Source organism: Rheinheimera pacifica (genome assembly GCF_900108485.1).
Taxonomy (GTDB): Bacteria; Pseudomonadota; Gammaproteobacteria; order Enterobacterales; family Alteromonadaceae; genus Alishewanella; species Alishewanella pacifica.
The window spans coordinates 57672-115342 of sequence record NZ_FNXF01000005.1; the positions used below are offsets into that span (position 1 = coordinate 57672).

The 57671-nt window shown below is 50.0% G+C and carries 51 protein-coding genes (2 of these 51 cut by a window edge); 24 read left to right on the top strand and 27 right to left on the bottom strand.

Annotation, left to right across the window (positions count from 1 at the left end):
* Positions 1–181 carry the beginning of a pilus assembly protein PilM gene (locus tag BLW68_RS08405; RefSeq protein WP_092792273.1) on the bottom strand. Its footprint begins 899 nt before the window's first position, so only the first 181 of its 1080 coding nucleotides appear in the window; its start codon is at positions 179–181; the stop codon falls past the left edge of the window.
* 153 nt (positions 182–334) lie between these two features.
* Between BLW68_RS08405 and BLW68_RS08410 the strand changes: the two genes are divergently transcribed.
* Entirely contained in the window at positions 335–2944 is a 2610-nt protein-coding gene (locus tag BLW68_RS08410) for a penicillin-binding protein 1A (RefSeq protein WP_092792276.1), read from the top strand.
* 72 nt (positions 2945–3016) lie between these two features.
* On the opposite strand, the gene argH is transcribed toward BLW68_RS08410, so the two are convergent.
* The 9 genes from argH to metB form a co-directional block, all read right to left on the bottom strand.
* The gene (gene argH, locus BLW68_RS08415) at positions 3017–4396 is read right to left on the bottom strand and encodes an argininosuccinate lyase (protein WP_092792279.1); all 1380 of its coding nucleotides are present in this window, start codon (positions 4394–4396) and stop codon (positions 3017–3019) included.
* Positions 4397–4401: 5 nt separating this feature from the next.
* The gene (locus BLW68_RS08420) at positions 4402–5610 is read right to left on the bottom strand and encodes an argininosuccinate synthase (RefSeq protein ID WP_092792281.1); all 1209 of its coding nucleotides are present in this window, start codon (positions 5608–5610) and stop codon (positions 4402–4404) included.
* Positions 5611–5617: 7 nt separating this feature from the next.
* Positions 5618–6532, bottom strand: coding sequence for an ornithine carbamoyltransferase (locus BLW68_RS08425; RefSeq protein WP_092792283.1), 915 nt, complete (start codon positions 6530–6532; stop codon positions 5618–5620).
* 43 nt (positions 6533–6575) lie between these two features.
* Positions 6576–7346: an acetylglutamate kinase gene (gene argB, locus BLW68_RS08430; protein ID WP_092792285.1), complete on the bottom strand. Its 771-nt coding sequence runs from the start codon at positions 7344–7346 to the stop codon at positions 6576–6578.
* Complete coding sequence (argC, locus tag BLW68_RS08435; RefSeq protein WP_092792287.1) at positions 7339–8379, bottom strand: N-acetyl-gamma-glutamyl-phosphate reductase; 1041 nt, start codon at positions 8377–8379, stop codon at positions 7339–7341. Before argC ends, argB begins: the two co-directional genes overlap by 8 nt.
* 140 nt (positions 8380–8519) lie before the next feature.
* A complete protein-coding gene (locus BLW68_RS08440) occupies positions 8520–11516 on the bottom strand; it encodes a diguanylate cyclase (RefSeq protein WP_245728299.1) in 2997 nt (998 codons plus the stop codon).
* 147 nt (positions 11517–11663) lie between these two features.
* The gene (metF, locus tag BLW68_RS08445) at positions 11664–12563 is read right to left on the bottom strand and encodes a methylenetetrahydrofolate reductase (protein ID WP_092792289.1); all 900 of its coding nucleotides are present in this window, start codon (positions 12561–12563) and stop codon (positions 11664–11666) included.
* A 16-nt stretch (positions 12564–12579) separates the two neighbouring features.
* Positions 12580–14979, bottom strand: coding sequence for a bifunctional aspartate kinase/homoserine dehydrogenase II (gene metL / locus BLW68_RS08450; protein ID WP_092792291.1), 2400 nt, complete (start codon positions 14977–14979; stop codon positions 12580–12582).
* Positions 14980–14985: 6 nt separating this feature from the next.
* The gene (gene metB / locus BLW68_RS08455; RefSeq protein WP_092792293.1) at positions 14986–16251 is read right to left on the bottom strand and encodes a cystathionine gamma-synthase; all 1266 of its coding nucleotides are present in this window, start codon (positions 16249–16251) and stop codon (positions 14986–14988) included.
* 183 nt (positions 16252–16434) lie between these two features.
* On the opposite strand from metB, the gene metJ reads away from it, so the two are divergent.
* Entirely contained in the window at positions 16435–16770 is a 336-nt protein-coding gene (metJ, locus tag BLW68_RS08460) for a met regulon transcriptional regulator MetJ (RefSeq protein WP_008217699.1), read from the top strand.
* Between the two features lie 86 nt (positions 16771–16856).
* Here the strand turns inward: metJ and BLW68_RS08465 are convergent, their stop codons facing one another.
* On the bottom strand, positions 16857–18098 hold the full coding sequence (locus BLW68_RS08465; protein WP_092792295.1) for a malic enzyme-like NAD(P)-binding protein: 1242 nt from the start codon (positions 18096–18098) through the stop codon (positions 16857–16859).
* A 306-nt stretch (positions 18099–18404) separates the two neighbouring features.
* A complete protein-coding gene (rpmE, locus tag BLW68_RS08470; RefSeq protein WP_092792296.1) occupies positions 18405–18617 on the bottom strand; it encodes a 50S ribosomal protein L31 in 213 nt (70 codons plus the stop codon).
* Positions 18618–18822: 205 nt separating this feature from the next.
* On the opposite strand from rpmE, the gene priA reads away from it, so the two are divergent.
* Genes priA through BLW68_RS08495 form a run of 5 tightly spaced genes read left to right on the top strand, consistent with a single transcriptional unit; the run spans position 18823 to position 23969 of the window.
* Complete coding sequence (gene priA, locus BLW68_RS08475; protein ID WP_177172190.1) at positions 18823–20997, top strand: primosomal protein N'; 2175 nt, start codon at positions 18823–18825, stop codon at positions 20995–20997.
* 60 nt (positions 20998–21057) lie between these two features.
* On the top strand, positions 21058–21639 hold the full coding sequence (locus tag BLW68_RS08480; protein WP_245728300.1) for an SPOR domain-containing protein: 582 nt from the start codon (positions 21058–21060) through the stop codon (positions 21637–21639).
* Positions 21640–21697: 58 nt separating this feature from the next.
* The gene (hslV, locus tag BLW68_RS08485) at positions 21698–22216 is read left to right on the top strand and encodes an ATP-dependent protease subunit HslV (RefSeq protein WP_092792300.1); all 519 of its coding nucleotides are present in this window, start codon (positions 21698–21700) and stop codon (positions 22214–22216) included.
* A gap of 11 nt (positions 22217–22227) precedes the next feature.
* A complete protein-coding gene (gene hslU, locus BLW68_RS08490; protein WP_092792302.1) occupies positions 22228–23562 on the top strand; it encodes an ATP-dependent protease ATPase subunit HslU in 1335 nt (444 codons plus the stop codon).
* 2 nt (positions 23563–23564) lie between these two features.
* On the top strand, positions 23565–23969 hold the full coding sequence (locus tag BLW68_RS08495) for a gamma-butyrobetaine hydroxylase family protein (RefSeq protein ID WP_092792304.1): 405 nt from the start codon (positions 23565–23567) through the stop codon (positions 23967–23969).
* A gap of 13 nt (positions 23970–23982) precedes the next feature.
* Here the strand turns inward: BLW68_RS08495 and BLW68_RS08500 are convergent, their stop codons facing one another.
* Both BLW68_RS08500 and BLW68_RS08505 read right to left on the bottom strand, forming a co-directional pair.
* Positions 23983–24228, bottom strand: a complete 246-nt coding sequence (locus tag BLW68_RS08500; RefSeq protein ID WP_092792306.1) for a type II toxin-antitoxin system Phd/YefM family antitoxin — start codon at positions 24226–24228, stop codon at positions 23983–23985.
* A gap of 129 nt (positions 24229–24357) precedes the next feature.
* Positions 24358–24699 carry a winged helix-turn-helix transcriptional regulator gene (locus BLW68_RS08505; protein WP_092792309.1) on the bottom strand — a complete coding sequence of 114 codons (342 nt, stop codon included), beginning with the start codon at positions 24697–24699 and terminating at the stop codon, positions 24358–24360.
* Positions 24700–24792: 93 nt separating this feature from the next.
* Between BLW68_RS08505 and BLW68_RS08510 the strand changes: the two genes are divergently transcribed.
* Positions 24793–25119: a nuclear transport factor 2 family protein gene (locus tag BLW68_RS08510; protein WP_092792311.1), complete on the top strand. Its 327-nt coding sequence runs from the start codon at positions 24793–24795 to the stop codon at positions 25117–25119.
* Positions 25119–25898, top strand: a complete 780-nt coding sequence (locus BLW68_RS08515) for an SDR family oxidoreductase (protein ID WP_092792313.1) — start codon at positions 25119–25121, stop codon at positions 25896–25898. The genes BLW68_RS08510 and BLW68_RS08515 overlap by 1 nt, the downstream gene beginning before the upstream one ends.
* 70 nt (positions 25899–25968) lie before the next feature.
* On the opposite strand, the gene BLW68_RS08520 is transcribed toward BLW68_RS08515, so the two are convergent.
* From BLW68_RS08520 to BLW68_RS08535, 4 genes are all read right to left on the bottom strand, one after another.
* Complete coding sequence (locus BLW68_RS08520; protein ID WP_092792315.1) at positions 25969–26565, bottom strand: acyltransferase; 597 nt, start codon at positions 26563–26565, stop codon at positions 25969–25971.
* Between the two features lie 222 nt (positions 26566–26787).
* On the bottom strand, positions 26788–28647 hold the full coding sequence (locus tag BLW68_RS08525; protein ID WP_092792317.1) for a methyl-accepting chemotaxis protein: 1860 nt from the start codon (positions 28645–28647) through the stop codon (positions 26788–26790).
* Positions 28648–28726: 79 nt separating this feature from the next.
* Positions 28727–29251, bottom strand: coding sequence for a phosphatase PAP2 family protein (locus tag BLW68_RS08530; protein WP_092792320.1), 525 nt, complete (start codon positions 29249–29251; stop codon positions 28727–28729).
* Between the two features lie 55 nt (positions 29252–29306).
* Positions 29307–31316, bottom strand: a complete 2010-nt coding sequence (locus tag BLW68_RS08535) for a putative bifunctional diguanylate cyclase/phosphodiesterase (RefSeq protein WP_092792322.1) — start codon at positions 31314–31316, stop codon at positions 29307–29309.
* Between the two features lie 169 nt (positions 31317–31485).
* Between BLW68_RS08535 and rraA the strand changes: the two genes are divergently transcribed.
* Positions 31486–31971: a ribonuclease E activity regulator RraA gene (gene rraA, locus BLW68_RS08540; RefSeq protein WP_092792324.1), complete on the top strand. Its 486-nt coding sequence runs from the start codon at positions 31486–31488 to the stop codon at positions 31969–31971.
* A gap of 12 nt (positions 31972–31983) precedes the next feature.
* Positions 31984–33039, top strand: a complete 1056-nt coding sequence (locus tag BLW68_RS08545; RefSeq protein ID WP_092792326.1) for a formimidoylglutamase — start codon at positions 31984–31986, stop codon at positions 33037–33039.
* On the opposite strand, the gene BLW68_RS08550 is transcribed toward BLW68_RS08545, so the two are convergent.
* Entirely contained in the window at positions 33026–34555 is a 1530-nt protein-coding gene (locus BLW68_RS08550; protein WP_092792328.1) for a putative bifunctional diguanylate cyclase/phosphodiesterase, read from the bottom strand. The two genes, BLW68_RS08545 and BLW68_RS08550, sit on opposite strands and share 14 nt — an antisense overlap.
* A 62-nt stretch (positions 34556–34617) precedes the next feature.
* Positions 34618–35844 (bottom strand): imidazolonepropionase, encoded by a 1227-nt coding sequence (hutI, locus tag BLW68_RS08555; RefSeq protein ID WP_092792631.1) that lies wholly within the window; start codon positions 35842–35844, stop codon positions 34618–34620.
* 99 nt (positions 35845–35943) lie between these two features.
* Between hutI and hutC the strand changes: the two genes are divergently transcribed.
* The 4 genes from hutC to BLW68_RS08575 all read left to right on the top strand — a co-directional run bounded on the left by hutC (position 35944) and on the right by BLW68_RS08575 (position 42073).
* Positions 35944–36672 carry a histidine utilization transcriptional repressor HutC gene (hutC, locus tag BLW68_RS08560; RefSeq protein WP_092792330.1) on the top strand — a complete coding sequence of 243 codons (729 nt, stop codon included), beginning with the start codon at positions 35944–35946 and terminating at the stop codon, positions 36670–36672.
* Positions 36672–38345, top strand: coding sequence for a urocanate hydratase (hutU, locus tag BLW68_RS08565; RefSeq protein WP_092792332.1), 1674 nt, complete (start codon positions 36672–36674; stop codon positions 38343–38345). Before hutC ends, hutU begins: the two co-directional genes overlap by 1 nt.
* A gap of 4 nt (positions 38346–38349) precedes the next feature.
* Positions 38350–39885, top strand: coding sequence for a histidine ammonia-lyase (gene hutH, locus BLW68_RS08570; RefSeq protein ID WP_092792334.1), 1536 nt, complete (start codon positions 38350–38352; stop codon positions 39883–39885).
* 157 nt (positions 39886–40042) lie between these two features.
* The gene (locus BLW68_RS08575) at positions 40043–42073 is read left to right on the top strand and encodes a methyl-accepting chemotaxis protein (RefSeq protein WP_092792632.1); all 2031 of its coding nucleotides are present in this window, start codon (positions 40043–40045) and stop codon (positions 42071–42073) included.
* Between the two features lie 287 nt (positions 42074–42360).
* Here the strand turns inward: BLW68_RS08575 and BLW68_RS08580 are convergent, their stop codons facing one another.
* From BLW68_RS08580 to typA, 6 genes are all read right to left on the bottom strand, one after another.
* Positions 42361–42975: a restriction endonuclease gene (locus BLW68_RS08580; RefSeq protein ID WP_092792336.1), complete on the bottom strand. Its 615-nt coding sequence runs from the start codon at positions 42973–42975 to the stop codon at positions 42361–42363.
* A 111-nt stretch (positions 42976–43086) separates the two neighbouring features.
* Positions 43087–43887, bottom strand: coding sequence for an NAD(P)H-binding protein (locus BLW68_RS08585; RefSeq protein WP_092792338.1), 801 nt, complete (start codon positions 43885–43887; stop codon positions 43087–43089).
* Positions 43884–44798, bottom strand: coding sequence for a bifunctional GNAT family N-acetyltransferase/hotdog fold thioesterase (locus BLW68_RS08590; protein ID WP_092792341.1), 915 nt, complete (start codon positions 44796–44798; stop codon positions 43884–43886). Before BLW68_RS08590 ends, BLW68_RS08585 begins: the two co-directional genes overlap by 4 nt.
* A gap of 18 nt (positions 44799–44816) precedes the next feature.
* Positions 44817–45254: a D-aminoacyl-tRNA deacylase gene (gene dtd, locus BLW68_RS08595; protein WP_092792343.1), complete on the bottom strand. Its 438-nt coding sequence runs from the start codon at positions 45252–45254 to the stop codon at positions 44817–44819.
* Between the two features lies 1 nt (position 45255).
* Positions 45256–46155 (bottom strand): virulence factor BrkB family protein, encoded by a 900-nt coding sequence (locus BLW68_RS08600; RefSeq protein WP_092792345.1) that lies wholly within the window; start codon positions 46153–46155, stop codon positions 45256–45258.
* A gap of 151 nt (positions 46156–46306) precedes the next feature.
* Positions 46307–48136, bottom strand: a complete 1830-nt coding sequence (gene typA / locus BLW68_RS08605; RefSeq protein ID WP_092792347.1) for a translational GTPase TypA — start codon at positions 48134–48136, stop codon at positions 46307–46309.
* Between the two features lie 347 nt (positions 48137–48483).
* On the opposite strand from typA, the gene glnA reads away from it, so the two are divergent.
* From glnA to glnG, 4 genes are all read left to right on the top strand, one after another.
* Positions 48484–49893, top strand: coding sequence for a glutamate--ammonia ligase (glnA, locus tag BLW68_RS08610; RefSeq protein WP_092792349.1), 1410 nt, complete (start codon positions 48484–48486; stop codon positions 49891–49893).
* A 121-nt stretch (positions 49894–50014) separates the two neighbouring features.
* Positions 50015–50533: a DUF4124 domain-containing protein gene (locus BLW68_RS08615; protein ID WP_092792351.1), complete on the top strand. Its 519-nt coding sequence runs from the start codon at positions 50015–50017 to the stop codon at positions 50531–50533.
* Between the two features lie 78 nt (positions 50534–50611).
* On the top strand, positions 50612–51688 hold the full coding sequence (gene glnL / locus BLW68_RS08620; RefSeq protein WP_245728301.1) for a nitrogen regulation protein NR(II): 1077 nt from the start codon (positions 50612–50614) through the stop codon (positions 51686–51688).
* A gap of 4 nt (positions 51689–51692) precedes the next feature.
* Positions 51693–53102 carry a nitrogen regulation protein NR(I) gene (gene glnG / locus BLW68_RS08625; protein ID WP_092792353.1) on the top strand — a complete coding sequence of 470 codons (1410 nt, stop codon included), beginning with the start codon at positions 51693–51695 and terminating at the stop codon, positions 53100–53102.
* A 78-nt stretch (positions 53103–53180) separates the two neighbouring features.
* Here glnG and BLW68_RS08630 read toward each other — a convergent pair whose 3' ends face one another.
* Positions 53181–53639 carry a Spy/CpxP family protein refolding chaperone gene (locus BLW68_RS08630; RefSeq protein WP_092792355.1) on the bottom strand — a complete coding sequence of 153 codons (459 nt, stop codon included), beginning with the start codon at positions 53637–53639 and terminating at the stop codon, positions 53181–53183.
* Between the two features lie 137 nt (positions 53640–53776).
* Here BLW68_RS08630 and BLW68_RS08635 point away from each other — a divergent pair, with 137 nt between their 5' ends.
* The 5 genes from BLW68_RS08635 to BLW68_RS08655 form a co-directional block, all read left to right on the top strand.
* Complete coding sequence (locus tag BLW68_RS08635; RefSeq protein ID WP_092792357.1) at positions 53777–54472, top strand: response regulator transcription factor; 696 nt, start codon at positions 53777–53779, stop codon at positions 54470–54472.
* Positions 54469–55833, top strand: a complete 1365-nt coding sequence (locus tag BLW68_RS08640; protein ID WP_092792359.1) for an ATP-binding protein — start codon at positions 54469–54471, stop codon at positions 55831–55833. Before BLW68_RS08635 ends, BLW68_RS08640 begins: the two co-directional genes overlap by 4 nt.
* 29 nt (positions 55834–55862) lie before the next feature.
* Positions 55863–56867: an alpha/beta fold hydrolase gene (locus BLW68_RS08645; protein WP_218141336.1), complete on the top strand. Its 1005-nt coding sequence runs from the start codon at positions 55863–55865 to the stop codon at positions 56865–56867.
* A gap of 43 nt (positions 56868–56910) precedes the next feature.
* Positions 56911–57378, top strand: coding sequence for a tRNA (uridine(34)/cytosine(34)/5-carboxymethylaminomethyluridine(34)-2'-O)-methyltransferase TrmL (gene trmL, locus BLW68_RS08650; RefSeq protein ID WP_092792361.1), 468 nt, complete (start codon positions 56911–56913; stop codon positions 57376–57378).
* A gap of 143 nt (positions 57379–57521) precedes the next feature.
* Positions 57522–57671, top strand: the beginning of a protein-coding gene (locus BLW68_RS08655; protein WP_177172191.1) for a putative bifunctional diguanylate cyclase/phosphodiesterase. The gene runs 1626 nt beyond the window's last position; the window shows 150 of its 1776 coding nt (coding positions 1–150); it begins with the start codon at positions 57522–57524; the stop codon falls past the right edge of the window.

Consider the following 57671-nt stretch of genomic DNA (forward strand, 5'->3'; position numbering starts at 1 on the left):
CGGCTTCTATGTCCTGTATCTCCCGATCAGACATAGCACCTTTTGTCATTGGTTCAACTGCAACGGCTTCCACTTTGTAAACGCCATTATGCTGGCTAAGTAATACCGCTTTGACGGAGTGCGCACCAACGTCAATCCCAACCATCATGGGTGTTTGTTTGCTAAACAGGCGATTTATCATAGCACCCTGCGACCAATTTATAGTTATGATTATAATTGTCTCATTGATAGCTTAGTCGCTAATTTTTGGCAAGAAAAAGCGTTTAATCTAATGCTAATAAATATATACTAGCAGCGTTGTAAAGGAATTGGGAGTAAAAATTGGGGCTATTCAGTGTCTTGGGTTAAAAAATTCTTAATTCTTAGCCTGCTAATGATCGTCTTTGGCATCATTTCGATCGCTGGGATCTACTTTTATCTTAAAGATGATCTGCCGGACGTTACCACCTTGCAGGATGTAAGACTACAAACGCCAATGCAGGTATTTACTGCAGACGGAGAACTAATTTCACAATTTGGTGAAAAACGCCGTATTCCGCTTAAACTGGAAGAAATGCCGCCTTTGTTGGTAGAAGCATTCTTAGCTGTTGAGGATACAAGGTTTTATGAACACCCTGGTATAGATATCATTGGTATATTCCGTGCTATTTCAGTAGTCGCCTCCTCAGGCGATTTCAGCCAGGGCGCCAGCACTATTACGCAACAGTTGGCGCGAAACTTCTTTTTAAGCCGCGAGAAGAAGATAGTTCGTAAAATCAAAGAGATTTTTCTTGCTATTCATATAGAGCAATTACTGACAAAAGATCAGATCCTCGAGCTTTATCTAAATAAGATAGAACTGGGCCAACGATCTTTCGGTGTTGGCGCGGCCGCTCAGGTGTATTTCGGTAAAACGGTACATGAACTAACGCTGGACGAAATTGCCATTATCGCTGGTTTACCTAAAGCCCCGTCTGCACTTAACCCTGTACGCTCGGCGTCTAACGCCAGAGCCCGCCGGAATGTCGTGCTTGGCCGGATGCTGGAAACAAGGGTGATTGACAAAGCCGCTTACGATCTGGCGATTGCAGCCCCGGTTACCAGCCGCCTGCACGGTGCTCAGATCACTGCCTCTGCACCTTATATTGCTGAAATGGTGCGCCAGGATATGGTTAACCGCTTTGGTGAAGAAGTGGCCTACTCTGCTGGTTTACAGGTATTTACCACTATTCAAAGCGTACAGCAGGCAGAAGCAAAACAGGCATTGCAACAAAATCTGTATGACTATGACGAACGCCATGGTTACAGAGGGCCGGTAGCAGAGTTATGGCAATCCACGTTGGTTGAAGCAGACAATACAGAGCACAAATTTGAACAGGAAAACCCGCTTAGTGCAGAGGAAATTCTGGCCTATCTTGATAAACAAAGCAGTATTGAAGATTTACGTCCGGCCATTATAACCGCGGTACATGAACAAAGCGCCGAAGCCATTATTGCCGGAGGCCAGCAAGTAACCTTGCAATGGGACGGTCTGAAGTGGGCACGTACTTTTCAGACGGATGAACGTCAGGGCGTTGCGCCTAAAACAGCGTTTGCTATTGTCAAACCAGGACAGCATGTATTTGTACGTCAGCAGAATGAGCAGTGGCGCTTAAGCCAGGTGCCGCAAGCCAGCAGCGCCATAGTGGCAATTGACCCGCATAACGGTGCAATCCGCTCGCTTGTCGGAGGTTACAGCTTTAGCCAAAGCCAGTTTAACCGTGTTACTCAGGCCAAACGGCAAGTGGGTTCGAACATAAAACCCTTTATATACTCTGCGGCTCTGGAGCATGGGCATACACTGGCAACCATTATGAATGATGCTCCTATTCATCAATGGGACAGCAATGCCGGTATTGCCTGGCGGCCGAAAAACTCTCCGGCAGTCTATGACGGCCCAATCCGCGTTCGTGAAGCATTGGCCAAGTCGAAAAACGTAGTGTCAGTTCGTTTGCTCAGAGCAGTGGGTATAGATAATATTATTACCCACCTACAGCGGTTTGGTTTTACGCCCAGTGATTTACCGCGCAATGAAACCCTTTCATTAGGTTCGGCCTCATTAACACCGCTGGAGCTGGTAACAGGCTATGCCGTATTTGCTAATGGCGGCTATCTGGTAAGCCCTTACATTATCGAAAAAATACTGAGCGAAGATGGCGAGTTGTTGTATCAGCACAACCCTGTCACCGCCTGCCGCGATTGTGAAGCGGCCCCTGTTGCCACCCAACAAGCCGCGGTGCAGTCTATTGATGCCGAAGCACAAATGGATCAGTTATTTAATACGCTGTCGCTTGATACGCCATTAAACCAGCAAGCCATTGCAGAGCAGTCAGAAAAACAGGCGGAACAGGTTATCTCTGAGCAAAACAGCTTTCTTATTGCCGATGCGCTAAAAAGCAGTATTTGGGGTGGTGGCAGCTGGCAACACGGCACTGGCTGGAATGGCACAGCCTGGCGGGTTCAGCAACTGAAACGACGCGATATCTCTGCCAAAACCGGTACCACCAACGACTCTAAAGACACTTGGTTCTCCGGCTTTACGCCTGATCTTGCCGTAACGGTGTGGGTGGGTTTTGACGATGCTAACCGCAGCCTGGGCCGTGCTTTATGGCATGCTAATATGGGCCAGCAACAAAGCGCCGGTACAGAGTCAGGTGCCCGTACTGCATTACCCGCCTGGCTTGCCTACATGCAAACAGCTTTACCGCAGTATCCGGAGCAGCCTGGTAACGCGCCGGTTGGCTTGTCGTCTGTGCGAATTGATTTGCAAACCGGCTTACTGACTAACCGTACCGATCACACCAGTGCTTTTGAGTACTTTAAACCCGGTACTGAACCTAAGCAGTATGCTACCGCCAATATTCAGCAAATCAGTTTTGATAAAGCACAGGATAAAAAGCAGGACGAAGAAGTAGAATTATTCTGATTTCTGTATCGCTTGCAGATAATTAAAAAGCCCGCATTGCGGGCTTTTTAATACTTATCAATATAATAAGAATCAAGCTGATTCAAACCACTGCTTAGCTTGCGCCAAAGCTGCCAGCACCTGCTGCGGTGCAGTACCGCCCAGGGCGGCGCGTTTTTGCAAACCGGCTTCCAGTTGCAATGCCGGATAAACATCATCGCCTATCAATGTACTGAACTGCTTCAGCTCATTTAGCGGTAAAGCTTCCAGCGCCAGTTGCTGCTTGGCCGCATGCACGACCAGCTCGCCCACCACCTCATGTGCATCACGAAATGGCATACCTTTGCTAACTAAGTAATCGGCTAAATCGGTGGCATTGCTGTAACCGAGCTCAGCCGCCTGACGGCACTGCACCTCGTTGACACTTAAATGCGGCAATACCGTCGCCAGCACCAGCAAAGATTGCTGCCAGGTGGCCATCAGGTCAAAAAAGCCCTGTTTGTCTTCCTGCATATCTTTGTTGTAGGCCAGCGGTAAGCCTTTAAGTACGTGCAAAATCGCCACCAGATGGCCCAGCACGCGGCCGGTTTTACCGCGTAGCAGCTCAAACACATCAGGGTTTTTCTTTTGCGGCATTAACGATGAGCCGGAGCTTATCGCATCACCCAGTTTGAAAAAGCCCGCTTCACCGGAGCAGAAGAAAATCACATCTTCCGATAAACGCGATAAGTGCGTCATACAGATACTGGCCGCGGCGGATAACTCCACTACATAATCCCGATCTGACACTGCATCCAGGCTATTTAGCGCGGCACTGGCAAAGCCCAGCCGCTGTGCCAATTGCCCGCGGTCAACCGCCACACCTGTGCCGGCCAAAGCTCCGCAACCGAGCGGACAAACATCCATCCGGGTTAAGGCATCGTCTAAGCGGCTAACATCGCGTTTAAACATCTCAACATAGGCCAACGCCCAGTGCGCCACTAATACCGGCTGCGCCCGTTGCAAGTGGGTAAAACCCGGCATTACCGCCGTGCCGGCACGTTCGGCAAAGGTTAGCAAGGCCGCTATGGCGCCCAGCAAGGACTGGCGCACATTTTGTGCATGCAGTTTGCTCCACAGGCGTAAATCCGTAGCTACCAAATCATTACGGCTGCGGCCGGTGTGCAGCTTTTTCGCCACTGCCCCCAACTTAGCCGTAAGCTGTGCTTCTACCCAGCTGTGAATATCTTCTTCACTGGTTTGCAGCGGCAGTTTAGCGTCGGCATCTATCGCCACCGCCAGATCTGCCAGAGCGGCATCGAGCTGCGCGGCTTCGTCGGTGCTGATAATACCGGCTTGCGCCAGTTGCTGTGCCCAGGCCCGCGAAGCCTGAATATCCTGCTGCGCCAGCAAATAATCAAAGCTTAGCGAGTCGTTAAAGTCACGAAACTCAGCAAGGGTTGCTTCCTGAAACCGTCCGCCCCACATTGCCATAATAATTACCCTTTTTGTTGCTGATGTAGTGCCCGGATACGGCTGGCCAGGCTGTACAAGCGGATAAAGCCGGCTGCGTCTTTCTGGTTGTACACTTCATCGCCCTCAAAGGTGGCAAAGGCTTCAGAGTACAGCGAGTTAGGTGAACGACGCTTCGCCACGGTAACATTGCCTTTATACAGCTTAATGACCACATCACCGGTTAACTGTTCCGCCAGCGAAGTGGCCGCTGCCAGCAGCGCATCTTTTAATGGCGTAAACCAACGGCCATCGTATACCAGCTGGGCAAATTCCTGGCCCACTTCTTCACGGTATTTCAGTGAAGTACGATCATACACCAGTGCTTCTAAGCCCTTTAACGCCGCCATTAAAATGGTGCCGCCCGGTGTTTCATAGCAACCGCGTGATTTCATGCCGACTAAGCGGTTTTCCACGATATCAATGCGGCCAACGCCATGCTCAGAACCAATTTCATTTAGCAACTCAATCGCAGCAACCGGTGCTATATCATGGCCGTTGATCTTAGTCAGCTCGCCTTTATCGAAGCTCAGCTCAACATAGGCGGCATGATCCGGCGCCTGCTCCGGTGATTTGGTCCACATCCACACCTGTTCTGAGGGTTCACACCAGGGGTTTTCCAGCTCGCCGCCTTCATGTGAGATATGCCATAAGTTAGCATCGCGGCTGTATATTTTGGTGGCAGACGCCGTAGTTGGCACCTTTTTCTCTGCTAAATAGTTCAGCAGTGACTGACGTGAATTAAACTGCCACTCACGCCACGGTGCAATCACTTTCAGTTGTGGTGCCAGTGCGGCAAAGGCGCCTTCAAAGCGGACCTGATCATTACCTTTACCGGTACAGCCATGGCACAAAGCATCTGCCCCCAGCTCCAGTGCCAGTTTTACCTGGGCACGGGCAATAACCGGCCGCGCCATAGAAGTACCCAGCAAATACTGGCCCTCGTATACCGCGCCGGTTTTCAGCGTCGGGTAAATCACTTCTTTAACAAACTCTTCGCGTAAATCGACGATATAACAGCTACTGGCACCTGAGTTAATGGCCTTTTGCTCCACTCCGGCCAGCTCTTCATCACCCTGCCCGACATTAGCCACAAAGGCGATAACTTCACAGTTATAGTTGTCTTTTAACCATGGCACGATAGCCGAGGTGTCCAGACCGCCGGAATAGGCTAAAACGACTTTTTTGATACTCATAGTGTCCTCACGCAAATAAACTGATTAATACGGCATTCTGGGCGTGCATGCGGTTTTCCGCCTGCAGTAATACAAGTGACGCCTCGCTGTCGAGTACCTCGCTGGTAACCTCGTGCTCACGGTGCGCCGGTAAACAGTGCATAAAATATTTTACCGCCAGGCGTTGCATCACGGCGGTGTTGATCTGATAAGGCTTAAACACGCGTTCAATCTGCTCAGGGTCGGCTTTATCGCCCATCGACAACCAGGTGTCGGTATAAATAGCGTCGGCACCGGCTGCGGCTGATAAATGCGGGCTTAGCTCCAGCACCGCACCGGTATCGGCTGCTATTTTTTGTACCCGCAATAATACCTGGGCATCAGGTGAGAAACCTTGTGGCGTTACTACCGTCATTTTCATGCCGGATAATGCCGCACCAATCATCAGCGAATGGCAAACATTATTGCCATCACCGACATAAGCCAGATGCACTTTGGTCAGATCGCCAAAGCGCTCCTTTAATGCCAGCAAATCGGCCAGTGCCTGACACGGATGATACAAATCACTGAGCGCATTTATCACCGGTTTGTGGCTGGCCTGTGCCAATTGCTCCAAGGTTTGCTGCGAGAATACCCGCGCCACTATGGCATCGGTCCAGCAGGCCAGATTGCGGCCAAAATCGGCGACGGTTTCGCGTTTACCCATAGCGCCGTTTTGCTGGTCCATATACACACTATGGCCACCGAGCTTATAAATACCCACATCAAAACTAACACGGGTACGCAACGATGGCTTTTCAAAAACCAGCGCTATGCTCTTACCCGCCAGAGCCTGAGTGTATTTTTCCGGTTGCTGCTTCACATTCAGCGCTAAATTCAGCAAATCGTTTAGCATGGCCGGGCTTAATTCAGCCAGACTCAATAGTTGTTTCAGTTTACTCATTTTCAGCTGACCTGCCGCCAGTGCGGCATCCTTGTTTAAGGGACTAACAGACGATGCGTGTGCCTACTGCTTGCTGTCGCATCAGATTTAACAGATCTTGCGGGTGTTGCCAGCCCGCGACAGTGATACTTCGTCGCAGTGCCTGAGCGGTGTCTAAAGCGGCATCCAGTTTTACTTTCATACCACCTTTGATAATACCTTGGCTTACTAATTCTGCAGCCTGGCGACTATTGAGCTCGTTTATCAGCTTGCCTTCGCCATCTAAAATGCCGGGTACGTCGGTTAACAATACCAACTGGCCTTGTACCAGCTGACAAATAGCCGCAGCAGCTAAATCGGCATTTACATTTAATAACTGGCCTTGCTCGCCATGGCCAACCGAGCTGAATACCGGCGTAAAACCGGCAGATAACAAATTTTGCAGTAAAGTACCATCTTGTGGTTTAGCTACGCCGACAGCACCCAATTTAGGGTTTAATTCAAAGCGGCAGCTATTACCGGCCGATAACGTTAAACCAACCGGCTTTAAACCCTGCAATGAAGCGCGCGCTACCATATGCGCATTAACGGCACCGGCTAAAGCTCCGGCGATCACCGGCATTTGCTCGGCCGGTGAAATACGCTGGCCGTCGAGCTTTTCGGTATGAAAACCAAACTTAGCCAGCCACTGATCAACCTGATCACCACCGCCGTGTACCAGCACCAGCGGATACTGCTGCTTTAATTCGGCACACACAGCCAGCAAGGCATCCAGTGCGCTGTCGTCCTGCAACAGCCGGCCACCCATTTTTAGTACCAAAGGCGTATTATTCATGGCTCACCCCGGCAAATAAACCAGCCGTTTCCGGCTTGCCAAAACGTACGTTAGCCGCTTGCATCGCCTGAGCTGCTGCACCTTTTAACAGGTTATCAATAGCTGATACCACCACCACTTGCTCGCCATCCTGCTGCCAGTAAATATCACAATACGGCGTGCCGGCTACATCGGCAACATTAGGTGAGTGCGATACTAAACGCACTAATGGCTTGCCGGCGTAAGCGCTATTGAATGCCGCGTTTACCTGCTCAGCAGTGACGCCGGCTTTTAATGTCACCACACTGGTAGCTAAAATACCGCGTTTAAAATTGCCTAAATGCGGCGTAAACACTACTTTTCTGCCTAAATTCTGCTCTATCTCCGGCCGGTGGCGGTGTTTAAAAAAGCCGTAGGCATTTAGGCCAACTTCACAAAACGAGGTACTAAGCGCAGCTTTACGACCAGCACCGGATACGCCACTGGTAGCGTTGATCACCGGAACACAACCCTCGGCCACCAAACCGGCTTTAATCAGCGGTAACAGTGCCAGTGAACAGGCAGTTGGATAACAACCGGGGACTGAAATTAACCTTGGCAATGGCGTGTTCTGCCATTCCATTAATGAATACACTGCTTCTTCCAGCAATTGAGGATGCTGGTGTTCGTAACCATAATATTGCGGATACAGTTGCGGCTGCTTTAAACGAAAGGCACCGGATAAATCCACCACATCTATGCCTTGCGCCAACAGCAACGGCGTAACCGCTTCGCTGGCTTCATGCGGCAGGGCTAAAAAAGCCACATCAATCTTGCCGTTTAAGGTGCTGGCCAGCTCATCTGTCCACGGCTGAACCAGTATGTCCAGTTGCTGTTTGTAACGCGGATATAAAGAAGAAAACGGCTCGGCACTGCGCCCGGCCGACGCATAGGCGCCACACAGGTCAAAATAGGGATTGCGCGCTAAAATCACCGCCAGCTCAGCACCGCTGTAACCGGCAGCACCTAATACAATGCTGCGTACTAAAGAAGAAGATTTGTCAGTTGATAACATCGGATACGGCTCTCAAACAGTAAATAACGTATAGGTATAGCACGAAACAGCCGCTAGTGTAGAACGGCCGGCATGCAGTTTCAAGAATTATTATTCTGTTTTTATGAATTTTTATACAAAAACAATTAATAACATTTCGGCTAAACAGCAATGTCTATCCGGTTTCGGCCATTTTGCTTTGCCCGATACAGCGCACTGTCAGAACGTGACAATAACTTATCATAGTGTGCCTCACCGGCAAACTCAGCAATGCCCATACTTACCGTAATGCGCAACCCTGAAGCAAATACAGCACAGTCAATCTGCATAATCGCCTGGCGCATGCGTTCGCAAATATCCTGCGCTACTTTTATCGTGGTGTTCGGCAGCAGTATGGCAAACTCTTCCCCCCCCCAGCGCGCTACGGTATCGTCGGTCCGGCAATGGCTACTAATTTCAGCAGCCACCAGCTTAAGAATTTCGTCACCAATGCTATGGCTGTAACTGTCATTTACCTGTTTAAAATGATCGATATCCAGCAGCACCAGGCAAAGTGGCAGATTATTGCGTCGCGAGCGCGCGCATTCACGTGCCAATGCTTCATCAAAGGCGCGGCGGTTTGCCAGCCCGGTTAACGCATCGCACCTTGCCTGTTGTTCAAATTCTTCAGCCTGGCGTTTTAATTGGACCAGCAGAGCAGAACGCTCTTGATCTACCGCTTTTAAATGATCTGCTTGCTGCTGTAATTCAACGGTTTTTTCCGCCACCTGCCAACGTAATAATTGCTCACGCCGGCGCAAAGCGTTAAGGCGCCAGCGCAACATTACCAGGCCCAGCAATGTGACCAAACCCACTATCGCCAGCCAGAAACCCGGCCTTTGCCAGATATAAGGAAAAATGGTGAAGCTTAAGCTGGCTTCATGTTCGCTCCAGCCGCCTTGCGGATAAGCGGCACTGACTAAAAAGCGATACTCTCCTGGTGGCAGGTTGGTGTACTCGGCCACGTTTTGTGAACCCCGCTCCACCCAGTCAGAATCGAACCCCTGCAACCTGGTACGATATTGAATACGCTGTGGCATAACAAAACCCAGGCCGGCAAAAGCAAATTCCAGCCGGTTAACCCCTGCTGCTAACTGAATTGAAGAGGTTAACTGCCTTTCAGTACCATTAACTTTTAAGCTTTCGATCACTATTGGCGGAATATTTGCGGCAAAGCGTTTTAACACCTGAGGTTGTACCATACTGGCGCCTTTGGAGGTCGCAAACCAGACAGCACCATCCCGGGCCAACGTAGCAGCTGGCATGGAACCGCCATTGGCCTGGGCACTTTGCATGCCGTCACCTTCACCAAATAACTCATAGTCAAGGTGGTCACGCTTACCATTGAGTACAGCGGCAATATGCTCGCGCTCCAGCCGCAGTATGCCCCTGTTACTGCTGACCCAAAGATTTTGTTGCCTGTCGATCACCACCTGAAATAATTTATCAAATGGCAAACCAACATTCCGCCCCAGCATTGTTAGCTCGCCGCTGCTCAATGAGTAATGAACCAAGCCGCGGTCGGTGGTCATCCAGATGGCATCAGCAGCAGTATCCGGTGCAAAGCCGAACGCATATTCCGCCCCATCCAGATTGCTGAGTTCAACCGGTACTATGCTGCCATCTGGCTGCATAATTGCCACCCCAGCCCCGGTACCGATAAACAACCTGCCATCAGTGTGCAGATATAACGCCATAATAAAAGGCGCTGGCAACCCCTCTGCGGTGGTAAAGCTTTTGATGCCATCAGCGCTGACATAGTTGAGCCCCTGCGCTGTGCCCACCCAAAGCGCGCCGTCTTTTGCCGGCACCACCGCGCGAACCTCGTTGGCTAATAAACCACTTTGCCGATCCAGCCGCCGGGCAATTTTGCCGTTTTGCCACAGCAATACGCCGTCGGTGTAAGTACCAATCCACACCGAACCATCCGCGGCCTCTGTCAGGCTTAATACAGACTGACCACGGCTGGCAGCAGACAAATCCAGCGTTTTCAGCTGCCGCCCGGCCAAACGGCTAACCCCCTGGCTGCTGCCAATCCATACTGAACCATCGCTGTGTGCCATTACGCTGCGAACATAATCCCCCGCCAGGCCAAGTTCAGCAGTGTAAGTAACAAAAGGGGCATCACGTAAACGAAATAAACCGCCGTTAGTGCCAACCCAAATGCTTTGTTCGCGATCCAGATACAACGATAAAATACGGTTATTTGGCAAGCCACCGGCGATAGTGAGTTGCTCCAGCCCCAGCTCACTGTAACGCAGCAACCCCCGGTCAGTGGTGCCAATCCAGATTTGTTCATTACTTAACAACAATGATGAAACCGGTAAATCGGCTAAAGCGTCATCCAACAGTGCACTTTGGCCATTTTGCCAGCTGAATAAGCCACGCTCGGTTCCCGCCAACACTTTGTCGTTATACTGAGCTAACACAAATACCGGCGCGGCAGGCATGTCTTCTACTACCACTATTTGCGGCTGCGGCTGTGTTGTATCCAGCCAGGCCAGGCCACGGCCCGAACCAATCCACAGCCGGCCACTACTATCAACCAATAAGCTGTGTACAACACCACTGGGTAAACCATCAGCCTGGGTATATTGCTGGCGGCTGCCATCCGGTGCCTGCCTGAACACCCCCTGCCCCTCACTGGCCAGCCAGAAAGCTCCCTGCTGATCCTGAACAACCGCATTAAGTAATACATTAAACGGTGCCCAGCTACGCCAGCCATTGACCGAATGCAGGCTGAAACCTCCGCGGGATCCTGCAATCAGCACGTTACCGTCATTGTCTTTATTTAATACCCGGATACCGGAGTCAGGCAGCCCCGTCAGCCCTCCCCGGCCAAAAATACTGAATTCCCGGCCATTAAAACGAGCAACGCCTTCCCAGGTGGCTATCCACAGATAGCCATCTTCACTCTGACTGATATCATTAATGGTGTTGTGCGGCAGGCCATCGCGGGTAGTCCAGCTTTCCTGGAAGTAATTGCTTAGTTTGGCCGGGCTGGCACTGGCACTGGCAAAAAAATTTGTGCTGCTGCACAACAATACCAGTAGTGTTAACCAGCTATGGCGCATTAATGAGTGTCTGGCAGCACAGCGCCAGCTGAGAACTTCAGACATTACTACTCATCCCTGTTCATTAAGCAATTGCTAAAGCAATAATGCCGCTCAGATTAACCCAATTTTCAGTTGGCGCCAACCCGGCCAAAGTCCATTTGTTAATGAAAAAAGCCCGTTTGATCACGGGCACAGGTGTAGTAAAGTAGTTTACACAGCAGTTTGTGGCCTGACTCCCAGTAAGTGGCATATGGCATAACTGAGCTCGCTGCGGTTAAGCGTGTAAAAATGAAAGTGATCCACACCTTCGCGGCTTAATACCTTGACCATTTCCATAGCGATATTGGCTGCCACCAGGTTCCGCGTGGTGACGTCGTTATCCAGGCCTTCATAAGCTTTATGCATCCAGGTTGGCACAGCTACGTTGGTTAGAGCAGCAAATTTTTTCAGTTGCTGAAAATTGGTTACCGGTAAAATACCCGGCACAATGTCAACATCAATGCCTATGGCAGCACAGCGATCGCGATAACGTAAAAACTTTTCCGTATCAAAGAAGAATTGCGTAATGGCGCGTGATGCTCCGGCTTCAACTTTGCGCTTTAAATTCAGTAAATCAAACTGCGCATTAGGGGCTTCCGGGTGTACTTCAGGATAGGCCGCCACCGAAATATCAAAATCAGCCACTGAGCGCAGTATTTCTACCAAATCTGCCGCATATAAATCTGGCTTGGCAATGCTACCGGGCGGTAAATCGCCGCGCAGCGCCACGATATGGCGGATACCGTTTTGCCAGTAGTCTCTGGCAATATCAATCAGCGCTTCTTTACTGGCATCAACACAGGTTAAATGCGGCGCTGCAATTAAACCTGTGCGCTGTTTAATTGATTTTATAATGTCATGTGTGCGGTCACGCTCGCCGGAATTAGCGCCATAGGTTACCGAGACAAAAGATGGCGCCAGCGGCGCCAGCCGTTCAATTGACTGCCACAGGGTTTGTTCCATCTGTGGTGTTTTCGGCGGGAAAAACTCAAAACTGACGTTAACCTTGCCTTCCACATCCTGCAAGTTACGGTTAATTGCGTCTAAATATTGTGCATTTGCAAATGCCATAACGATTCTCTTTCTGTTACGTCAGTAAGGCAGGCGCGGTGGCCTTGCCAATAAGTTGGTTAATCAGCACAGCCAGATCTGCATGCAACCCGCCGGCAGTCACTACCCGGCCAGCCCCCGGGCCTTTCAGTACCAGCGGATTGGCGCTATACCAGCCGGAGCGGATAACAAAAACATTGTCGCAAGGCGCTATTGCCGCCAGCGCATGCTCAGCCGATACCAGTTCCAAGGCAACTTTGGCACTGGCTTTACCCTGTTCAAGCGACAAACTGGCAACATAGCGCAATACCTTGCCAGCGGTGTTCGCACGGGCAAAAACAGTTGCAAGCTCAGTATCAAGTATGTCACGCTGCTGCCAGAAATCCTGCCAGCTGCCCAGTTCCAGCCCGGCCGGTAGCAGGGGTTGCAGTGTAATATCGTCCAGCTCCAGTGCCACACCCAGCTCGCGAGCCAGTACCAGTAACTTGCGCTGTACGTCCTTGCCGGATAAATCATCACGCGGGTCCGGTTCAGTCAGGCCAGCTTGCTGCGCATCCAGCACAAAATCAGAAAACGGCTTGCTGCCATCGTATTGACACAACAGCCACGACAACGTACCGGAGAAAATACCGCTAACTTCATTGATCGTGTCGCCTGCACTTAATAACTCCTGCAAGGTGCGCTGCACCGGTATGCCGGCACCGCAGGTAGTGTTACTAAACCACTGCCGTTTGTATTGCACCAGCGCCTGCTTAATTTGCTGATACTCAGCACCAGGCAAGGTTACCCCCTGTTTATTGGCACTGATAATATGGCAACCTGCAGCAATAAACTCAGGGTACAAGCGGGCGAAATCAAGGCTGGGCGTAATATCTACCAGTACCTTAGGCGAAGGCAAAGCTGCAACATAGCTGGTTAACTGTTCTGCTGTCCAGTGGCTGCCTTGTGTCAGTTGCTGTTGCCATTGGCTTAGCGCAATGTTGCTGCCAAGCACCGCCTGGCGTGAATTGAGCACCGCCGCCAAATTTAGTTTAAGCGTGCTGTCAAAGCGTTGCTGCTGCGTGACCAGCATGCTGAGAAATTCAGCGCCAACATTGCCGGCACCTGCCACCACCAGTTGTAACACCGGTTTTGGCAAGATTAACTGCTGATGTAACTGCTGTAACACTGCAGCAGACAAGGGCTCAGGTAGTAACCAAATCAGCTGCTGGGCGTTTTCATAGCGGTGTAATACCGCATATTGCTGCAACAGCTGATCGGCCACAGTGGCCTGCTCTGCCTGATCAGCTTTTAACCATGCCACAGCGCAATAACGCCGGGTGTCCCACACGGCATGCACATTTAATTCCGCCAGCCAGGCCAGTGCCTGTTCAGCACAAACGGTGGGCAGCAACCAGCACAGATTGTCGCCTTGTTGTGGCAACTCAATGACCGGCTGTTGCAGCTCTAACGCCAGCCTCTCTGCAGTAACGGCGATGTCCTGATGCAGGGTTAATAAGGTGACGTCATTCAGTTCAGTAATAAACCCCTGCTGCGCTGCGCTTGGCTGCGTATTGCTTGGCTGCGCCACGCAACAGCCGCTCTGCTCTGGTTCATAGCTGCTGCGTACCTGCAATACGGTATCTGTACCGGTCAACGGTGCTAAGGTACGGGCATGTAACACCGGGTTACCCAGCTGTGCCAACTGACAAGCCTGCTGCCAGCTCACCTGGCTGTACGGTATAGCACAAGCCACTTTGCGCGGATCTGCGCTGTAAATAGCTTTAACATCGGTCCAGATCGTCACTTCAGCAGCCTGTACCAGCGCGCCGAGCAAGGTAGCGGAATAATCACTGCCATTACGGCCCAGCGTAATGCTGCGGCCTTTATCATCACGGGCTATATAGCCGGTAACCACATGAATACAGCCGGGCTGGGTGTATTTTGCCAGTAATTCTGCTGACGCTGTCCAGTCTGGCTGATGCTGTTTTAAACGCAGAAAATCGCGCGCATCCACTGCTACAGCATTAAAGTGTTGCTGTTTTAATAGCTCACTTAACAGCAGGGCGGATAAACGCTCACCAATTGCCAGTACATCATTTACCCGTTGCTGTGCCAGTGCATCCGGCACGGCGGCCAGCCATTGCTGTAACTGCGCGGTTACCACCGTTGCCGCTTCTGCCGCTAATGTTTGCTGCACTAACGCAGTCAGTTGAGCTTGCAGTGCGTTCAGTGCCGCATCACGCGCAGCGGTATCTTCTGCCACTGCAATAATAGCCAGTAAGGCATCAGTAGTATCACCCGGTGCCGAGACCACGACCCACAGCGCTTGCTGGCAGTTTTGCTGCTGTAAAATATCAGCCACTGCAGCAAACCGCTGCGCACTGGCTAAGCTGCTGCCGCCAAATTTATGCACCTGCGCTGTGTTGCTGTGCTGTGCTTTTGCTTGAACTTGCATAATTAATTACCAAAAAGCGCTAAGTGCCGGATTTAACCGAAACTGCTGTTGTTGTTCATGTTGCTGCCTCACGGTGCCGTCAGCTTTGCCGCTGTTATCTGCCTGCTGGCTGGCACTGGCAACCGCATTAAAAGCCTGCTGTAAATCGGCCAGCAAGTCATCGGCGTTTTCAATACCTACCGACAAACGGATTAACGTTGGGCCGATACCGGCAGTTTTCTGTGCGGCAGCATCCATTGATGCATGCGTCATAGTACCCGGATGGCACACCAGACTTTCAATACCGCCCAGCGACTGTGCCAGCGTAAATAAGCTCAGTGCAGAGAAAAACACCGGCAGCAAGGCTTCGTCGGCAGCCAAATCAAAACTGCACATCGCACCAAAGCCGCTTTGCTGGGCTTTAGCAATAGCATGGCCAGGATGCTGTGGCAGCCCGGGGTAATACACTTTAGCCACCAGTGGCTGTTTTGCCAGAAAATCGACTACCCGGGCGGTATTATCCTGCTGCAAACGCAGCCGCGGTTCCAGTGTCCGCAGGCCGCGCAGCGTCATATAGCTGTCAAAGGGGGCACCGGTAATACCCAGGCAATTGGCCCACCATTTTAATTCATCGCCCAGTTGCTGCGATTTTGCGATCAATACCCCACCGACTATATCGCTGTGGCCGTTAATATATTTAGTAGTGGAATGCACAACAATATCAGCGCCCAGCGCCAGAGGTTGCTGTAATATCGGCGATAAAAAGGTGTTATCCACCACCACCAGCGCTTGAAGTGCTTTAGCCAAATCACATACTGCACGCACATCGGTAATTTGCAGCAACGGGTTAGACGGTGTTTCCAGCCAGATCATTTTCGGTTTAACCGCCCGGATTTGCTCAGCCCAGTCAGCATGCTGAAAATTTACCACCAGCAGGTTAAAAGCCCGCTTGCGCTGCGCCAGGTTAACAAACAACCGGTAACTGCCACCGTAGCAATCATGCGGGATCACTAGCGTATCATCTGGTGTCAGCAGTTGCAGTGCCAGTAAACAGGCCGACATGCCGGTGCTGGTAACTATAGCCTTTACACCGCCTTCCAGCTCGGCCAGCGTTTCGGCTAATAAATCCCGGGTCGGGTTATTCGAACGTGAATAATCGTACGGGCCGGGTTGTTTAAAGGCTTTTAATTCATAAGTTGAGGTTAAATACAGCGGTGGGGTAACCGCAGCATGGGCAGAGTCCTGAGCAATACCGGCCCGGGCAGCGATAGTCGCGGCGTGGCGCTTTGACATGGGGAAAACCTCATTTAGATGTTTAGACGTCTAAAAGTATAATGATAGAAATAAAGATGTCAAACCATTTAGCCGTCTATAATCATTATTTGTTGTACACTATTTGACTGCGCGGCATAACAAGATAGAATTTCGCCACTTGCGTAAAGCAATACAACATAATGACTAATACAAGGTAACCATATGGCTAAGTGGAATGGGGAATATATTCACCCGTACGCGGAACACGGTAAAAAATCAGAACTCGTAAAAAAAATCACCGTATCTATTCCGCTGAACGTATTAAAAGTGCTGACCGATGAGCGCACCCGCCGCCAGGTAAACAACCTGCGACATGCAACCAACAGTGAATTATTATGCGAAGCGTTTCTGCATGCATTTACCGGCCAGCCACTGCCAGCCGATGAAGATTTACGTAAAGATAACCCGCACCAGATCCCGGCAGAAGTACGCCAGATCTTAACCAGCATGGGCAAACCCATTCCGGTGATTATCGAAGCTGACAGCGACGAAGAATAACAAACAGAACACCCGCCAGCTGGCGGGTGTTCTGTTTTTGCAGCATGTTAACTGCGCGGTTTAGCGATAACAGTTAAGTCTGGCAATTAACTATAATAGTTTTCCGGCAACGGTAACCTTGCCACCCCGGATGCTACGGCGGCTTGCGCCACGGCCAGAGCAACCCGTGACAACAGGCGCGGGTCCATCGGTTTAGGAATAATATAGGTTTTACCAAAACTAAGCTGGTCAACCTTAGCGGCAGTTAACACTTCCTGCGGCACTGCCTCTTTAGCAATAGCCCGAATGGCATTTACCGCCGCCAGCTTCATTTCGTCATTAATAACACTGGCGCGTACATCTAAAGCACCGCGGAAAATAAACGGAAAACACAGCACGTTATTTACCTGGTTCGGATAATCTGAACGGCCGGTAGCCATAATAATATCGTCACGCATGGCATGGGCCAGCTCAGGCTTAATTTCCGGATCCGGATTCGAGCAGGCAAAAATAACCGGCTTGTCGGCCATTAGCTTTAACGCCTCTGGCGGTAACACGTCCGGGCCAGACACGCCAACAAACACATCAGCACCGTTTAAGGCATCTTCCAGCGTGCGTTTATCAGTATTATTGGCAAACAGCAGCTTGTACTGATTTAAATCATCGCGGCGGGTGTGAATAACCCCTTTGGTATCCAGCATATAAATATGCTCGCGCTGGGCGCCGCATTTAATCAATAGTTCCATACAGGCAATAGCCGCCGCCCCGGCCCCCATACAGACAATAATCGCATTTTTAATATCTTTACCCTGGATTTCCAGCGCGTTTAGCATGCCGGCAGCTGTCACAATAGCAGTACCGTGCTGATCATCATGAAACACCGGAATTTTGCAGCGTTTAATCAGCTCTTTTTCAATTTCAAAGCACTCCGGCGCTTTGATATCCTCAAGGTTGATACCACCAAAGGTGTCGGCAATATTGGCAACGGTATTAATAAACTCTTCCGTGGTGCGGTGTGTTACTTCAATATCAATCGAATCCAGGTTAGCAAAACGCTTAAACAGCAATGCCTTACCTTCCATTACCGGCTTCGAGGCCATGGGCCCTAAATTACCCAGGCCTAAAATAGCCGTGCCATTAGTAATTACAGCCACCAAATTGCCTTTGGCGGTGTACTTGTACACATTGTCGATATCAGCGGCTATTTCGCGTACCGGCTCAGCAACACCCGGGCTGTAGGCCAGAGCCAGATCAGTAACGGTTTCGGCCGGTTTGCTGATCTCAATACTGATTTTGCCGGGTTTGGGTTCTGCGTGGTAACGCAGTGCTTGTTCTCTGAAATCTGACATCTGTTTATCCTGCCGTTTGTTGTAGGGCTTAGCGTAAAGTTATTGTTATACAGTTACGTCTGAGGGAGGCTTATTCTAAAGAGCTGCCAGCGGTAAGAGAACCCCAATCAGTCTGATCGTACCAGCGCAAAACGGTTTATCTGGCTATAGCACTTTAGTCGCACCCCGTAGTTGTTATAACAATTACGACAGACAAACGACATTTCTTTTAGCAATATTGAATATAAATTCCTCATCTGACACAAATTACAGGCACAAAAAAAGCACCCGCAGGTGCTTTTTTCTGTTTTGCTGTAACAGAACCGATTAACGGTTGCCCAGTACAGAGAAACGTTTTTTGAAGCGATCTACACGGCCGCCTACGTCTAACACTTTTTGCTTACCGGTATAAAACGGGTGGCAAGCAGAGCAAACGTCCAGGTGGATGTCTTTGCACAGTGCTGATTTAGTTTTGAATGAATTACCGCAAGTACAAGTTGCAGTAATCTCTTTATATTCTGGGTGAATACCTGGCTTCATGGGTTACCTCGTTAGGCCGTATCGCTATCTGGTCAAATTTGTTGCCAGACACCATACGTAATTACAGTTAATTAAGGGCGCGTAGCTTAATAGATAGCCACAAAAGTTGCAACAGCTTATGCAGCGGTGCAATAAATTTTGTTTTACTTGGCATTTAACCGGGCTGTCCTTACACTTGAAGGCTGCTATTTAACAGGACCCTGTTGTGACTGTAGTACGCGTGGCCCTGCCGGTGCCGCTAAGACAACACTTTGACTACCTTATTGCCTCTGATCAACCCTGTCAGATTGGCTGCCGTGTACTTGTGCCTTTTGGTAACCGCCAGTTGGTAGGCATTATCTGGCAGCTTGCACCCGACGATGGCTTTGATGCCAGCAAACTAAAAACCGTACTACAACTGCTCGACACCACGCCGGTGCTGCCGCCACTGCTATGCCAGCTACTAAGCTTTGCGGCTGAATATTACCATTACCCGCTGGGTGAGGTATTAATCAGCGCCCTGCCAGCTTTGCTGCGCGAAGGCCGTAACTTAACAGACTACCAGCCTAAAGCCTACCGCCTGACCACTGCAGGCTTGCAGCTAAATAGTACTGCATTAAAACGCTCGGCTAAGCAAAGTGCGCTGTGGCAGGCGCTGCAAAGCCACCAGTTAACCGAGTCAGTGCTATTGCAACAACATAGCCGCGCTACCTTAAAACAGTTACTGGATAAACAGCTGGCAGAAGAGCTTATAGTGCCGCCGGTGCCTTTTACACCGCCGCTAAAGCCTGCTACGGGCCTTAAACTTACCAGTAATCAGGCATTGGCGGTTACAGCAGTGGATCAGGCCTGCGGCCGCTTTGAACGCTTACTGCTCGAAGGTGTTACCGGCTCGGGTAAAACTGAAGTATACCTGCAAAGTATTGCCGGCTTGCTTAATCAGCAACAGCAGGTACTGGTGATAGTGCCGGAAATTGGCTTAACCCCACAAACACTGGCGCGGTTTCAGGCGCGGTTTGATGTTCCGGTGCTCTGCTGGCACTCTGCACTTAGCGATAGCGAGCGCTTACATTGCTGGCTACAGGCCAGCACCGGCGCCGCGGCCATAATTATCGGCACCCGTTCGGCATTGTTTTTACCCTTTTACCGCCTGGGGCTGATTATTATTGACGAAGAGCATGACCAGTCATTAAAACAGCAGGACGGCTTTCGCTATCACGCCCGCGATTTAGCCATTAAGCGCGCTGCGCTGCAGCACTGCCCAATTCTGTTGGGCTCTGCTACGCCCAGTCTGGAAAGCCTGCACAACGCATTGAATAAACGTTTTATTCACTTACCGCTGCCCGATCGCGCAGCAGGCCAGGCCCTACCGGTGTTTGAACTGGTCGATTTAAAACAGCAGGTATTGCAGTTTGGCCTGGCCAGTCAAACGCTGGCGCAAATCAAAAAGCAACTGGGTTTGGGCCTGCAGGTAATGTTGTTTTTAAACCGCCGTGGTTTTGCCCCGGCGCTAAGCTGTCAGGAATGTGGCTGGCTAACCGAATGCCATCGCTGCAGCGCTTTTACCACTTATCATAAACAAAGCCGCCAACTGGTGTGCCATCACTGTGGCGCCAGCAAAGCGGTGCCGCGCCAGTGCGGTAATTGCGGTAGCACCCAGCTAAAACCACTGGGTCAGGGTACCGAACAATTAGAAGAAAACCTGCAGCAGCTGTTTGCGGATGTGCCCATTACCCGGCTTGACCGTGACAGCACCCGCCGTAAAGGCGCACTGCATCAGGCGCTGGATGATATTCATCAAAGTGGTGCACGATTGATTGTTGGCACGCAAATGCTGGCCAAGGGCCATCATTTTCCTAATGTCAGCCTGGTGGTTATTGTTGACGTTGACGGCGCGCTGTACAGCAGTGATTTTCGTGCCCCCGAGCAACTGGCGCAGTTACTGACACAGGTAGCTGGCCGCGCAGGCCGCGGCAGTAGTGGCGGTAAAGTGCTGCTGCAAACCCATTACCCGGAACATGTCTTACTGCAGGATATTATTAATAATGGCTATGCATCTTTTGCCCGCAGTGCACTTAAAGAGCGCGAGCAAACCCGTTTGCCACCCTTTCAGCACCTGGCATTGTTTCGCGCCGAGGCGCATCAGTCCGAGCTTTGTCAGCAGTGGCTGCAACAACTTGCCGACTGCAGCCGTCAGATTAGCGGCTTACAACTGCTGGGGCCCATACCGGCGCCACTGGAGCGCCGGGCCGGTAAATACCGCTGGCAACTGCAGCTTTACAGCCCAGCCCGGCCACAGCTGCACACTGCGCTGGATAATTTGCTGCAACAACTACACAGCTGGCCGTTAAGCCGCAAAGTAAAATGGCAACTGGACGTTGACCCCACTGATCTTACCTGAAGCCGCACTGTTGTTTCTTTTTCCGCTTAACCTAGTAGAATAGCCGCCAAGCCCCGAAGTTTGAGCAAATTACCTGACCTTATGCCACAAAAAGATTACGTTAAAGCCAGCCGGCCTAAGGCCAAAACTGCCAGCCGCCGCCCGGCCAGAGCCAACAGCAAAGCTGCCGCGCCGAAAAAACCCTGGTTGTTAATTCTGGTTACCCTCACACTGGTCAGTGGTTTTATTTATTTTCTCTGGTACTTAAATCAGCAACCCGCTGCACCGGTAACGCCGGTGGCTAAAAAAGAACAGGCCGTTAAAAAAGACGAACTGCCAGCCAAACCCACTGAAGAGCCATACCAGTACATTAAAGAGCTGGAAAACAAAGAAATAATTGTTGAAGTGCCGGTACAGCAACAATCCAGCGGCCCTTACCAGATGCAGTGTGGCTCGTTCCGGCAGGAACAGCAGGCTGAAGCGATGAAAGCCCAGATCGCCTTTGCCGGCTTTGTCTCTACCGTGCGCCGTACTGAGGGCGATAACGGCGTTTGGTTTAGGGTGGTGTTGGGCCCTTATGAATCCAAGCGTAAGGCCACTTCAGATATGAACCGCCTACGCCAGCAAAATATCAATACCTGCCGGATCTGGAACTGGACTTGAAAAGCGCCCGGCGCAGCCACACTTAAGCCTTAAGTTAATCACGCCACAGGGCTTATCCATGACCACTATTGTTTCTGTTCGCCGCGATGGCCACGTTGCCATCGGCGGTGACGGCCAGGTTTCGCTTGGTAATACCGTAATGAAGGGCAACGCCCGCAAAGTTCGCCGTTTGTACAACAACAAAGTTATTGCCGGTTTTGCCGGTGGTACGGCAGACGCCTTTACCTTATTTGAACGCTTTGAAGCCAAGCTTGAAGTGCATCAGGGCCATTTAATGCGCGCCGCGGTTGAACTGGCCAAAGACTGGCGCACTGATCGCATGCTGCGCAAGCTTGAAGCGCTGCTTGCTGTAGCCGACGCCAATACCTCACTGATTATTACCGGTAACGGTGACGTAGTGCAGCCCGAGCATGACCTTATCGCCATTGGCAGCGGCGGCCCCTACGCCCAGGCTGCGGCTACTGCGATGCTGCAAAATACCCAGTTAAGTGCGCGCGACATTGTTGAGAAAAGTCTGACTATTGCCGGTGATATCTGTGTTTACACCAATCACCACCAGACCATTGAAGAATTATAAGCAGGTACTTTATGTCTGATATGACCCCAAGAGAAATTGTGCACGAACTGGACCGCCACATTATCGGCCAGAATAAAGCCAAACGTGCTGTGGCTATAGCCCTGCGTAACCGCTGGCGCCGCATGCAGCTGGAACCGGCACTGCGCCAGGAAGTTACGCCGAAAAATATTCTGATGATTGGCCCCACCGGTGTCGGTAAAACTGAAATTGCCCGCCGTCTGGCCAAACTGGCCAATGCCCCCTTTATTAAAGTAGAAGCCACCAAATTTACTGAGGTGGGCTATGTTGGCAAAGAGGTAGAGAGCATTATCCGAGATCTGGCCGACAGCGCGGTAAAAATGTTCCGCGAGCAGGCGATCGAGAAAAACCGCTTTCGCGCTGAAGAAGCTGCAGAAGAACGTATTTTAGATGTACTGCTGCCACCGGCTCGTGACAGCTGGGGCGAAGCCGATAATAAACCCGTAGCAGACAGCAACACCCGGCAGGTATTTCGCAAAAAACTGCGCGAAGGCCAGTTAGACGATAAAGAAATTGAGCTGGAGCTATCGCAAGGCCCTATCGGTGTTGAAATTATGGCACCGCCAGGTATGGAAGAAATGACCTCGCAACTGCAAAGCATGTTTCAGAGCCTTGGCAGTGAGAAAAAGAAAAAGCGTAAACTGAAAATCAAAGATGCTTTTAAGCAACTGATCGAAGAAGAAGCCGCCAAACTGGTTAACCCGGAAGAGTTAAAAGCCCAGGCACTGGAAGCTGTAGAGCAAAACGGCATCGTATTTCTCGATGAAATTGACAAGATATGTAAGCGTGGTGAAACCAGCGGGCCGGACGTTTCACGCGAAGGCGTACAACGTGACTTACTGCCGCTGATTGAAGGCTGTACCGTCAATACCAAACACGGCATGGTAAAAACCGACCATATTCTGTTTATTGCTTCAGGCGCCTTTCAGATGAGTAAACCATCAGATTTAGTGCCGGAATTACAAGGCCGCCTGCCCATCCGGGTAGAACTGGAAGCCTTAAGTGCTGCCGATTTTGAGCGCATACTAACAGAGCCTAAAGCCTCACTGACCGAGCAATCTATTGCGATGCTGGCCACTGAAGGTGTTACGCTGAGTTTTGATGCCGAAGGTATTAAAAGCCTGGCAGCAGCAGCGTGGCAGGTAAACGAAACCACCGAAAACATTGGCGCCCGCCGCCTGTACACCGTAATGGAGCGACTGCTGGAAGAAATCTCTTACGACGCTGCCGACCACGCCGGTGAACATATTCAGGTTGACGCCGCTTATGTTGAAAAGCATCTGGGCGCCCTGGTAAAAGACGACGACTTAAGCCGGTTTATTCTGTAACGATGGCCAATACAGAGCACAGCGCACAAACTACTCAGCTGCAGGTTAGCCGCCTGCACTACCACAGCCAGAGCCGGATGCTGGACATCACGTTCAGCGATGGCACTGTGGCAGGCTTTAGTGCAGAGTTTTTGCGCGTGTTCTCACCATCGGCTGAAGTACGTGGCCATGGCAAGCCAAAACTGGTAAGCAACAAAAAACTGGTTAGCATTAGCAAGCTGCAGCCGGTTGGCCATTATGCGGTAAAGCTGGTGTTTGACGATGGCCACGACAGCGGCATCTACAGCTGGCAATATCTTAAACAACTCAGTGAGCAGCAAAGCGAGCTATGGCAACAGTATCTGGCACAACTGGATCAGGCCAACGCCAACCGCGATGATTTAATTACCGTCAAGGTGCGTTATTAAGCAAGATTAATCATCATTTAATGCTTACTTCCACTGCTTCAGCAAGCCCCGTCCTTCGGCGTTCAACCAATTGTGATAACTGATAATCGTCCAGCATATCCATTAACCATTCATAGGTTTCTGCCGGAACAAGGTAAGCCGTAGGTTTGTTGTGGTTAAGAATAGCAACAGCAGCGCCATTGGCTTCGTTAAGTAAGGCTGTTGGGTTCTTTTTTAACTCTGAAATGCTGACTGAGTAATCTGCCAAAACCCGCTTCATAAAAACACCTTTTTCAACTCTAAATTAAGTGCTAATTTTAGACCTATATAATAAAAAGTGCCAGCGCTGAGTTTACAGCATTGCGTTTGGTTAAGGATCTGGTTTACAGCACGTGAAAACTCATAGCTGTTAAACTGGCTCCTCAATGCTCTCTTTCTGCTCTGCCCAGTTTAACAGCGCGTCTAAAGCCGGGCACAATGCCTGCCCCCAGGCAGTTAAGCGGTACTCAACCTTAGGTGGCACCTGCGGGTATACCTTGCGCTGCACAATACCATCTGCTTCAAGCTTTCTCAGCTGCTGAGCCAGCATCTTTTGCGAAATGTCAGGAATAAGTTTCTCGAAATCAGAATAACGCTGCACTTTTCCGTCGAACAAATGAAACAGGATCACCAGCTTCCAGCGCCCTTCCAGAAATTTAATTGCTTCAAGCGTTTCCGCCGCAGCGCTAGCAGGCGTATAAATCTTTCTCATAGGTATGTCACTTACTTTTTCGTGCGTTCTTGATTATTGGTAAGCCTAAGCAGAAACTTCCTGCTCAGCAACAGTGCAGCAGGAGAAATTTAAGTGAATATTCAGTTAGCTAAATCCATCAATAATTATTTTGCGATCGGCAACGGCACAGGCTCGGTCCGGGTAAAGGATTGTTTCACGCCAGAGGCCGTTGTACTTGATGAAGGTGGCAATTATCAGGGCCAGGCGGCTATTGAATCCTGGCTGCAGCAAACCCGGCAAAAGTATCAGTTCAGCGCCAAGCCCATCAGCGTTACTTCTAAGGAACAGCAAGAAGTCGTGGTTGCAGAAGTCAGTGGCAATTTCCCTGGCAGCCCGATACAGCTGAGCTATGTCTTTGTCCTTAATGGCGACAAGATCCAATCGCTGGAGATTTCCTGATGGCTATGGATTTAGCGCTACAAGGCAAAAAAGTGCTGGTAACTGCTGGCACAAAAGGGATAGGTGAAGCAGTTGTGACGCTGCTGCGGGATTGTGGCGCAAGTGTACTGGCCTCGGCACGAAGCCGCCCGGCGTCTTTTCCCGAAGAACTGTTTGTCGCGGCTGACCTGACAACAATACAGGGCTGCAATACGCTGATAGATGCTGTGAACAGCCGCCTTGGTGGCGTTGATATTATCATTCATGTTTTGGGTGGTTCAGCTGCACCGGCCGGTGGTTTTGCCGCGCTCAGCGAAGACGTGTGGCAACATGAGTTAAATCTCAACCTGTTTCCAGCCGTGCGCTTAGACCGCGCTTTACTACCGCAAATGTTGGCACAAGGCGAAGGTGTCATTATTCATGTCACCTCCATTCAGAACGTACTTCCTCTGCCAGAGTCAACCACGGCTTATGCTGCCGCCAAAGCTGCATTGTCAGCGTATATCAAAAGCTTGTCTAAAGAAGTCGCACCAAAAGGTGTACGGGTTGTGCGTGTATCGCCAGGTTGGGTTGAAACAGAGGCATCAGTGGCGTTAGCTGAACGGCTGGCCGAGCAGGCAGGCACTGATTACGAGGGCGGCAAACAGATTATTATGGCTTCACTTGGCGGCATTCCGCTCGGGCGACCGTCTAAACCTGTTGAAGTGGCAAATCTGATAGCATTTCTTGCATCGCCACTCGCGGCAAGTATTACCGGCTCAGAATATGTGATTGACGGCGGAACCACTCCCACGGTTTAAAGCATGGCGCACTGGAAAATAGTGTGTGATGCGTTTTGTTGAATCAAATACGCATCGCTCATGCTCATAATCACCAGCCCATATTAAAATGTATCCCCGGACTAAAACTGAAACGAGGGTCGGCTACAATAAGTTGTTCCTCACCATGCTTCGTAGCCAAACGTACAGTAAATGAGTGTATCTTTGTAACATCCTCAACAGAAGCCCGGCTTGCAGCTTGAATGATTTCTGGGGTTTTTACCCAATCGTCAACATTTTGCGGAGAAACCTTGAAGGTTACATACCATGCACCAGACAGTGCTGAGGGCAAATCACTTTCCATCTCTTTTTTTACTACAGATATATCACTTATCGTATACTGATCTGTATAGCAAAATCCGGACGCATTCTGGTCGTATGCAGAACGCCCTTGCTCTGTTAAAAGATATGCATCTCCACTATCCTCGATGAGGCCGACATTAATAAACGGCTGAATAATTCGCTGATTATTATTTGTTTGTTGAGATTTTGGAATTGGGAACTCTTTGAACAAAACAGAAGAAGCACAACCCTTCTTATTCACTTTATCCGCAAGTGCAGCTCGGATTTTTTCCTCTGTTGGATTACCACTCTGACTACAGGCAGTTAATCCGATAAAAATGAATGTCATCAGCGAAAGTTTTTTCATGTATACCTTGATGTAGTAATTTGGTCTAAAGCTTATTTCGACGCGCGCTCGTATTTAAACACAAGCTGACCTACACTTGTAAATTTCATGTGATAAATATTACTGTGATTCTTGATTATTTACAACGGATTTCAGGTACAAAAAGTTTTGCTGTTAACCTAAAATACCAAAACCCGTCTGATAAGACGGGCTGGGGTTTTGCGTAGTATTTATGCTGCCAGCTCAGGCGCGGAACCTGTCTACCGTTTGATGTAAACGGGCTGCCTGCTGGGCGACTTCTTCGCTGATCGACGCATTTTGTCTGGCGTGAGCGTAGGTTTCATCCGACAGATCCCGAATTTTAACCACGTTTTTATTTACCTCTGCTGCCACATGGCTTTGCTGCTCAATTGCCGCGGCTATTTGTGTAGTCATATCCATAATATTGCTAACGTCTGCAGTGATTTCACCCAGCAAACGCATGGCCACATTTGCCTGGCTGGCGCTTTCGCTACCCTGCTCGCGGCAACTTAGCATTACTTTGACAATTTCATTGGTGCGCCCCTGCAAGCCACCTACTATGGCTTCAATCTGCCGGGTTGATTCCTGCGTACGCATTGCCAGGTTACGTACTTCGTCAGCCACTACGGCAAAACCACGGCCCTGATCGCCTGCTCTGGCCGCTTCAATGGCAGCATTTAGCGCCAGTAAGTTTGTTTGTTCGGCAATGCCGCGGATAACATCCAGCACCGAGCCTATGGTTTTGCTGTCCTGCTCCAGCTCTGACACTACCCCGGCGGCATTTTGCAGCCGGTCTGATAACAGCTGAATACGTTGTACTGTTTGCTGTACTTCCATTCTGCCGGTTTGGGCATTCTGATTGGTCGCTTCTGCTCTGGCAGCGGTGTTTTCTGTATTACTGGCAATTTCGTTGATGGTTGCGCCCATTTCAGTTACTGCTGTGGCAACCATATCGGTTTCGCTTTGCTGTTGCTGCATGCCGCGGCTGGTATCGGCTGTAGACTGTGCCAGTTCATTGGTGGCCTGATCAAGCATTTCCAGCGCCTGATTTACCGTTTTAATTAAATCCTGAAAATCGCCCAGCATGGCGTTGAAGTCTGTGGCTAAGGTGCTCATTTCATCTTTACCGGCAACATCAACCCGCATACGAAAATCATTGCTGCTGCGAATCAGGCCAATGGTTTTACATACATCCAGCACCGGGCGCAATATGCTGCGGCTGGTCATGGCTACCAGCAGCAACACTACCGCCAGCACCAAAACAAAAATGCCTACCGCCAGCCGCTGCACTGAAGTAACAGCGTCGGCAATAGCTTCACTGGTTTGCGCAGATAACTCCGTAAGGCTGGCTTCGGTATTCTGAATGGCGCTACGCATTTGCCCGGTTAAGCCCTGGGTTTCATCCAAACCGCTTTGCTGCATTGAACTAACCAGCGCAGTAAAATGCTGCTGATAATTAGCCAGCAAATTTTTACCACTGGCATCATCAGCTACTACTTGCTGTAACTGCAATGCTATCTGGTTAAACTGCTGCTGATATGCCAGATCCCGCCGCAGCAGAAAGTCTTTCTCGGCGCGGCGTAATTGCAGTAACAGCACGCTGAGGTTGTCACTGCCCAGTTGTTCAAAATGGCTTTCAAGCTGATGTACCGTCTGGCGCAACTCTCCCATCATGCCAGAGGACGGGTTCAGGCCGACAACCTGTTGCTGCGCCACTAACTGATTAAACGCTTGCTGGTACTGCGCCGTTAAGCTAAGAAACTGCTGCAGTGGTTTAGCGTCAATATTGTGCTGCTCTAACAACTGCTGCAGTTCTGCTGCGCGCTGCTGCATCTGGCTGTAGTGGTCATTCAGCCGCTGCTGATAACGCAGATCGGTGCGCATAACAAAATCTTTCTCATGGCGGCGGAACATCAGCACGTCGGTACTGATTTGCTCTACCAACTGCTGTGTTCTGGCCAGAGAGGTTAACTGCGCACTTTGATAAAACAAGATCAGCAGCATTACCGCCATTGCCACCACCAGCGCCCCGCCGTTAATAAACAACCGCTGCTTTATCGATAATTGTCGTAACTGATTCATGCTGCTCACCTGGATTATTAACAACTCAGTTGAGCATAGCGCAGCCAGATAAAAGTGCGGGCTATTTTTTGGTTAAACACTAATTGTATATAATATAGGCACTTAAACTACATAAAGTACCCAGAGTGGCACCGGCGATAACATCAAGCGGAAAATGCACCCCCAGCATAATACGGGACATACCCACACTGCAGGCCCAAATCAGTAGCAGCACAGCCAGTGCCGGAAAGTAAATAGCCAGTGTGGTAGCCATTACAAAAGCACCGGCTGTGTGGCCGGACGGCAGGCTAAAGCGGTCAGAAGGGGTAATATGTGCATAACCAAACACGGTTAAAATATCTGCCGGCCGCGCCCGTTTAATACAATTTTTCAGCACTAAATACAGCGGCAATTCCAGCGCAAAAGCCAGCAACAGTATTGTAGTCAGCTCTGTAACGTCGCTATGGCTAAACAGATATAAAATACCGCAAAGCAGCAGGTACAACGGGCCATCAGCTGTTTTAGACAAAAAGTAGCTGGCTATAAAAGCCTGCCGGGACGAGCTGCGGCTGAACAAGCTGCAAAATGAGTGATGATCCCATTGCTCCAGACGTTTAAGTAACATAACTGCGCCCTGTCATTTCTCCTGACTAAACGCAGCCTAACGGCTTTTTATGACGTTATAATGACATTTTTTTGCGATAAAATGCGATGGCATCGGGCTCTGTCAGCGGTTTAGCCAGATAGTAGCCCTGCACGGCATCACAAGACATATTCTGCAGCAGCTCTAATTGCACAGCAGTTTCAACGCCTTCAGCCAGAATACGTTTGCCCAAACCATGCGCCAGTTTAATCATGGTTTTAACTATCATCATATCGGAATCGTTACCGGCCATATCCATGACAAAACTGCGGTCTATCTTAATTTTGTCTATTGGCATACGCCGCAGATAGGCCAGCGAAGAATAACCGGTACCAAAATCGTCAATAGATACCCGGATGCCCATTTGCTGCAGCTCCATCACGTAATTTGAGCCTTTTTCCATATCATGCATGGCGGTGTTTTCGGTGATTTCCAGCTCCAGCAGATCCGGTGATACTTTGTACTGCAACAATAAGCGCTGGATTTCACGTTTCAGGCCGTCGAGCTGAAAATTTACCGGTGACATATTTACCGCCAGCGGAATATGCAACTGTTGCTGCTTCCACTGGCTGATGGTGTATACGGCTTTGCGCAGCACCCATAAATCCAGTTGCCGGTTTAGCCCAAGCTGCTCGACAAAGGGCAAAAACTGCCCCGGCAGCAAAAAACCTTTTTGCGGATGCTGCCAGCGTAACAGCACTTCAAAGGCTTCTATGCTGTTGTCGCGCGCGCTGCACTGCGGCTGAAAGTACAATACAAACTGGCTGTGTTCCATCGCGGCCAGTAACTCTGTTTCCCAGCTGATCAAACGGCTGGTTTCGTCCTCCATACCGGGCTGATACTCCAGCCAGCGGCTTTGCATGCGTTTGGCCTGATGAAAAGCAATATTGGCTTTTTGCACCAGTTGCTCTGCAGTAGTAGCGTGCAGGGGAAATTTAGCCAGACCAATGCTGCAGCTTAACTTCAGTGAACCACAATCGAGCACAAAGCTTTTTTCTACCAATTGCTGTAAATGCCGGATGGTAAACTGCAGCTGGGTATCATTGTGCACATCGGTGATCACCAGAGTAAAAATATCGCCGCCGGTACGGGCAATTAGTGCCGGTTTTAACACACTTTGTTCAAAACGCCGGATCAGCTGGCGTAAAATCTCGTCGCCCTGCTTCAGGCCAACCGACTCATTAACGGTTTTAAATTTATCTAACCCCAGCATCAGCAAATGCAACGGCGCCGCCTTCTCCTGCCGCAACTGGTCGTTAAGTACAGATAACAGCGCATCACGGTTTAATGCACCGGTCAGTTGATCATAGCGGTTAAGGTAGTGGGCTTTTTCGGTTAGTTGCTCGTTAGTACTGCGTTCATGCTCTTGCAACCATATAATCAGACTTAGCCCCAAGCAGCAGAGCAAAAACAATTCGGCACTTTTATATAGCAGGATCCAGTAGCTCCATTCTTCCTGGCGCTCTGCCAGCATCAGCCAGATGCCATTGCCAACGTACAGTAAGCCCCAAAGTATCAGCGTAACCACGGCCAGCCTCTGCCCCAATGTAGGTGACATTCTTTGCCATAAACCTACAGCGGCTGTTAGCAACACAATCCCCATCAGTAACAATCTGATATACAACTGAAAATATAACTGCCAACCGGCTAAGGCATCGCTCAGCGCAAATGGCACTACGCTAAGTAACGCAACAGCACTAAGCAGCAGCAAAGTAGGCAACAACTTTACTCTTAACAACAGATGCTGCCTGTCATGCCGTGTCATTACCATGCCGCGCAGTAACAGCACGGCAAAAGCGTAACTGGTGAAAATCAGTAAGAACTGAAACACTGAAGATATTAGCGTAGTGCCACGGCCCAGCCCTGCTGCCCCCTGGATCAAAATTGCCGACTGGTACAAGGCAAAGCACAGCAAGGCAGCAAACCAGCATTTAATATATTCCTGCCGGTATATCCGGCTGAAATGCCACAGCAAGTAACACAATAATAAGGCTATGCCCAGCTGGGTGAAGTAAACAACAAACCTGGCAAATAATTCGGTGGTCACAACTGGCTGCCGGTAAATTTGGTTACCATCACCATAGCAAACAACCTGTCAAAACGACAACTGTGCCGCAGGCTGCAGGCCACGAAAAACCAATAATAATAATAGTTTGAGCTTACTCCAGTCAGCGCTATACTGTGGGCTCAGTACCTTTTCTCAACCGGAGCTTCGTATGGAATACAACACTTCTGAATTATGTGATCTTTATGCCGATTTGGTTGATGTGGTAGAGCCGCTGTTTGCCAGCTACGGTGGCAGACGTTCTTTTGGTGGTAAAATTCATACCATCAAGTGTTTTGAAGACAACGGCCTGGTACGGCAAATGCTAACCGATCCGGGCATTGGCAAAGTGTTGCTGATTGATGCTGGTGGCTCTGCCCGCCGCGCTATTATTGACGCTGAACTGGCGTCACTGGCTGCGGCTAATGGTTGGGAAGGCATAGTGTGTTATGGCAGTGTACGCGATTTAGATCTGCTGGAAGATTTCGATATCGGTATTCATGCAGTTAATGCCATTCCGGTGGGCGCTGATGATAAAGGCTTTGGTGAAACCGATGTACCGGTGAATTTTGCCGGTGTGACCTTTTTACCGGGTGATCATTTATATGCCGACAGCACTGGCATTATTATGTCGCCAGATGCACTGGATATTGAATAAAACGGCTTTAGCATGCTGAACTTTTTTACCCGCGAGCAACTTAACCAATACTGCAGCACGCGTGACGGTGAGCAGCGCCTCGGGCAGGCGCTAAGCCTGCCTGATACTAAGCTAAACCTGGTTGAGCAACTGGCACAAAGCAAAGCCGCAGGCTGCCGCTTTGTGCTGCTTGGTGTGCCGGAAGATATTGGCCCCCGCGCTAACCTTGGCCAGGGTGGTGCAGATAAAGGCTGGTCAGCCTTTTTAAGCAAATTTGTTAACCTGCAAAGTAATCATTTTATTGCCGCCGGCCAAATTTTGCTGCTGGGTGAAATACACTGCGCCGACTTACAACAGCAAGCCACTGTTGATATCCAGCAACCGCAGCAGCTTAGCCAGTTACGCCAATGCGTTGATACCCTGGATAACAGAGTTGCAGCGGTGGTGCAGGCAATATTCGCCGCTGGCTTATTACCGGTTGTAATAGGCGGTGGCCACAATAACAGTTACCCGATAATAAAAGCGCTTAGCCAGGCCAGCGGCCAACAGGTTAATTGCGCTAATTTAGACCCGCATTCAGATTTCCGGCCGCTTGAAGGCCGCCACAGCGGCAATGGCTTTAGCTATGCCTGGCACGAAGGCATGCTAAAACACTACTTTGTGCTGGGTTTGCATGAGCTGAAAAATTCCGCCGCGACTCTCGCACAATTGCAACAAGCGGGGGGCGAATTTTGTAGCTACCAGCGCATTTTTGTCCGCCAGGAACTGAATTACCAGCAAGCGCTGGATTTGTGTATCGACAATGTCGTGCAAGGCAGTGGCGACATTGGTATTGAAGTAGACACCGACAGCATCAGCCTGATGCCGGTAAGCGCCTTTACTAACTGCGGTATTAGTGTGCAGGCAGCTGAGCAATTTGTATATCAGCTGGCTAAATTACCCCGCAGCCGTTATTTGCATCTGGCTGAAGCCGCTCCGGCACAACATCCGGCTGGTTTGGCGGCTGGCGTTAACGAAGCCGGGCAAGTGTTATCGGCTCTGGTGTTGGCCTTTATACAGGGTAAAAAAGATCAGGCTATTGCAATTTAACCTTATCTGGCTGCCATTGCTTTAACCATACCGCAAAACCACTGAGCTCAAACGGCCGCGAGTAAAAAAAGCCCTGGCCCCGGCTGCAGCCCATGCGCAGTAATTTCTGCTCTACTGCTGCCTCTTCTATACCTTCGGCTATTACCCCCAGGTCCAAATTACGCGCCATATCGATAATGGCGCCGGTAATGGCAGCATTCATATCAGATTTATGCAGATCACTGATAAAAGAGCAGTCAACTTTAACGTACTGCACAGGTAATTGCCTGATATAAGCCAGCGATGATAAGCCGGTGCCGAAATCATCCAGCGCCAGCTCCACACCCAACTGATGTAAACGTTGCAGCATTGTCATAGCTTTTACCGGCTCAGCCACCAGCGCACTTTCTTTTAGCTCCAGTATCAATTGCCCCGGTGCTACTTGATATTTGTCAAATAACTGCTCCAATGCGTCAACCAGCTCATCGTGCAGTAAGTCTTTGCTGGAAATATTCACGGCAATTTTACTCACCAGAGCGGCTTGTTTTAGCTTGGCGATCATGGCTACGGCTTCATTTAATACCCACTGAGTCAGCGGGTAAATAACACCCATTTCTTCTGCCAGTGCCAGAAAACTGTCTGGCGTCAGCAAGCCCCGTTTTGGGTGGCGCCAGCGAATATACACCTCACCGGCTAATACTTCGTGGCTACGCATATCTACCTGCGGCTGGATATACAACTCCAGTTGTTGCTCACTAATCGCCTGGCGCAGCTCTGCCATCAGCGTTAATTTGTCGTTGGTGTAGTGCAGCATGTCGGTGCTAAACACCTGGCTGTTGCCCTGCAAAGAACTGTGATATTGCAATGCAAGATAAGCGCGCTCCAGCAACTCATTCAGCTGCGTACCATGCTCAGGATAATGTGCAATACCCGACTGTAGCTGGTAATCAACGGCACAGCCATGCACTATCATCGGTTCAGGAATTGCGCGTTCCAGCGTGTCGGCAAGATACTCGGCCATATGCTCTTTGTCGTCACTGTCTACCCAGATAGCAAAATCCACACCGCCTAAATGACATACCCGGGTGGGCTTTTGCTGCCGGAATTCAAACGTCAGGGCTTTATCTTCGCCGGCCAGATGATCATTAATACGCTGGGCTATCTGTGCCAGAATAAGGTTACTGTTGCTGTGCCCAAGTAACTTATTCACCTGGTCAAACTGCGTTATTTTTATCAGTAACAATGAATAATGCTGCTCAGGCGCCCGCTTTAGCAGTTCGTCCAGTTGCTGCTGTAAAAAGAATTTGTTTGGAAAACCACTGATATCGTCATGCAGAGAATAAAAACCAAGCCGGCTGCCTTTTTTTGCCGTTCTGGCTTTTTGCAGCTTGTAGATGTCCAGTTTCAGTTTAAACATGTAGATAAATGCCAGCAGCAAAAAGCCGCTAAGCAAACTGACGATGGGCAACGAAGACTCAGATGTCTGTGCTGCCAACGGACAACTGAGCAGGCCAGGAACAAGCAGCCGGTAAGACAAAGCAATACTCCAGCAAAAATAGTGCTATTAGCTTAAGCTAAAATACTAGCTTGTAAAGCAGATTAACGCCGGTGATTTATCTCTTTACCATTAATAATCAGCTGTTTAAGTGAGTTCACACCAAATTGGTAGCATAACTCTGCCGGGCGGCTTATGGCATAACAGGCAAAATCAGCCCGTTGCCCTACCGCCAGAGTACCGCGATCTGTTAAGCCAAGCGCTTTGGCAGCATGCCGGGTTACGCCCAGCAAAGCTTCTTCCGGCGTTAAACGAAACAGTGTGCAAGCCATATTCAGCATCAGCGGTAAAGAACACAACGGCGACGTGCCGGGATTAAGATCGGTCGCCACTGCCATTGGCACCTGATATTGGCGCAGTAAGGTAATCGGCGGTAGCCGGGTTTCACGCAAAAAGTAAAACGCGCCAGGCAACAACACAGCCACAGTGCCGGCTTTAGCCATAGCGGCCACGCCGGCCTCATCAAGAAACTCGATATGGTCGGCCGACAAACCGCCAAACTCTGCCACTAAGGCGCTGCCACCGAGGTTAGATAATTGCTCGGCGTGGGCTTTAACCGGTAAGCCAAGCGCGCGGGCGGCTGAAAATACCTGACGGCTTTGCTCCGGGCTAAAGCCAATGCTCTCGCAAAATACGTCCACAGCATCGACCAGCTTCAGCGCATGTAACTGCGGCAGCATCTGACACACCGCAGCAATATAGCCATCGGCGTCGTTAGCATATTCAGGTGGTAATGCATGGGCCCCCAGAAAGGTCTTTTGCACTGTTGCCGGATGATGCTTATCCAGCTCAGCGGCCACTTCAAGAATTTTTTGCTCGCTGGCTAAATCGAGGCCATAACCAGATTTAATTTCTACTGTGGTTACACCTTGTGCCAACAGGGTATTAAGCCGGTCTTTGGCCAGCACAAATAAGTCGGCATGGCTGGCTGCACGCGTCGCAGCCACCGTAGCCTTGATACCGCCACCTGCTGCGGCAATATCCTGATAACTGGCGCCATTTAAGCGCATTTCAAACTCATTGCTACGGTTACCGGCATACACCAAATGCGTATGGCAATCGATAAAACCCGGCAGCAACCACTGACCAGCGGCGTCATACAAGGGGGTAGCTAAAGCATCGAATGGCGGCAAATCTGCTTTGCTGCCAACAAAGGCAATCACACCATCTTTAACCGCTAAAGCACCGTTTTCTATGCTGCCATAGGCCGTGCCGTTATCGGTCATGGTGGCGATATTGGCGTTTATCCAGATAGCATCAAATTGCTGCATAAGGGCTTCCTGTAAGTCGGTCTGAAATAATTTTACACCAACAACTTGTATATACAACCAAATTGGCTTATTTTTTATTTAGTAAAACCGGAGGGTGTTATGGCTGTCGCCAAATTTGCCGAAATTAAAGAGTACATGCTCAGCCAGATTGAAATTGCCGCCTGGCCCGAGCACAGCCGGGTACCGTCAGAAAACGAGCTGGCCGAACAGTTCAGTGTTAGCCGGATGACAGCAAGACGCGCGCTGCAGGAGCTGACCGAACAAGGCATTTTGTACCGCACTCAGGGGGTTGGCAGCTTTGTTGCGGCGCTTAAATCGCAATCGTCGCTGCTGGAGATCCGCAATATTGCCGACGAGATTAACAGCCGCGGCCATGCCTACAGTGCGCGGTTATTGCAGCTGACTGAACTGCCCTGCCCGACCATTATTGCCGCCGCGCTGGGATTAAAGCGCAACGAACCGGTGTATTTTTCCTTAATAGTGCATTTAGAAAATAACCAACCGCTGCAGTTAGAAGCGCGTTACGTTAGCCCTAAACTGGTACCAGACTATGTAAAACAAGACTTTAACCAGCAAACCCCGCATCAGTATTTAAGTTTTATTGCGCCGCTGACTGAAGCCGAACACACCGTTGAGGCCATCTGGCCAGACGATTTTACCTGTAAGCATTTAATTCTAAAGAAAGCCGAACCCTGCCTGCGTTTGACCCGCCGCACCTTTAGCCGTGAAGGCGCGGTCAGCCTGGCGTATTTAACCTCACCGGGTAGCCGCTATCGTTTAGGCGGCCATCTGAACTTTTCTTTACCCAGCAGCAGAGAGACTATCTGATGACAGACCCACGTATTGATAACAGCCGGGTGATCCGTGCTGACCGCGGCAGCAAGATCACCGCTAAAAGCTGGCAGACAGAAGCTGCCAAGCGCATGTTAATGAATAACCTTGACCCGGAAGTAGCCGAGCACCCGCAAGCCTTAGTGGTATACGGCGGTATTGGCCGTGCAGCGCGCAACTGGCAGTGCTACGACAAAATTGTTGAAGTGTTAAACCGGCTGGAAGATAACCAAACGTTGTTGGTACAAAGCGGTAAACCGGTTGGCGTATTCCCGACCCACCCCGACGCGCCCCGGGTACTTATTGCTAACTCTAACCTGGTACCGGCCTGGGCCAACTGGCAGCACTTTAACGAGCTGGATCGCAAAGGCCTGATGATGTACGGCCAGATGACGGCCGGTTCGTGGATCTATATCGGCACCCAGGGCATAGTGCAAGGCACCTATGAAACCTTTGTCGCCATTGCCAAACAACACTTTAACGGCCAGGCAGCCGGTAAATGGGTATTAACCGGTGGTTTAGGTGGCATGGGCGGCGCTCAGCCATTGGCGGCGACTATGGCCGGTTTTCATATGCTGGCCTGTGAAGTGGATGAAAGCCGTATCGATTTTCGCTTAAAAACCCGTTATCTGGATAAAAAGGCCCGCTCACTGGATGAAGCGCTGGCGATGCTGGCAGCGGCTAAAGCGGAAGGTAAGCCCACCTCTATCGGCCTGTTGGCCAATGCGGCTGATGTGTTTGCTGAGTTAGTCGCGCGCGGTATTACACCGGATGTAGTAACCGACCAAACGTCTGCCCACGACCCGTTAAACGGCTACCTGCCTCAGGGTTGGAGCATGGAAAAAGCGGCGGAGCAGCGTAAAACCGACGAAGAGGGCGTCGTTAAAGCCGCTAAACAGTCGATGGCGGTGCAGGTACAGGCGATATTAACCATGCAGCAACGTGGCGCCGTCGCCACCGATTACGGCAACAATATCCGCCAAATGGCCAAAGACGAAGGCGTGGCTAATGCTTTTGATTTCCCGGGTTTTGTACCGGCTTATATCCGGCCACTGTTCTGCGAAGGCATAGGGCCGTTTCGCTGGGTCGCTCTGTCGGGCGATGCCGAAGATATCTATAAAACCGATGCCAAAGTAAAAGAGCTGATTCCGGATAACCCGCACCTGCATAACTGGCTGGATATGGCGCGCGAGCGCATTCAGTTTCAGGGCTTACCGGCGCGCATTTGCTGGATTGGTTTAAAAGATCGCGCCCGTATCGCGCTGGCCTTTAACGAAATGGTCAAAAACGGCGAGTTAAGCGCGCCGGTTGTCATTGGCCGTGATCACCTCGACTCCGGCTCTGTTGCCAGCCCGAACCGCGAAACCGAAGCCATGCTCGATGGCTCTGACGCGGTATCTGACTGGCCATTATTAAATGCGCTGCTTAACACTGCCGGTGGCGCTACCTGGGTATCACTGCATCATGGCGGTGGCGTAGGTATGGGTTACAGCCAGCACAGCGGTGTGGTGATAGTGGCCGATGGCACCGACGCGGCAGCCGCGCGCCTGGGCCGCGTATTATGGAACGACCCGGGCACCGGCGTTATGCGCCACGCTGATGCCGGTTATAACATTGCAAGCCACTGTGCCAAAACACAGGGCCTTGATTTACCTATGGTAACGGAGTAACAACATGAGCTTTAAACTGAATTTAGTGCCGGGCACGCTGACACTGGCACAATTACGTCAGGTACAACAGGGCCCGGTTGAACTGAGCCTCGACAACTCTGCCATAGCCGGTATTGAAAAATCGGCAGCCTGTGTCGCTGATATTATTAAACAAAACCGCGTGGTGTATGGCATTAATACCGGTTTTGGCTTGCTGGCCAATACACGGATTAAAAACGAAGAGCTGGAGTTGTTGCAACGCTCTATCGTGCTATCCCACGCTGCCGGCTTTGGCGACATTATGGATGACAGCACAGTGCGCTTATTAATGGTGCTGAAAATTAACTCGCTGGCGCGCGGCTTTTCCGGTATTCGGCTGTCTGTGATTGAAGCGCTGATTAAACTGGTGAACGCTGAAGTTTACCCCTGCATTCCGAAAAAAGGCTCAGTGGGTGCATCCGGCGATTTAGCGCCGCTGTCACATATGGTGTTGCCGCTGATTGGCGAAGGCGAAGTCAGTTACAAGGGCCAGATTTATGATGCCCGCGAAGGCTTAGGCTTTGCCGGGTTGGAGCCGGTAACCTTAGCAGCAAAAGAAGGTTTAGCGCTGCTTAACGGCACCCAGGCATCTACCGCGCTGGCACTGGAAGGCTTATTTAAAGCAGAAGACTTATTCGCTGCAGGTAGCGTTATCGGTGCTATGAGTGTAGAGGCCGCCATGGGTAGCCGCTCGCCGTTTGACGACCGCATTCATCAGGCCCGCGGTCAGCGTGGCCAGATTGATGCTGCTACCATTTACCGCCATCTGCTGGGTGCGACCTCAGAAATTGGCGAGGCACATCATAACTGTGAAAAAGTACAAGACCCGTACAGCTTGCGCTGCCAGCCACAGGTTATGGGCGCCTGTTTAACGCAGATCCGTCAGGCGGCAGAAGTGTTAGCGGTAGAAGCTAACGGCGTTACCGACAACCCGCTGGTGTTTGCCGATGACAACGATATTTTATCCGGCGGTAACTTTCATGCCGAGCCTGTCGCTATGGCGGCAGATAACCTGGCGTTGGCCATTGCCGAAATCGGCGCTATATCTGAGCGACGCATGGCGCTGTTAATCGACGCAACGTTAAGCAAGTTGCCGGCGTTTTTAGTGCCTAACGGCGGCGTAAACAGCGGCTTTATGATTGCTCAGGTAACCGCAGCGGCACTGGCATCGGAAAACAAAAGCCTGGCGCATCCGGCCTCGGTAGACAGCCTGCCGACGTCAGCCAACCAGGAAGACCATGTGTCGATGGCCACTTTTGCCGCAAGGCGTTTAGCCGATATGGCAGAAAATACCGTTGGTGTATTAGCAGTAGAATATCTGGCTGCAGCCCAGGGCCTGGATTTTCGCGCGCCACTAAAATCGACCCCGGCTATCGAGCAAGCCAAACACTACCTGCGCGAACAGGTAAGTTTTTACGGTGAAGATCGCTACTTTGCGCCGGATATTGAACAAAGCGCCAACTTACTGCGCCAGCGTCAGTTAAATACTCTATTACCGCAACACCTGTTATGTAGCTTCTGAGTGATACGGCAGCACCATTTTGGTGCTGCCGCCCTCTTTTCGTTCATGTACCTTTTTACTGGCTGGACCAGTTTTCGTTTCTTTGTTAACTTCAGGTTGTTTACCAGACGGCTAGTGTCTATGGTTAAGGCACAGCAACGGCGTGGAGTTTGCTTCAGTGACATCATTAAAAGTTGCCCATAAAGTTATTATTGGCTTTGGCTTTATCGCTTTGCTGTTGTTATTGTCCAGCGGCTCTGCATTGCAAAGCTTTGCAGCAATTACTCAGTCCAGCGATAGAGTTAATACCCTTGCGGTGCCCGTACAACAACAAAGTAACGCAGCACAAATTCAGCTGTTAAAGCTGGCTAAGTTGTCTGCTTTGGGTTTTACAGCCGAACAAGACAACGAAATTAGCCGATATCAGCAACTGTTTAACAGTGGCAGCCAAACACTGCGCACACAATTAGCAGCCTTAGCCACACTAACCAACACTGAACCTGCTTTTACGCAAACCCTGATTGATATCGACAACCGCTACCAACAATATGCCGCCGCGGTTGATACAATGTTTAACGCCAGGCTGCAAAGTATTGCTATGCAACGCCAGGTGCAGACCGAGCTGACAGAGTTGGAGCAACTGATTGACAACATAGGCGCCAACCTGCTGGATATCTCTTATCTTGAATTGCGTGGTGGCAGGCAACAAAATGAGCTGATAGCCGGCAGTGCAAACCGCATTGACGGCCAATTACTGGGCTTGTTGAATACACTAAAAGAAGTAGCTGCTTACAACGACCTGGCTTCGGCAGAAACCGGCCAGGAAAGCATCAGTTTTACGCTGAGTGATATGCAGGTCAATATCGACTATCTGGCTAATATTTTGGATAAGCTCGACACCGACGGTTTATGGCAAAGTACTACTGAACAACTGGCACAACTGACGACCAAACTGGAAGCCTCAAACAGCCTGGCCAGCCTTAAATTGCAACAGGTTAGCGCGCAGCAAGCCGCTCGTGTGCAACTGAATCTGTCGGAACAGCGGGTTGAGCAGGTTATCGTTGCGCTGGATAATTTACTCTCTGCTGCCGATACCCAGTTCAGTACTTTACAACAGAATGTGTCTGATTCTGTCAGCTCCGGTAATACCCGTACACTTAGCCTGATGTTAGTGCTGATACTACTGGCTGTCGCTGCAGCCTATCTGACGATTAATGCGATGCTACGCCCGCTGGCTGACATTAATAAGGTGTTGGGCGACATTGCCAAAGGCGACTTAACCCGCAAGCTGCACATTACCAACCAGGACGAATTTGGTGCTCTGGCGGCTAAAGTAAATAGTCTGATTAATGCACTTAGCGCGCTGATCACCAATATTCAGAATAATGCAACAGAGCTGAATTTAAACGCCAGCCAGTCAGCGAAGGAAGTAGGTGAAATTAACGACTCTCTGCACCAACAGCAGCGCCAGATTGCGCTGGTAAATGATGTGACCCGGCAACTGGCAGACAGCACCCGCGATATTGCCCTGCAATCGGCTGAAACTACGGCGGCAATGCAACAAGCTTTGCAACAGGGAGAGCAGATAGACTTAATTGCCGGTCAGAATAATAAACTTATCAATCATCTGGCTGATCAGCTGACAGCAACCAGCGCAGTAATGAGTAAAGTAAATGATGAAGCCAATAACATCGGCGGTATTTTGGCTACTATTCGCGGTATTGCAGAACAAACTAACTTGCTGGCATTAAACGCAGCGATTGAAGCAGCAAGGGCCGGAGAGCAAGGCCGCGGTTTTGCTGTAGTGGCCGATGAAGTGCGCTCTTTAGCCGGACGCACCCAGCAGGCCACTGATGAAATCCGCCAAATGATCGAAACACTGCAACAGCAAAGTAAACAGGCAGTGCTCGCCATTACCAACGGTAAAGCAGATGCCGACAGCTGTGTGGCACAAACGCTGGAGCTGGTGTCGTCACTTGTACTGGTGAATCAGGCGATAGCCCAAACGCAGGACATCAGCAACCAGGTAACGGCAGCGACTGAAATGCAACTGAACCTGGGCCAGGCCATAGATAAAAATATGCAGCAGATGGTCAATATTGCCCATATCAGTGGTGAAAAAGCCAGCCGGACTTTACAGCACAGCGATGGCGTATCTGAACTGGCAGTAGAACTGCAGCAAGCTGCCAGTGCGTTTAAAATATCCTGACGATTTGACTACAGCACTTTTAAGTTGTGGCGGAATTTGCTTGATAAGATGCTTGTGTAATACGGTGATTGTATAACGCTGCGATTATGCAATGCGGTGTGTAAGAGCGCTTTGTAACACAGCGGCATCCTGCCGCTTTATTGCTTATCCTGAGCTAAGAAAAGGGCTGGACAATGTCCAGCCAGGCAGGAAGTATCTTTGTGTCCTTTTGTTTTTCTTTCGATTCCATTCACTATTCATAGTGCCAAAACAGCAACAAAAAACCCGATGAAAACATGATATTGCTACTAAACTATCGCAAATTGTTGCTCACGCTGTCTTTTTTGTTGCTTTTTCAAGCTTTTCGCATCAATTAGCTCAATATTGGCTTCATGAGCAAAGATCCAGGCCTGATTACTAAAACCGGCGTAGCTCACTACAACACCGCTGCTGAAATCAGCCGCCAGCATCTGTTGAAACAGCGCCCGGATCTGGGAAATATCAACTGACTGGTTCTTCTGCTGTATGTAAACCAGCTTTTCACTCTCGCCTTGCAAACACTTGTAGTCAGGGCTAACACGGTTGGAATGTATAAGCTTACCCTGGCGTGCTAAAAAGCGCTCAGCTTCCTGCATAAATTGCTGCTGTTTGTCCGCCGAAGATAAAAACGCTTTTATCGGGCGCGCCAGCCCCAGCAACTTATGCTGCTCATCCAATTCAAAAAAGGCCAATACATTAAAGAATAATGCCACCATAAACATCAGCACAAAGGTCCACAGCATAAACGCTGACCAGAAAGCTGATAACACCCATTGGTTGTCACTTAGCAGCAGAGAATGTTCAGCAAAGAACAAATAAACAGCACCAGCAATAATGCCAAGGCCGGTACTGACAGACGAGATAAGTAGCCATTTATTTTTCATATCAACCTCAAGTCCATATGCAACAGCCTACAGTATCAATCTGCTGCTGAAATTTTTCTTAACAAGAAGTTGATAAATGGATTATAAAGTCGCTGCTTGCTGATTTTTGCATCAGCTACAGTAGGCCAAAGCATCAGAAGCTGTGGCAAAGCGATAAGAAAAATTAAACTGCCGGACAAACTTTTCGGCATTCACTCTACGCCCCTTACTGCTTTCGCTGGCGAAAATAGCGGGTGTTTTACCTGCTGACACTGCCGCCTGCTGATAAAAATCCTGCCGCAGTATGGTTAACGGGCAACTGAGATTGAATACTCCATTACAAGGAGGGGTAGCAAGTAACAGCTTTACTGCTGCAATGATATCGGCTGAATGCACCATATTAATCGGTGCAGTTGCATCTGGTAGTGTTTTACCGGCAGTAAAACAACCCGGATGCCGCCCCGGCCCCATTAACCCGGCAAGACGTAAAGTTAATGTCGGTTGAAATTGCCGCAATGCCTGCTCACCTTGCCATAATAAACTAACCCGGGGCTCGGTTAAGTGCAGCGGTGCAGCTTCATCGACTTCACCTTGCAGGCCCTGATATATGCCGGTAGAACTAAAATGTATCAACTGACGGCTGCCAGCTAGCATTGCCAGCCCGGCAAGCTGTTGTAATGCGGTTATATAGTGTTGTTGCGGGCCCCGGCCCGGGGTGATAGCACAAATGACTATTGCATCATGCAACATGGCCGTTTGGCTGCTCTGCTCAGCCGACGCATTTAAATCAAGCACAAAACCAGTTGCACCTGCAGGCAAATACCGTAACGCTGAGGATGAGCGACGGCTGGCATAAACCTGATGACCTTGCGCTATTAAATCGGCAGCCAATTGCTGCCCCAACCAGCCACAACCGATAATAACTACCTTCATACCGCTTCAGCCTTAGCAGGTAAAACGGCATAACGGCCAGTAAACTCAACTGCAAGTTCACCTGCCGAAAACACCTGCACTTTAATATGCTGCACGGCTTTACGCCCTTCAGCTAACATCTCCAAAGCGCCGGAACAGTGCTGTAATGCACAGCGTGCCTGCGGCTGTGCCGCTACCGGCCTGAGATACTTAATGCTCGCATCAGCCAGTACCTGATCGCCGCGCAGCCCCAGTGCCTGCAACTGCAGATACAACATACCCCAGCCGGTTAACGTTGCCAGTGCGTAAATACTGCCGGCAAACATGGTCTGGTGCAGGTTAATGTTTGGCGCCAGCGGTGCCTCGCAGCGTATTTCATTGCCATCAAAGCTGGCGATAGTCAGTTGCATATACTGGCTAAGCGGGATGGTCTGCTGCCAGGTATCGTTTAACTGGCGACACCACTGCTGATGCTGCTCTGACGAGCCATCAAGCCGGATCTGCTTTTGCATAACAAAGTGCGCAATACCATACAACTGCGGGGCTGCGCCAAGTTGCCGGTAACCATTGCGCTGATAAAACGCTAACGCGGTATCACGCGCATTTAATCTGATATAACCACAGCCCCATTTTACTGCCTGTAACTCAAGTGCGGCTAATACTCTGCCACCTGCGCCTTTGCCCTGATACTCTGTAGCAACCGCCATATATCGCACCTGAGCACCACCTTGCTCAAGCTGATGCAAACGCCCAATCGCTGCAATATCGCCCTCTGGTGTTAAGAGCATCAAATGATAAGCCTGCGCTTCCAGCTCGTCGCGTTCTGAGCCGGGCGGTTGCTGCCAGGGGGCGCGTAATATTTGCCAACGTAGCTGATAATAACGTTGCCATTCGTCAGGGGTGGCGGGCGAGCGCAAGTGCCAATGCCGCATAGATACAACTCCGAAAAATTAGCTTTGCAATAAAAACGTAACCGGGCCGTTATTCACCAGACTGACCTGCATGTCGGCAGCAAACTGCCCGGTTGCTGTGGTCAGGCCAAGTGAACGGCAATATGCCACAAAAGTGTCGTAGTACTGGTTGGCTTTGTCAGGTATTGCCGCTGGTGTGAAGCTGGGCCTTAAACCCGAGTTGGTATCAGCTGCCAGCGTAAACTGTGACACCACCAGCAAACTGCCACCCGCCTGCTGCACATTCAGGTTCATTTTGCCATTGTCGTCAGAAAACACCCGGTAGTGACATACCTTGTGCGCCAAGCGGGTAATATCTGCCGGCGTATCTTCAGCTTCAACCCCCAGCAGCACTAACAGGCCATGCTCAATTTGCCCGATAACTGCACCGTCAACGGTAACAGACGCCTGAGTAACCCTTTGGATCAACGCTTTCATTTTATAACTTAGCCTCACTTGCGTCGTCCGACGGGTCAATTTGATCCGGATCATCAGCGTCGGCTTTTTCAGTATCGGCAGCAATTTGCTGTAGCAAGGCTGTCATTTCAGCCCCCAGTAATACTACCAACCAGCACAGGTACACCCAGACAAAGACTATCGGCACTAATGCCAGTGCACCATATAGGGTGTCGTAGGCCGGAAAATGCGTGACATAAACCGCAAAACCGCGTTTAGATAATTCAAACAGCAGCATCGCCAATAGTGCACCAAAAAAGGCATGCCGGGCACGCACTTTAATATTAGGCACCACCAGATATAACAGAAAAAAAGCCAGTAAAGACATCAGATACGGCACCACACCTAATAACAGGGTAGATAACCCAGGAGTGTAATCTTCAGCGAGGCGGGTTAGCCTGACCAGATAAGAGGTTACCGCGATGGATGAGCCAAACAGAATGGGGCCTAGTGTCAGGATCATCCAGTAAATAGAAAACGAGATAACCGGCCTTGGCCTTTTGGTTACCCGCCAGATTTTATTCAGTGTTTTATCAATGTTATAAATAAGCAGCAACGCAACAAACACCAGTACCGCAATACCTATTGCCGTCATACCGCCGGTATTGCCGATAAACTGGTTAATGTAGGTTTGAATTTCTTCCCCACGTGAAGGAATAACATTAGCGTAAACAAAAGCCTCAATCGCCTGACGAAACTCTCCAAACATCGGAAAAGCGCTTAGCATGGAAAACATTACGGCAATTAAAGGCACCACAGACAGCAGCGAGATATAAGCCAGATAACCGCCAATCATACCAATTTGATCCTGCTGGCAGCGCTGGATATAGAGTTTAATAAAGCGCACAGCAGTTTTTAGATAGGATTGCCACTCAGGCAACATAACGCCTCCAAATCACATAGAATACTATCAGAGGATACAAGAAAAGCAGTGGCTCAACCAGCTTGGCAACAACCTAACCCTCTGAGTGCTAAAAATAACCCAGCAAAAAGGCCAGCATCATGCTGGCCTTTTATACTCTTTCCGGTGGGTATTAACCGCGGCTGGCGCGTTTACGATCGTTTTCTGTCAGGTGACGCTTACGGATCCGGATCGACTTAGGTGTGACTTCTACCAGTTCATCGTCGTCAATAAATTCCAGCGCCTGTTCCAGGGTATAACGCACTGGTGGCACAAGATTAATTGCTTCGTCGGTACCGGAAGCGCGCACGTTAGTTAATTGCTTACCTTTCAAACAGTTCACAGTTAAATCATTACTGCGGCTGTGAATACCGATAACCTGGCCTTCGTACACTTCTTCAGCATGACCAATAAACATACGGCCACGCTCCTGCAACGAGAAAATGGCATAACCGGCAGCTTTACCCATGGCGTTAGAGATCATTACACCGTTGGTGCGCTGGCCGATAGTACCGCCTTTATGCTCGCCGTAGTGATCAAAGCTATGGTACATCAGGCCTGTGCCTGACGTTATAGTCATAAACTCAGTACGGAAACCAATCAAACCACGGCTTGGCATTAAGAAATCCATGCGGATCCGGCCTTTACCATCTGGCTGCATATTGGTCATTTCAGCTTTACGCTCGCCCATACGTTCCATAATAGAGCCCTGGTTCTGCTCTTCACAGTCGATGGTAACATTTTCCATTGGTTCCATCTTCACGCCGTCAACCACTTTCATGATAACTTCAGGACGTGATACCGCTAATTCGAAACCTTCGCGGCGCATATTTTCAATTAACACGCCCAGGTGCAATTCACCACGGCCGGATACTTTGAATTTATCGCCGTCTTCTGTTTCTTCAACTCGCAGAGCTACGTTATGTTTCAGCTCGTTAGTTAAACGCTCTAAAATCTGGCGTGAAGTAACAAACTTACCTTCTTTACCCGCGAAAGGTGAAGTATTTACCTGGAATGTCATGGTAACGGTAGGTTCATCGACCTGCAGTGCCGGTAAGGCTTCTACTTTAGTAGTGGCACAGATAGTGTCAGAAATTTTCAGCTCACCCAGGCCGGTAAAGGCAACGATATCGCCGGCGTTGGCTTCGGTAGTTTCGACCCGCTCTAAACCTAAATAACCAAATACCTGGCCCACTTTACCGTTACGTTTAGTGCCATCAGCACCAACAACAGTAACCTGCTGGTTTGGTTTTAATGTACCGCGCTTAATCCGGCCGATACCAATAATGCCCAGATAACTGGAGTAATCCAGCTGTGATACCTGTAGCTGGGTTTCGCCGTTTAGCTCAACAGCTGGCGGTGCTACATGTTTAACGATAGCTTCGAATAAATCGGTAATATCGGTTTTTGGCACGTTATGATCTAAAGTCGCCCAGCCGTTTAACGCTGAAGCGTAAACAATAGGGAAATCTAACTGCTCGTCAGTAGCACCTAAGTTATCGAACAGGTCAAACACCTGGTCGATAACCCAATCCGGACGTGCACCCGGACGGTCAATTTTGTTTACTACAACAATTGGCTTTAAACCGTGTGAAAACGCTTTTTGCGTTACAAAGCGCGTTTGTGGCATCGGGCCGTCAACGGCATCAACCAACAGCAATACTGAGTCTGCCATTGACAGTACGCGCTCTACTTCACCACCGAAGTCGGCGTGGCCTGGCGTATCAAGAATGTTAATGTGGTAACCGTTCCAGCGCACCGAAGTGTTTTTTGCCAGGATAGTTATACCGCGCTCAGATTCCTGCGCATTCGAATCCATTACGCGCTCCTGTAACTTGGCGCGGGCGTCGAAGGTGCCAGACTGCTGTAGCAGTTTGTCAACCAAAGTGGTTTTACCATGGTCAACGTGCGCAATAATGGCAACATTGCGCAGCTTGTCTAAGTATGTCGCGGTAACGCTCATGTAAATATATCCTCTGTGGCACTAGATGACCGTAATGACCACCAGGCAAAACTAACTGAAACGAAAGGGCGCACATTCTACTCTGTTTTTGCATGGAAATAAAAACAGCAACTGCAGTTTAAGCAATTTTTTTTCTCGCAGGCCCCAACAGCAACTAGACTTAAGCCTGCCACAGGCGCACCATAAAAATGCAGCAAGGCACCATAGTGGTGCAACACTGATTATTAAGGCGCTACACCGGCCATCAATACAGATAAATATCAACAACTTAAATGTTTGGCATATATCTGGCATTTAATGGAGCAACACCGCTAAATCAGTTCAAAACAGATTAATTGGAGGAATGCATGTCTGCATCATCTGTACTGAGTTTAATTAAAGAAAATGAAGTGAAGTTTGTAGATTTACGTTTTACCGACACCAAAGGTAAAGAACAGCACGTGACAGTTCCGGTTAATCAGATCACCGAAGACTTCTTTGAAGACGGCAAGATGTTTGACGGTTCTTCTATTGCTGGCTGGAAAGGTATTAACGACTCAGACATGATCCTGATGCCAGATGCATCTACCGCAGTACTGGACCCGTTCTTTGAAGAAACCACACTAAATATTACCTGTGACGTTATCGAACCCAGCACTATGCAAGGTTACGACCGTGACCCGCGCTCAATTGCCAAGCGCGCTGAAGAGTATCTGAAGTCTACCGGTATTGCCGACACCGTGCTGTTTGGGCCAGAACCAGAATTCTTTATGTTTGACGACATCCGTTTTGAAACCACGATGTCAGGTTCTTTCTTTAAAATTAACTCCACTGAAGCAGCATGGAACTCAGGCACCAGCTATGAAGATGGCAACAAAGGCCACCGTCCTGGCGTAAAAGGCGGTTACTTCCCTCTGCCACCGGTAGATTCAGGCCACGATATCCGTAGCGCCATGTGTATGGTGCTGGAAGAAATGGGTCAAACCGTTGAAGCCCACCACCACGAAGTTGCTACTGCCGGCCAGAACGAAATTGCTACCAAGTTCAATAGCCTGACCAAGAAAGCGGATGAAGTTCAGCAACTTAAATACGTTATTCATAACGTAGCGCACCTGTATGGCAAAACCGTAACCTTTATGCCGAAGCCATTAGTAGGTGACAACGGTTCAGGCATGCACTGCCACCAGTCTCTGGCGAAAGACGGCGTAAACCTGTTTGCCGGCGATAAGTATGCCGGCCTGTCAGAACTGGCTTTGTATTATATTGGCGGTATTATCAAACATGCTAAAGCGATTAACGCTTTTACCAACCCGTCTACTAACTCGTACAAGCGTTTAGTGCCACATTATGAAGCACCGGTAATGCTGGCTTACTCTGCACGTAACCGCTCAGCGTCTATCCGTATTCCACTGGTACCAAGTGCCAAAGCGCGTCGTATTGAATGTCGCTTCCCGGATCCGGCAGCTAACCCGTACCTGGCTTTTGTTGCTCAGCTAATGGCTGGTTTAGACGGTATCCAGAACAAGATCCACCCAGGCGATGCAATGGATAAAGACTTGTATGATTTACCGGCAGAAGAAGCGGCCAATATTCCACAGGTATCGGCTTCTTTAGAAGAATCGCTGAACGAGCTGGATAAACACCGCGCTATTTTCACTAAAGGCGGCGTAATGTCTGATGCGATGATCGATGCCTATATCGACATTAAACGTGCTGAAGCCCGTAAAGTGGCTGTAGCCGTGCACCCATTGGAATTTGAACTGTATTACAGTGTTTAAATGACAATCTGATTAAAAGCTCACTTCGGTGAGCTTTTTTTTTGTAGAAAATTAAACCGAAGCAAGCTAGAGTAACCTGATGGAGTAACAACAATAAAATAAAACGGAAGCTGCAAAGTATATGAATAAAGTATTGTTTATTTTAATAATGTTGCTTTGTACAACACCTTTGCCAGCGCAGGAAAACAAAAAAGTATTTGTCACACGCGACGCCAATGGCGTGCTGGTATTTTCTGACAGCCCACAACCCGGCGCAGAAGAGCTGACGCTATCGAGCAGGGCCAATATTATGGCCGCAACAGACCCAACCCTACCCGTCCGCAAAGCACCTGCCGCAGAACCTTTTAAAGTTGAGATTGTGCAACCTGAAGAGCAAGGCACAGTGCGTGATAATACCGGCTCTGTTTATGTATCCGGCAAAATAAGCCCGATGTTTGAACGCGGTTTGCGGGTACGCTTGTTATTGGACGGTAAACCACAGGGTGAGCCGCAAAATAATGCAGTATTTATTCTGCGCGATGTACACCGCGGCGAGCACAAATTGCAGATGGAACTTTTTGATCAAAGCGGCAAGCTTATTGCAACAAGTCCTGTAACGACCTTCTATTTACATAGAACATCGGTAATCTCACCAAATTAGTGCGCCTGCTATGCAATTCAGCCTGAACTGAATTACACTGCTAAACTAGCGCACCAAATTGGTGCATAAGGTGAAGCAGTGACAAATACAGTAATAGCAACCGAACAATTACATGCTCATATCAGCGAACAACTGACAACGGCAATCATGCTATTGGACGCCGATCTGACGATCCGCTACTTCAATACCGCATGTTGTGCGGTGTTAGGTTTGGGCGAAAAGCGCCTTAGTGCACAATTTTTCCCGGATTTATTTCAGCATTGCGATATTAACGCCAACCACTTCATGGGGGCGCTAAGCAGTAAACAGGGTTTTGGTGTCAGTGATGTACAGGCTGTATTGGCTGATGGCCGTCATCTGTTGCTGGATATTTCAGTCACTATCTGCGAAAACCCGGCTGAGCATTTGCTGCTGGAAATTCGCCAGGTTGATCAACAGCGCAAAATTAGTCTGGAAAGCCTGCAGCAACATCAGCATCTGGCAGCGCGGGAATTAATTCGTGGCCTGGCCCACGAAATTAAAAATCCGCTGGGCGGTTTGCGCGGTGCTGCGCAGTTGCTGGAAGAATCGTTAAACGATGAGTTAAAAGAGTACACCCAGCTTATCATTGCGCAGGCCGACCGGCTGCGTAATCTGGTAGACCGGCTATTGGGGCCTTACCGGCCGGCACAGCGTGTAAGTGCCAATTTGCATCAGATCATTGAGCAGGTGCGTCAGCTGGCACTGATGGACAACCCGGCATTAGTGCAGTTTAGCCGCGACTACGACCCCAGTATTCCCGATTTTCCATTTGACCCGGAGTTAATTGAACAGGCATTGCTAAACATAGTGCGTAACGCCCAGCAAGCCCTGGAGCAAACCGAGCAACCGGCAATTTGCCTGCAAAGCCGCGTATTGCACCAACATACTCTGCATGGCAAACGCTATAAGCTGGTGGCACTGATCCGGGTTATCGACAATGGCCCCGGTATTCCTGCCGATATTAAAGATACCTTATTTTACCCGATGGTCAGTGGCAAAGCAGGTGGTACAGGGCTTGGCTTGTCTATTGCCCAAACCCTGATCCATCAGCATGGCGGCTGGATTGATTGTGACAGCTGGCCCGGCCATACCGAATTTACGTTATACCTGCCAATTGCAGACACTGAGGATTGAACTAATGAGTCATACTGTGTGGATTATTGATGACGACAATTCTATCCGCTGGGTTCTGGAAAAAGCCCTGGCCCGAGCGGATATTTTATGTGAAAGCTATGCCTCAGCCGATTTGATGCTGCAGCGGCTGGAGTATGATCAGCCTGCTGTAGTGGTATCTGATATCAGAATGCCTGGTACTGATGGCATGGCTTTACTGAGTAAATTGCAAGAGCTGGCCCCCGAGCTGCCGGTGATCATTATGACCGCGCATTCTGATCTGGACAGCGCGGTTAACGCCTTTAAACGCGGCGCTTTTGAATATCTGCCAAAACCCTTTGATGTCAATGATGCAGTGGCGTTAATCAGCCGCGCTCTGGAACACGCCAGTGCACGTCAACCTAAGCATAAGGCCGCAGCCCCTACTCTGTCGCCGGAAATTATTGGCGAAGCGCCGGCAATGCAGGAAGTTTTCCGCGCTATTGGCCGGCTGGCACGTTCCAGTATCAGTGTATTAATTAATGGCCAGTCTGGTACCGGTAAAGAGCTGGTTGCACGGGCTCTGCACAAGCACAGCCCACGCTGCGAATTGCCGTTTATTGCGCTGAATATGGCCGCAATACCAAAAGATCTGATTGAGTCAGAGCTGTTTGGCCATGAAAAAGGCGCCTTTACCGGCGCGAATAATTTGCGTAAAGGCCGCTTCGAGCAAGCCGATGGCGGCACTTTATTTCTCGATGAAATCGGCGATATGCCGCTGGATGTGCAAACCCGCTTACTGCGGGTGCTGGCAGATGGCCAATTTTACCGTGTTGGCGGCCATCAGGCCATTGGTGTAGATGTGCGCATTATCGCCGCTACCCACCAGAACCTGGAGCATCTGGTCGGTGAAGGCAAATTCCGCGAAGACTTATTTCACCGGCTAAACGTAATTAGAGTGCATTTGCCGCAGTTAAAAGAGCGTAAACAGGATATCGCCAAACTGGCTCAGCATTTTTTATTGCAGGCAGCAAAAGAGCTAAATGTTGAGGCAAAAACCCTGACTAAAGAAGCTGAGCAGTTTTTAAGCCAGCTCGACTGGCCAGGTAACGTGCGCCAGCTAGAAAACACCTGTCGCTGGCTAACAGTGATGGCCAGCGGTAAACATATTGTAGTGGCCGATTTACCGCCTGAACTGACATCACCACAAAAGGCTGCACCAACAGTGATAAATGGCCAGGGTGGTAGCTGGCAGGATTTGCTGGCAGGCTGGATCAGCCATAAATTAAGTGCCGGCGAAGAGAATATACTGGCTGAAGCCGGGCCGGAGTTTGAGCGTACCGTGTTGCAACAGGCACTGCAGTTTACCCACGGCCATAAACAGGAAGCGGCAAAACGGTTGGGCTGGGGCCGTAATACCCTGACCCGTAAACTTAAAGAGCTGGATATAGAATAAACAACAAGGCCGGGCGTTAAAACGCACCGGCCTGCTGTTAGCTGTAAGAAACGCCTGTAGTGTCAGGCCTTAAATATTTCAGGCGTTGTTACGTTGCTGCTTTTTTTGCTGCCATTTCTGCTGTTTTTCACTTAGCTGCTGGCGCTGTTCATCTGTCAGCACCTGTAACACCTGATGCTGTAATTTCATCGCCGCCAGCCGTTTGTCTACTGCTTGTTGCTGCTGCTTTTCTAACAGCAGACGTGCAGCGGTTTCGTCAAAGGTGTCTGCGGCCAGTAAATCACGCATTTGCTGGCGTTCAGCCTTATCAGGCCGGGCAGTCTTTTGCTCGCTACGGTGTTGCTGCATTAGCTGTTTGATCTGTTCGCGCTGGCTATCTGTAAGTTCCAGCCCCGCCAGCATGCGCTTCATCGGAGCATGCTGCATATGACGGCCGTGTTCATAACCTGCCGCTTTGTGTTCATGGGCAACAGCCATACCTGACAGGCTGCTGGCAGTAAGTAAACCTAAAGCAAAAATCAGTTTTGATACTTTCATCGGATACACTCCTTTATTAAGACAGCCTAAGCATAAAACAGCCAATGCAAAGCAACGCAAAGGCCGGGTAAAGATTCTGTAAAGCTGTATTGCAAGGCGCTGACATTAGGTAAACTCATAATAAATAAGGAGTGGTTATGCCTGCAATTTTAATGATCGACGATGACACCGAACTGTGTGAACTGGTAGCCGAATATCTGGCGCTGGATGGTTTTCAGTTTACTGCCGCCCATGATGGCCAGCAAGGCCTGGCTATGGCACAAAGTGGCGACTATCAGTTAATTCTGCTGGATATTATGCTGCCCGGCATGGATGGTTTATCTGTGCTTAAAGCTCTGCGAGCCAGCCAGTACTGCCCGGTATTAATGCTAACAGCCCGTGGCGATGATGTTGACCGTATTGTCGGCCTTGAGCTGGGCGCGGACGATTATCTGGCCAAACCCTTTAACCCACGCGAGCTGGTTGCGCGTATTAAAGCAATATTACGCCGGGTTGAACTGACTCAGGTACCACAGAGCAATAGTGACAGTGTGCTTAATCTAAACGGGTTGCTGCTAAACCCGGCCAGCCGGCAACTTAGTTGTAACGGCGAAGTTGTGGCACTAACAGCTACTGAGTTTCAGCTGCTGGAACTGTTGATGCGTCGCGCCGGTGAGGTTGTCAGTAAAGATGAACTTAGCCGCGAAGTATTAGGTAAACGCCTGCAAATGTATGATCGCAGCCTGGATATGCATATCAGTAATATCCGCAAAAAAATCGCGGTATATAGCAGCAACGAGAAAATTCAAACTTTACGCGGCAGCGGCTATCTGTTTTTGCAAGGTGAAGCATGAGCTGGCTAACTCACCTTAACCCGTTCCATTATCTGGCCGGGCGGATATTTCTCTGGTTCTGGCTGGTATTGTTAAGCGCCGTATTTGCTACTCTGGCGTTGTCACGGGCTTTAGTTGAGCAAACCGAAATCCGCCGTCTGCCACATAATGTTATTCAGCAATTACAACAACAACTGGCCCCACTGGCGGACAGCAAAAACAGTGAGCATTTAGTTGCCCGGCTACAACAAGACAGCCCGGATCGCTGGCTGGTAGTAGATGCACAAACGCAAGTTGTACTGACGCCACAGCTGTTGCCACGTGACTTTGATCAGCACTGGCTGACGGAGTTGTCACAACTTTCACGCCCACGCTGGTTAAAACACCATAACACCTCGCTTGCCGGCCCTTTTATTCTGCAGCTTGGTGATGAAACCCTGGCACTGTACCAGAAAAGGCAACGCCCGCCGCAACCGTGGTGGCGTTTAAGCGAAATCCCGCAACATGTATTAATGTTGTTTACCTTACTAATTTCTGCCGTTGCCAGCTTTGTGCTGGCGGTATCAATTTCCCGGCCGCTGCGTGAATTATTGCAACGTAATCTGCAGTTTGCCGATGGCCAGCTTAACAGCCGGGTTACCAGCCTTATTAAGCGTAAAGATGAACTGGGGCAGTTAGGCCACAGCTTTAATACCATGGCCGAACGCATTAGTGCCCTGCTAACCAATCAGCAGCGCTTATTGCGAGATATCTCACACGAGCTACGCTCGCCTCTTGCCAGAGCGCAGCTGGCACTGGGTTTAACCGAGCGCCAGCAAAATCTTGAGCAGGTGCCCAGGCTAAAACAAGAGCTGGACCGGCTGGATATTATGCTGGATGAACTGCTGACTTTTAGCAAACTGGATGCAGGCCAGTATCAGCTGCAACAGCAACGTTTCGACTTAACCGAATTGCTGTCCGATATTATTGATGTAAACCGGGTAGAGGCGGATGTAAAGCAGCAACAAATACTGTTGCTGGCGCCGCAACAGCTGGAAATAACGGCAGACAGCAGGCTGCTGGCACGGGCCATTGAGAATATTCTGCGTAATGCCATTAAATACGGGCCGCCGAACAGTGAAATAACCTGTGCAGTCACACAGCTACAGCAACAACTGGTGTTACAAATTTGCGATCAGGGGCCAGGCATTGCCACCGATCAGCTTGAGGCGATATTTGAACCCTTCTACCGGGTATCAGACAGCCGCACCAGCAGTACCGGCGGCACCGGGCTTGGCCTGGCAATAGTAGCGCAAATCATCCGCCAGCATGGTGGCAAAGTGTATGCGGCTAATGCCGCCGAGCAAGGGCTTTGTATCACTGTGCAGTTACCGCTACACTAGCGCCACAATACTGATTAAAAGAGCCTATTTTGACAGCAAGTGATTTTCCACTGTGGCAGACCAGCGGTCATGCTGCTGATCTGGCAGAGCGCTGGACGCAGCAGTTACAGCCATTCTGGCAAAATATGACCTCCGGCGCACTTACCAGCAGCGATGGCCTGAAACTATGCTACCACTATCATCAGCACCCCAACGCGCGCCATGCCGTGGTGATCAGCGCCGGCCGGATGGAAATGGCGGTAAAATATGCCGAACTGTGTTTTGAATTGGTCAGTGCAGGTTACAGTGTTTTTTTACTCGATCACCGGGGCCAGGGCCTGTCGCAGCGTGAGCTGGGCAACCCACACAAAGGTTATGTAGCTGATTTTGTTCTGTATCAGCAAGATTTAGCCCAGTTTATTCAGCATATCGTACTACCCACCGGCCACAGCAGCCATATTGCGCTGGCTCATTCAATGGGCTGCGCCATTCTTGCCGGCTATTTACAACAACAACCTCATCCGTTTAAAGCCGCAATACTGGCTTCGCCAATGCTGGGCATTTATACCGGCCTGGTACCGGCCCGCTTCGCTGAACCTCTGGCTCTGGCATTTGGCGCCGTTAACCGGGCGCTTAAAGCACAACCTTGGTATTTCCCCGGCCAGCGAAATTATCAGGAGAAGGTCTTTGCCAATAACCCCCTGACCAGCAGTGCTGAACGCTATCGCTGGTTGCATCAACTATACCGGACATACCCTGATGCCCGGCTTGGCGGCGTTACCACAGCCTGGGTTGATGCAGCAATCAGGGCCATGCGGCGCCTGCTGCAAGACGCCGCTAAGTGGCACACACCGGTGTTAATGCTACAAGCCAGTGACGACAAAGTCGTCAGCAATTACGCCCAGCAGCTTTGGTATCAGCAATTACCTGCAACGGTTTATCGCCGCAGTGTTGTGCTACGGCCGGCGCAGCATGAAATTTTTATGGAAACAGACAGCATCAGACAACAGGCATTTGCCGCTATTAATGATTTTTTGGCACAGCTGCCAGACTAATCCGCTTTTGCTACAATACCGCCTCATTAAGCCGGAGAGCCCCATGCTGCATATAGTGCTGTTTGAACCTGAAATTCCGCCGAATACCGGCAATATTATCCGCCTTTGTGCCAATACTGGCTACCAGTTGCATCTGATAGAACCGTTAGGCTTTGAGTGGGACGACAAACGGGTAAAACGCGCCGGGCTGGATTACCACGAGTTTGCCGATGTAAAACGCTACGCCAGTTTCAACGACTTTATCTCACAGCAAAAACCCACCCGCTTATATGCCTGCACGACCAAAGGCCACACCACCCACAGCGATGCGGCCTTTGCGCCGGGAGACGCCCTGGTATTTGGCCCGGAAAGCCGGGGCCTGCCATTAGAGGTATTGCAGCAAATGCCAACAGAAAACTGGCTGCGTATTCCGATGACAGCCAACAGCCGCTCAATGAATTTATCCAATGCCGTAGCAGTTTTTGTTTATGAATCATGGCGCCAACTGGGCTACGCCGGATCCAGACAATAACAACCAATAATAGCATTTGCATATAGCAAAAGACTCCGGCTATATTTAATGCTGTTTTTATCGATAACAAGGATGTCGATACTATGCCGCTGTCTGGTTGGCTGCTTTTGTCTGCTTTGGCACCGCTGCCAGCAGATGCTGCTTTGAGTGGAGATACTCGTACTATGCTACTGGCACTAACCGTATTACTGCTGTTGGTTATTGTACTTAGCCTGTACAACCGAAAACTGCTGCAAAGCAATAAAACCGCTGATTCAGAGCAGCGGGCACTGAAAAACCTGCTTGATCAGTCA

Coding starts and splice junctions, on each gene's coding strand:
- argH (WP_092792279.1), bottom strand. CDS start 4,396: ATGGCAATGTGGGGCGGACGGTTTCAGGAAGCAACCCTTGCTGAGTTT.
- BLW68_RS08420 (WP_092792281.1), bottom strand. CDS start 5,610: ATGAGTATCAAAAAAGTCGTTTTAGCCTATTCCGGCGGTCTGGACACC.
- BLW68_RS08425 (WP_092792283.1), bottom strand. CDS start 6,532: ATGAGTAAACTGAAACAACTATTGAGTCTGGCTGAATTAAGCCCGGCC.
- argB (WP_092792285.1), bottom strand. CDS start 7,346: ATGAATAATACGCCTTTGGTACTAAAAATGGGTGGCCGGCTGTTGCAG.
- argC (WP_092792287.1), bottom strand. CDS start 8,379: ATGTTATCAACTGACAAATCTTCTTCTTTAGTACGCAGCATTGTATTA.
- BLW68_RS08440 (WP_245728299.1), bottom strand. CDS start 11,516: ATGTCTGAAGTTCTCAGCTGGCGCTGTGCTGCCAGACACTCATTAATG.
- metF (WP_092792289.1), bottom strand. CDS start 12,563: ATGGCATTTGCAAATGCACAATATTTAGACGCAATTAACCGTAACTTG.
- metL (WP_092792291.1), bottom strand. CDS start 14,979: ATGCAAGTTCAAGCAAAAGCACAGCACAGCAACACAGCGCAGGTGCAT.
- metB (WP_092792293.1), bottom strand. CDS start 16,251: ATGTCAAAGCGCCACGCCGCGACTATCGCTGCCCGGGCCGGTATTGCT.
- metJ (WP_008217699.1), top strand. CDS start 16,435: ATGGCTAAGTGGAATGGGGAATATATTCACCCGTACGCGGAACACGGT.
- BLW68_RS08465 (WP_092792295.1), bottom strand. CDS start 18,098: ATGTCAGATTTCAGAGAACAAGCACTGCGTTACCACGCAGAACCCAAA.
- rpmE (WP_092792296.1), bottom strand. CDS start 18,617: ATGAAGCCAGGTATTCACCCAGAATATAAAGAGATTACTGCAACTTGT.
- hslV (WP_092792300.1), top strand. CDS start 21,698: ATGACCACTATTGTTTCTGTTCGCCGCGATGGCCACGTTGCCATCGGC.
- hslU (WP_092792302.1), top strand. CDS start 22,228: ATGTCTGATATGACCCCAAGAGAAATTGTGCACGAACTGGACCGCCAC.
- BLW68_RS08495 (WP_092792304.1), top strand. CDS start 23,565: ATGGCCAATACAGAGCACAGCGCACAAACTACTCAGCTGCAGGTTAGC.
- BLW68_RS08500 (WP_092792306.1), bottom strand. CDS start 24,228: ATGAAGCGGGTTTTGGCAGATTACTCAGTCAGCATTTCAGAGTTAAAA.
- BLW68_RS08505 (WP_092792309.1), bottom strand. CDS start 24,699: ATGAGAAAGATTTATACGCCTGCTAGCGCTGCGGCGGAAACGCTTGAA.
- BLW68_RS08515 (WP_092792313.1), top strand. CDS start 25,119: ATGGCTATGGATTTAGCGCTACAAGGCAAAAAAGTGCTGGTAACTGCT.
- BLW68_RS08520 (WP_092792315.1), bottom strand. CDS start 26,565: ATGAAAAAACTTTCGCTGATGACATTCATTTTTATCGGATTAACTGCC.
- BLW68_RS08525 (WP_092792317.1), bottom strand. CDS start 28,647: ATGAATCAGTTACGACAATTATCGATAAAGCAGCGGTTGTTTATTAAC.
- BLW68_RS08530 (WP_092792320.1), bottom strand. CDS start 29,251: ATGTTACTTAAACGTCTGGAGCAATGGGATCATCACTCATTTTGCAGC.
- rraA (WP_092792324.1), top strand. CDS start 31,486: ATGGAATACAACACTTCTGAATTATGTGATCTTTATGCCGATTTGGTT.
- BLW68_RS08545 (WP_092792326.1), top strand. CDS start 31,984: ATGCTGAACTTTTTTACCCGCGAGCAACTTAACCAATACTGCAGCACG.
- hutI (WP_092792631.1), bottom strand. CDS start 35,844: ATGCAGCAATTTGATGCTATCTGGATAAACGCCAATATCGCCACCATG.
- hutC (WP_092792330.1), top strand. CDS start 35,944: ATGGCTGTCGCCAAATTTGCCGAAATTAAAGAGTACATGCTCAGCCAG.
- hutU (WP_092792332.1), top strand. CDS start 36,672: ATGACAGACCCACGTATTGATAACAGCCGGGTGATCCGTGCTGACCGC.
- hutH (WP_092792334.1), top strand. CDS start 38,350: ATGAGCTTTAAACTGAATTTAGTGCCGGGCACGCTGACACTGGCACAA.
- BLW68_RS08580 (WP_092792336.1), bottom strand. CDS start 42,975: ATGAAAAATAAATGGCTACTTATCTCGTCTGTCAGTACCGGCCTTGGC.
- BLW68_RS08585 (WP_092792338.1), bottom strand. CDS start 43,887: ATGAAGGTAGTTATTATCGGTTGTGGCTGGTTGGGGCAGCAATTGGCT.
- BLW68_RS08590 (WP_092792341.1), bottom strand. CDS start 44,798: ATGCGGCATTGGCACTTGCGCTCGCCCGCCACCCCTGACGAATGGCAA.
- dtd (WP_092792343.1), bottom strand. CDS start 45,254: ATGAAAGCGTTGATCCAAAGGGTTACTCAGGCGTCTGTTACCGTTGAC.
- BLW68_RS08600 (WP_092792345.1), bottom strand. CDS start 46,155: ATGTTGCCTGAGTGGCAATCCTATCTAAAAACTGCTGTGCGCTTTATT.
- typA (WP_092792347.1), bottom strand. CDS start 48,136: ATGAGCGTTACCGCGACATACTTAGACAAGCTGCGCAATGTTGCCATT.
- glnA (WP_092792349.1), top strand. CDS start 48,484: ATGTCTGCATCATCTGTACTGAGTTTAATTAAAGAAAATGAAGTGAAG.
- BLW68_RS08615 (WP_092792351.1), top strand. CDS start 50,015: ATGAATAAAGTATTGTTTATTTTAATAATGTTGCTTTGTACAACACCT.
- glnG (WP_092792353.1), top strand. CDS start 51,693: ATGAGTCATACTGTGTGGATTATTGATGACGACAATTCTATCCGCTGG.
- BLW68_RS08630 (WP_092792355.1), bottom strand. CDS start 53,639: ATGAAAGTATCAAAACTGATTTTTGCTTTAGGTTTACTTACTGCCAGC.
- BLW68_RS08635 (WP_092792357.1), top strand. CDS start 53,777: ATGCCTGCAATTTTAATGATCGACGATGACACCGAACTGTGTGAACTG.
- BLW68_RS08640 (WP_092792359.1), top strand. CDS start 54,469: ATGAGCTGGCTAACTCACCTTAACCCGTTCCATTATCTGGCCGGGCGG.
- trmL (WP_092792361.1), top strand. CDS start 56,911: ATGCTGCATATAGTGCTGTTTGAACCTGAAATTCCGCCGAATACCGGC.